This is a genomic window from Furfurilactobacillus rossiae DSM 15814 (genome assembly GCF_000428925.1).
GTDB classification, from domain to species: domain Bacteria; phylum Bacillota; class Bacilli; order Lactobacillales; family Lactobacillaceae; genus Furfurilactobacillus; species Furfurilactobacillus rossiae.
Genome location: NZ_AUAW01000001.1, coordinates 173,015 through 230,685, shown reverse-complemented (window position 1 = coordinate 230,685; position 57,671 = coordinate 173,015). Strand labels below are relative to the sequence as shown.

Here is a 57,671-nt window from a genome sequence, read left to right as displayed (position 1 = left end):
GCTAAAGCTGCCGGTCTCAGTCTGTCCCGACGCGGACTATCCCAGCTTGCAAGACGTGGTTCCGGTTCGGCTACCCGTTCAATCTTTGGCGGTTTCGTTCAATGGCACGCTGGTCACGACAACGAAAGTTCGTTTGCTGAGCCATTAGATGAACAAGTTGACTGGCCAATTCGAATGATTGCCATTGTTGTCTCACAAGATGAGAAAAAAGTTGGCAGCCGTCATGGCATGAAACAGTCACAAACATCACCGTTCTTTAATGACTGGGTTAAACAAGCCAATGCTGACATCAAGCCAATGAAAGATGCATTACTTAAAAAAGATATAAACCGTGTTGGTTCAATCGCGGAACATAATGCAATGTGCATGCATGCAACGACTCTTAGTGCCACACCGCCTTTCACATACTTTAATGGCGATACCATTAAGGCAATGCAATTAATTAACGACTTGCGCTCAATAGGTCTGAACTGCTATTATACGATGGACGCGGGTCCAAATGTAAAAGTCATCTGCTTAGCAAACGAAGTTGACACCATTTTGGACCATCTACGGCCAGTGTTTGGCAATGACCAATTGGTTGTCGCAAAACCAGGCCCAGGCTTGACCTATTTATAAAATTTTGAAATAAGCAATGTTTGCGCTATTCAACATGGATAACGCACACATTTTTTGTCTTGAAAGGACATGATTAATTGATTAGCGTGAAAGCGCCTGGTAAATTATACATTGCCGGCGAGTATGCGGTTGTTGAAGCAGGTTTCCCTGCCATTATTGTGGCATTAAACCAGTTTGTAACTGTCACAATTGAGGAAAGTAAAAACTTCGGCACAATCGAGTCTGAACAATACAAAGAAACCTCAGTGAACTGGCGGCGAGCCGGCGATGAACTTGTGTTTGACAATCGGGACAATCCCTTTCATTACCTGCTCTCCGCTATTCGTTTGACTGAAAGTTACGCACGCGCATGTGGACGTGAGTTGAAATTCTACCACCTGTCTGTAAACTCTCAGTTGGATAGCAAGGATGGCAAAAAGTTTGGTTTGGGTTCTTCCGCCGCTGTTACGGTAGGTACGGTCAAAGCACTTTGCAAATTTTATCAACTGCCGATCACTAAGGACACGTTATTTAAATTAGCAGCTATTGCTCATCTGGATGTTCAAGGTAACGGTTCTCTTGGCGATATTGCGGCTTCTGTCTACGGTGGTTGGATTGCTTACCATTCATTCGATCATCAGTGGCTGACTTCTAAACGTGATGACCTACCGCTAATTGATTTGTTAGCCCTCGATTGGCCTGGCCTGTCTGTTGAACTTTTGACACCGCCAGCAGATTTAAGGTTGCTAATTGGCTGGACAGGCTCCCCTGCATCAACGTCTCACTTAGTTGATAAGGTCACCTGGGCCAAAAGTATGGATCAACTAGAATACCGAACATTCTTGCAATCAAGCCGTGATTGTTTAAACCGGATGATTCAGGGTTTTCGGGATGGCGCAATCGATATCATTCAACGTGAACTTCGGTTAAATCGCAAATTACTACAACATTTGAGTGCATTCAGTCATGTGCCAATCGAAACAGTTGCGTTAAATAGTCTATGCGCGATTGCTGAAGATCATGGTGGTGCAGCTAAAACTTCTGGCGCCGGTGGCGGTGACTGCGGTATCGTTTTGATTGATCGTCACGAGGCCGTTGATACACTGTTGCAGGATTGGGAAACTCAAGGTATTACCACCTTGCCATTAAGTGTTCACAATGTCATGGATTTAGTTTAATCACTTTCTAAATCAAAGCGAGTACCATATGCAAACTAAAAACCGTAGAACCCGATTATCGGTTCTACGGTTTTATTTCTCACTATCCTTGCAATTGATTAAAATAAAAGAATCCATTGATGATAAAAATTAGGAGGCCAGCCATGAGCAAGTTAACTGAATCCGCTCACGCGCATCGCAAAGATGAGCATCTCGCTATTGCTCTGAAACAATACCAAGAAAAAAGTGACGCCGGTTTTGACGATATTCAAATCATTCATCAAAGTTTACCAGAAATTGCGGTTGATAACGTTGACTTGTCAACTCGCTTTGCTGGATTGACCTTGTCGACACCGTTTTACATCGAAGCAATGACTGGTGGCTCTGTGAGAACCGGTGACATCAATGCCAAACTCGCTGAAATTGCAGCGGCAACCGGCTTAGCAATGGCTGTTGGTTCACAAAGCATTGCTTTAAAAGAACCTGCAGTAGCATCGACCTTCACCATTGTTCGAAAAGTAAATCCACACGGACAAATTTTTGCAAACATTGGTGCTGGACACTCGCTGGACGATGCACAGCGAATAGTCGACATGGTTGCTGCCGATGCATTGGAATTACACATCAACAGTGCGCAAGAACTAATTATGCCTGAAGGTGATCGGGATTTGCGCTGGCGCGACCACATTACCGAAATTATTAACGGCTTGTCCGTCCCTGTTATTGTTAAAGAAGTTGGTTTCGGCATGGGCCAGGAAACCATTAACACTTTAAAACAGATGGGCGTTCAGTACATTAATGTCAGTGGCCGTGGTGGCACTAACTTTGCTCGGATTGAAAATGAGCGCCGCCATCATCAAGAACTGGACTATTTATCTAACTGGGGACAAACGACCGTTCAATCGCTGTTGGAAGCACAAGCAGTATCCGATATGCAGATTGCTGCCTCAGGTGGCGTGAGAACCCCACTGGATGTCTTAAAAGCGTTAATCCTAGGCGCAAACGTCGTTGGTGTAGCTGGCCACTTTCTCCATGTCCTCATGACTCAAGATGAAGATACATTGCAAACATACATTGAGGATTGGCAAAGTGATTTACGTTTGCTTTATGCATTAACAGGATCACGTACAACGGCTGATTTACGAACTGCAAAAATAGTTCTATCTCCCGCCCTAATGAATTATTGTCAGCAGCGAAACTTAAAAAGGCAATAACAGAAACGAATCGTATAAAAAATGTTCAGTCCGTTTGAGACTGAACATTTTTTATTATCTATTGACTTGATTTAACACTGAGACTGCTATCTAATCATCTTTCACTAAAAAACGTAATCCTTTAGGGTAACCGTTCTTAAGTGTCTGACCGACCACCTTGCCGAAACCAATACCGTTGCCATTGATAGTTGCCAGCGTCCAACCATTTTCAGTCGGTTCTGCTAATGTCACGGTATCACCGTGGACAAACTGTGCCCATTGAGCTTGAGTCAAAGCCACGGTTGGCCGATACAGATCTGGATGCGTGGCAAGTGCTAACGCAAACGCTGGCTCAAACCGGTTCTTCTTTAACGTGCCCAAATGAAGGCCAGGCCGCAATACCTTCAGTTTTCCGAGATCTGGTGTTAACGCAGGAATGGCGTACAATTGAGCCCCAAACACGGTCAACGATTGCCCCGCCGTAATTGGTTGAGTAAAGTGTTGTCGCTCAAATGACTGCCATAGTTTAACCTCGTTTGCGTCAGGTTTCGGCAATCTTGCTGGTTTATGGGTTACGTTTGACTCTGTCGAACGACGAATCAATTTAGCAATAAAGTGACCTTCGCCATCCATATGATGTGGAAACAACCGACCAGCCTTGCTAAGTTCGGGATCATCGTTGGCCCATTGCGGCCGGGCCGCTTCCAAACCAGGCAATTTCGGCAATGAAGCCAGTTCAAAATCTGGAAATGACTTCAATACCCACGCCATCATTTGCTCATCTTCCTCCGGTGCGAAAGTACACGTCGAATAAATGAGTTGCCCTCCTGGCCGGACCATCTTGACAGCTTCAGTTAAAATTTCTCGCTGACGCGTGGCACATTCAAGCGGATAGTCAGGCGTCCAGTACTGAACTGCATCTGGATCCTTACGAAACATGCCTTCTCCAGAACATGGTGCATCCACCACGACCTTATCAAAAAAGTTGGCTAACTGTTTTGACAAATGAGCAGGCGTTTCGTTCAAGACAACTGCATTGGCGACACCAAAACGTTCCATATTTTCTGCCAGCACGGCTGCACGTTTGGCAAAAATTTCATTTGTTATTAATAACCCTTGCTGCTGTAATCCAGCAGCAATTTGAGTTGATTTGCCACCCGGTGCTGCACACAGATCAAGAATCCGTTCTCCTGGTTGGGCGTCCACGACTGCCCCAACATAAGTTGCAGAAGGTTCTTGGTTATACACTACTCCTGTCGTATGCGCAGGCGTATGACCACTAACATGACCGTAATAGCCAGTGGGAATCCCTGTAGGCTCGCTTAGTGAAACGTTTTCTGGAACCGCATTGGCCTTTAATGGATTGACTCGAAAGCCTTGGTGGATTGGCTGATCGAAGCTAGCCAAAAAGTCCTTTGCCTCACTTTCACCCATTAATGTTGAATATTTCTCGGCAAAACCCGCCGGTAATTCCATTTTGTTCCCTCCATAACTGTTTTAAAACACTCGCATCAGTTTACACCGAATCCTTTAGTACGTCACGTCATCTTCATGAATCACGGAACAACAGCTGAACTGCTCAGCAAGCTTGCAGAACCCAAGTGAATAAGGTAAATTAGAACGAAGATATTTTTGGACGAAAAATTCGTCTAAGGGAGATGAATTCGTGAACCGCAAGCTTATCGCCATCGATCTGGATGGTACAACCTTAAATAACCAATCTGCTATTTCACCGTTTACAAAACAGGTCTTACAAACAGCTGTCGCTAGTGGCCATATCGTTAGTATCGTCACCGGACGACCTTATCGCATTTCTCGTCAATACTACGACGAACTCGGTTTGCATAGCGCAATGATCAATTTTAATGGTTCGCTTGGTCATTTGCCACACCATCAATGGCAGCATGAGTACCAATATACCATTGATCGAGACATTGCGTTAGACCTTCTGGCACACCAGTCATCGCTCGGAATTGAGACAATTGCCGCTGAAAACAAAACAAATGTATGGGCCAATCATGCCAGCGACGGCACAATTGACTTTTTCCCGACCATTCTGCAACCACAGCAAATTCTAAACGCACGAAATTTAACGGCGGATCCAACTGCGCTAACCCTTTACTTCAATGAACAACACCGTGATCAACTGATTCACGATATTACTGCCCGGTATGGCGATCACATTGATATGAATGTTTGGGGCGGTCGTTGGCCTGTATTAGAAGTCGCCCATAAAGGGGTTGAAAAAGCCACGGGTCTCGAGTTTTTAGCCCAGACCTATCACATTGATAGAAATGATATTATTGCATTTGGCGATGAAGGCAATGATCACGCAATGATTAGTTATGCCGGTTGGGGTGTTGCCATGGCTAATGGCATCGACGATCTTAAAGCTATCGCTCAGGATGTGACACCCTTAGACAACAATCATGACGGGTTGGCCCACTACCTACTCGATTTTCTCAATCTACCAGTAGCTCTCGCAAAGGCTGAATAATTGCTTTTTTCAGTGCTAGCGAGCATGATAATTGTAATTATCTTTACCTCAAAGGGGGTCTTGCTGATGACTGAAGAACACGTCCTTTTCAATCCTGGTGATGCGATTGCTAATGCACACGACTATAACGCAGTGTATCAGAGCGCACAGATATACAAGCATAAACACCCGCACGCGCTGTTTATTGTCTCGGAAACGGATGGTAAACCATACGTCTTGTTTGATAAAGTTGATCAAACAGATGATCCTAAGGATGGTAAACGTTACCGCGTTATTAAAAAAATGTAATGCTCATTCAACAATAGCAATTAAATCACGATATAAAAAAGAAACTGGGACATAACGCCTCAACTCAATTTCTAATGAAACGTCAACAGGCAATTTTTCTTCAACCGCAAAGGATCATGCGGATGAAGAAAAATTGCCGCAAACGCGGGACATAACACTGAATTTTGCTCATCTAACACGAATACGGCATTCATGGGAAAAACACCCATGAACGCCGTATTCGCGTTACCTGAGAAAGCCAAAACGTGTTATGTCCCGCTCTCTTTTTTTGATCATTTTTAAATAATAAAATCAGTAATTGCACTATACACTTAAAAATAATGTATGATGCAATATCGCGTAATCATAGTATATGTCACAACAGTCACGTGGCACTGCTACCCATTCGTTGTAACAGATATACAGCTACAACTACCAAGATGGAACCGATCACTTCCATCACACTGATCTGTAGATGAAAGAAAATAATGCTCAGAATAAACGTAACCACTGGCTGTAGTGCATCAACGATGCTAATCACTGCTGAGGGCGCAAAGTTTAAACTATACAGCAATGAAGAAAATGCGAAGATGGTACCAACGAGAATAACGGCACTGATAGACAGCACTAGCTTACCAGTGATGACCGGCGTATGGCTCCAAAATGGGTGCCATAAATTAAAGAGCACACCGCTGATAAACATCCCCCAGCCAAGCACTACAAACGGTGAATGTTTGGCAACAATCTCCCTTGGTAACACCACATAGCACGCCGCTGTTACCCCTGCCAATACTCCCCAAATAATTGAGTTCATTGGCACGGCCAGAGAATGAATATTCCCCTTTGTGATTGCTAAAAAAACACCGACTAGTGCAATTCCAAATGCAATTAAATCAGTTCTTAATGGCCGCTCATGCTTAAAAACCAAGGCTCCCAGCACAATAAACAGAGGACTTAAGTACTGTAAGATAGTGGCCGAAGCAGCATTACCAGTTTTAATACTCATGTAGAAGGTAAATAAGTTTGCCATTAGACCAATCAGCGCATATGCAAACAGCCAACCAATTAAACGCCAAGATTTAAAGAGGTCAAAAATATGACGACCTTCGCGAAACCAACTAATCAATAGCAAAATAATGCCGGCTCCCAGCGTTCGTACCGATAAAAACCATGTTGCTGGGATATTTTGCGTTTGGGAAATAAACTGCAAGATCGTGCCTGAAATCCCCCACATTGTGGAAGCAAAGGCCGCCCACAGAATACCCTTTGTGTAATTTTGAGTTTTCATGAATCAATCCTCTAACCTAATGTATATTTTTAACCGCAGCCATTAACTTGATTGAACTAAATAAATGCCATGCTAACATGGTGCCCGTTTTTGGTAGTTTCAATCAAGGATGAAGGCTTCATGCAGTAAACTTTTTCATACCCGTTCTAATAATTCACTGCTACTGTTTCGTTGCAATTATGCCTACTGTTCAAACGCTTGGGCAGCTCTAATAGCTACCTGCCAACCATGATAAAGTCTGTTTCGCTTATCTTCTGCCATTTGCGGTTCAAACTGATCACCGGTCATATACAAACGACGTAACTCATCCTGGTCTTCCCAGAAACCAATCGCTAGTCCGGCCAGGAAAGCCGCTCCAAGTGCGGTTGTTTCATTAATTTTGGCACGTTTAATGGTGGTATTTAAAATGTCAGCTTGAAATTGCATCAAATAGTCATTTTTGGATGCCCCACCATCAACATGCAACGTATCAATTTTCAAACCGGTGTCACCGGCCATCGTATCGACAACGTCACGAGTTTGGTACGCAATTGCCTGCAATGTTGCCCGCACAAATTGTTCACGCGTGGTTCCACGTGTGAGTCCAAACACAGCGCCACGCAGTTCTTGATCCCAGTACGGCGCACCTAACCCTGTAAACGCCGGTACCACGTAAATATGATCATCTGGCTCCGCCGCCATGGCCATTGCTTCAGAATCCCCAGCGTCTTGAACCAGCCTCATTCCGTCTCGCAACCACTGAACCGCTGAACCAGCAACGAATATTGACCCTTCAAGGGCATAAGTTACTTCACCATTCAAACCATAGGCAATTGTCGTCAGTAACCCCTTAGTCGATAGCGTGGGTTGTTGACCAATGTTCATCACAATAAAGGCACCAGTGCCATAAGTATTTTTGACGTTGCCTTTGTCGAAAGCTGTTTGCCCAAAGAGTGCCGCTTGCTGATCGCCCGCAATACCACAAATCGGCACCGACACACCTGACATGGTGTAGTTTGCCGTATAGCCGTAAATTTCCGAGGAGCTTCGCACTTCAGGTAATAACTCAGCTGGAATATCAAAAGCCTTTAACAAATCGGCATCCCACTTCAAATCATGAATGTTGAACAGCATTGTCCGACTGGCGTTTGTATAGTCTGTCGCATGAACCTTACCACCAGTCAGTTTCCACAGTAACCATGTATCAATGGTGCCAAACAGCAGATCACCAGCTTCTGCGCGTTCACGACAACCTGGCACATTATCCAATAACCACTTGATTTTAGAAGCAGAAAAATAAGCATCTACCACAAGCCCGGTCTTTTGACGAATTGTCTCAGTTAACCCGGCTTTTTGCCATTGCTCTGTAATGCTGGTCGTCTGTTTCGACTGCCAAACGATGGCATGATAAACGGGTTTCCCCGTTTTGCGGTCCCAAATAATGGTTGTTTCGCGCTGGTTGGTAATCCCAATTCCACGAATTTTGTATGGGGCAAGATGTGCCTGAATCAAGGCATCTGCCATCACTGATTGAACGCTACTCCAGATTTCTTCGGGATCATGTTCAACCCATCCCGGTTGTGGAAAGTATTGCGGGAATTCCTTCTGAGCTTTTCCTACAATCTGTCCTTGATGATTGAAAATCATGGCCCGGCTACTAGTCGTTCCTTGGTCGATCGCCATCATGTACTGCTCGTCGTTCATGTCGCAACTCCATTCATTAGACAAGATTCGAATTTTTGAACACGTTCCACCAAACAAAGATAAGTTTAGCAAACTTTTAGGCATCTGTTACCCCTGTTTTGACGATTGCCTCAATTCTGCTTGCTTATCCTCATCAAAAAAGTTGCCGGCAATATCAACCGTTGCAACCATGTTCATAAAACTGTCTGGATCGGTTTCTTTAACAGTCGTTTGCAAATCGTACAATTCATAACGTGAAATGACGATCATTAATGTCGAATTGTCCCGATTCGAAAATGCGCCGCGTGAGGGTAAAACAGTGACGCCTCGAAAAAGATGTTCTCGCAACGCTGCAATTAATTCATCTGGCCGATTCGTCACAATAAGAGCGGTCATCTTCTGATGGCGCGTATGAATTGTATCGACCATTCGTGAGGTTGCGTAAATGGTAATGATCGTAAACAACGCATTTTCCCAGCCAATAAAGAAACCGGCAACGGCAATGATCCCGGAATTGAGCATCATTGTCAGTGTTCCTATTGATCGACCAGTCGTTTTTTGCAAGACCATGGCAATGATATCCATGCCGCCGGTTGAAAATCCAAATCGAAATGGGAAGCCAATACCGATTCCAGTTAAAATACCACCGAACAATGCGTTTAGCAATGCATTATGAGATACACTCACCTCGGGAATTACGATCGCCAACACAGATGTCACAATGGCGTTAGCAAAGCTCCAAGCCGTAAAGCGTGGTCCAATTTTACGCCAGCCCATGATGCCGATTGGGAGGTTAAAAGCTAGGATAAACCAACCAGTTGAAATGTCTGCACCAGTAAATTTAAGTCCCCAGTGCAGCAACTGTGCAATCCCGTTAAGTCCACCAGCAAAAATATTACTGGGAATCAAAAAAACATTCAACGCAACGGCACAACATACGGTTGAAAATAATAAAATTACAATTTTAATAAAAGGGTTGTCATCATTCCATCGTGTCATTTTTATGATCCTTTCTTTTTGCTCTCAATGACCATAATTAAACCACAATCGTGACGTTTATGACCACAAGTTACAGCTAATTTGGCAGCTATCTTCACAAAAATGTCATTCTTACAAACGTTTGATGAGAAAATGCGATGAAACCGCTTAAAATCGGTTCCCTTTTAGCACCTGTTTTCTCTTTTCTGCTACAATTTATTCATTGCGGTTTTGTAATTTTATTCATAATGTTTTAGGTTGATTGAAAGAGAGGCATCTTTGATGCAAATAGATGACACCAGAAGACCATCGGCATGTACAAGTATTTTAATTGGTCGTTCAGCTTCAACGGACGGTTCCGTGATGATCGGCCGTAATGAGGACAGTAAGGCTTCTTGGCCAAAGCATTTTGTCGTTCACCCAGCTCAAACCTTTAATGACGCGCAACAGTTTAAGTCAAAGGATAACGACTTTACAATGCCACTGCCAAAAACGGCAATGCGTTATACGGCGACCCCTGAATGGACAGCAAAATATGGTCTTTTTGAGGAGGATGGTATTAATGAAGCAAACGTGTCCATGTCTGCGACTGAAAGCGCCTATTCCAATGCTCTCGTTCTAGCAGCGGATCCCTTGGTAGCTGACGGCATTCAGGAAGAGGCAATGGTTACTGTAGTGCTTCCTTACGTTACCTCTGCTAAAGAAGGCGTCCAACGACTGGGCAAGCTCGTTGAAACTTATGGCACGGCAGAGACAAATGGTATTTTGTTCGCAGATTTACACGAAGCTTGGTATTTAGAAACCGGTGCTGGCCATCAATGGGTCGCACAGCGAATTCCGGATGATGGCTATGCGGTCGTTGCCAATCAGCTGGCCATTCAGCAAATCGATTTTGCTGACCATGATAACTTTATGTTTGCTGATGGAATTGAGGAGTTTGTCCAACAACATCATCTTAATCCTGACGCTAATGGGTTTAATTTCCGTCATATTTTTGGCACAACGGGTACGAGTGACGAAATGTACAACACTCCCCGCGTTTGGATCGGTCAAAAAATGTTTAATCCAGAGATCGAGCAATCACCAACTGATGAGGAATTGCCCTTTATTCGTTACGCCAGCAAACGCCTTTCTGTTAATGATGTGCAGGCTTTTCTCAGCAATCATTACGAAGGTACCGATTATGATCCAGTTGGCCGCGAAGCAACGCACAAACACGCCTTTCGTCCAATTAGCTTAGCCAAAACACAAGAATCTCATGTCCTCCAGCTTCGGCCGAATGTCCCTTCAGCCATGGCCGGCGTTCAGTGGTTGGCGATGGGCGTTGCTGCGCAGAGTAACTATGTTCCCTTTTACACAGCCATTAACAACACGCCATTAGCCTACCAACGTGGACAAGGCAAGTATGCCGCCAACAGCGCTTACTGGACGTTTAAGTTAGCCAGTGTGCTACTTGACGCCCATTATCGTCACTTTGAAACGCCTTATCGTCAATCTCAGCTTAAATTACAGGCAGATCTCGGCACCCACCTCCGCGAAAGCGATGTTAAGGCCCTCAAATTAAGCGGTGATGCATTAATTCAATATCTGACTGACAGCAACGCCGAATCTGCCAAACGAGCTTTAAACACGTATACAGACCTAATCAGTGACCTTATCACCAATAGCACCGATTTTTCGCCTTTAAACTTTAACACAGACGAGAATCTATAAAACATTACATTCACACCAGTACGGGCGGTTTTTCACTGGTAATGATATTGAGGAAGTAAATACAAATGGAAAAGAAAAAGACCCTGTCACTTGGGGCATTAGTCTTAATGATCTTCACCACTATTTTTGGTTTCGGGAACACTCCGGCAGCCTTTGAGCAAATGGGCTATGGCGCAATCTTCTGGTATTTACTGGGCGCGCTATTATTCTTTCTGCCCAGTGGTTTAATGTTCGCTGAATACGGTTCCTCATTGAAGGAATCAAAGGGTGGCATTTATTCATGGCTGGACGCGTCTATTAGTGAAAAATGGTCCTTCATTGCAACCTTCATCTGGTTATCAGCATGGATCATCTGGCAAGTCATGATTTCGCAAAAAGTTTGGATCACCCTTTCAACCATCATTAGCGGTCATGACACCACGAACAATTGGCATTTTCTAGGCTTGAACTCAACGTTAACAGTTGGCCTACTCGCCTGTCTTTGGATCGTTGCCATTACTTGGGCAGCCTCACGTGGAATGTCCTTCATTGCTAAGGTTTCATCGGTTGGTGGGATTGCCATTATGGCGCTTAACGTGATTTTAGTACTCGCTAGTCTCATCATCTTAATTGCCAATCATTTTGCACTGGCCCAGCCAGTTAACCATTTATCCGACTTTGCCACTTCACCAAATCCACAATTCCAATCGCCCATTGCGATGATTAGTTTTGTTATTTATGCCATCTTTGCCTATGGTGGTTTGGAATCCATTGGCGGGGTTACTGACTCACTGGATAAACCTGAAAAAACATTCCCTCGGGGCATCCTGATTGGCACCATTGTCATTGGGATTAGCTACTCACTCACCATCTTTTTATGGGGTATTTCAACAAACTGGAGTATGGTGATTGCTCACGGAAATGTAAATTTGGGCAACATTACCTATGTTTTAATGGAAAACTTAGGAGACATCCTAGGCCTCTCAATCGGTTTATCAGCTTCTAGCGCTCATATTTTGGGCGAGGTGTTTTCACGTTTTGCCGGAATCAGTATGTTCTTAGCTTATTTAGGGTCTTTCTTCGTCCTGATATACTCACCTCTAAAATCCTTTATTTTAGGTTCACCCAAGGAATTATGGCCTAAGAAAATGACACGTTTGAACAAACATGATATGCCAGAATTTGCAATGTGGATGCAGGCTACCGCAGTTGTCATCTTTATCGCAGGAATTTCATTAGTGTCTGTGCTAACTCACAAGGATGCTAAGTTCTTCTATAATGTGCTGACGTCAATGAGTAATGTGTCAACGACCTTACCTTACCTCTTCTTAGTAGGGGCCTTTCCCTATTTCAAGAGAGAAGACCGGCCACGACCATTTGTCGCCTACCATTCACATCGCTGGATGATGTTCGTTGTTACTGTCGTGATGGTAACGTTGAGCATCGGCATTGGCTTTTCCATTCTGCAGCCATTTTTGGAAAAGGATTGGGTAACTGCCATTGCGACTGTTGCTGGTCCACTGATTTTTGGCTGTATTGCCTGGGCCTTTTATGCAAACCGGGAACATCACACCACCGACTAAACATTTTTAGTCAATAAATTAAAACCACCATCAATTACCATTTTTATCGTCCTTTTCGACGTACTAACGGTAATGATGGTGGTTTTTTACTTTTTTGAAAAACAACAATTCATCCAACAAAAAACGCCACCTGTCCGAAGACAAATGACGTTTGGCTCAAATAGCAAATCTTAACGACGTGCTTCCTTGATCCGGGCTGCCTTACCATGCAATGCACGTAAGTAGTAAAGCTTACTACGACGAACACGGCCATGGCGAGTTACTTCAACGTGGTCAACTCGTGGTGAGTTAACTGGGAATGTCCGTTCCACACCAATCCCGTTACTAATCTTACGAACAGTGTACGTTGCGGAAATACCAGCACCGCGGCGCTTAACAACAACACCTTCGAATAACTGGATACGTTCACGAGTACCTTCAACAATTCGTGCGAATACACGAACAGTGTCGCCGGCACGGAAATCTGGCATGTCATCGCGAAGTTGCCCTGCGGTGATCTTTTCAATTAATTGGTTCTGTCTCATAATGTGAGAACTTCCTTTCACTCAAAATTCATAAACGGGCATCCCGCCAGCGGAATATTGGTAGTATTGGGCTCAAAGCCACAAATTAGATTACCATAGAACAAGCACATTTGTAAAGGCGTTTTCCTTTACAGAATTAATGAATTCTGCGGATTAGGCGATATCATAAACTTTTAAATACGCCTAGCCACGCGTCTCTTCATCTATGACATCAGCTAATAAACGACGTTGCGCAACCGTCAATTCGGCATTATCAAGCAGGTCTGGTCGCCGTTGATAAGTTCTTCTCAAGGACTCTGTTTCACGCCACTGATCAATCAATTGATGATTACCGTTCGTCAGCACCTCAGGCACCTTCATGCCTCTAAAATCTGCGGGACGTGTGTACTGTGGATACTCCAACAAGCCATTGCTAAATGAATCTCCGGGCGCTGAATCCGTATTTCCCAACACGTCAGGAATCAATCGAACCGTTGCATCAATCATGACCATCGCGCCAAGCTCCCCACCGGTCAGTACGTAATCGCCTAGAGACACTTCATCGGTGACTAAATGACGAATCCGTTCGTCATAGCCTTCATAATGGCCACAAATAAATGTTAAATGTGACTCCTTTGAAAAGTCTTCCGCAACGTGCTCGGTAAAAGGAACGCCAGCCGGGTCGAGTAAAATCACGCGCCCTCGATCACCCGCTTCTTGTTCAACATGATCCATGGCATCAAAAATCGGTTGTGGCATTAACAACATACCAGCGCCACCACCATAAGGCGTATCATCAACATGATGATGTTTATCGGTCGTAAACTGACGAAAATCAGTCACGTTGATATCTAGAATTCCTTTATCAACAGCCTTACCAACGATGGACTCAGTTAATGGCCCACTAAACATGTCCGGAAAGAGACTTAAAATATCAATTCTCATCGCTGTCTAACCCCGCCATCATTTCGATATGAACGACTCCATTAGCGATGTCGACATCTTTAACAACTTGATCAATCACCGGTAATAACAAGTCGGACTTACCTTGTCGCTTAACCACCCAGACATCATTTGCACCAGGCGCCATAATTTCGGAAATCGTACCAAGGTCTTGTTGATGTTCATCAATAACATGGAGCCCAATAATTTCACGATAATAATATTGGCCTTCAGGCAATTTTTGTTGCTGCTCTTCCGTAACATACAAATCAGAGCCCTTATATTTTTCAACCAAATTAATATCGTTCATTCCTGTAAAAGTAATGAGGATAAAACTTTTATGAGGTCTTGAGGAAGCGATGGTTAATTTCTCTTGATGTGCTCCCGGCGTTTGAGCCGTGACGTAAACCTGGCTGCCAACCTTAAAACGTGATTTTGGAAAATCAGTACTGGAGATAACCCGAAGTTCTCCCTTCAGACCTTGTGTATTTACAATCTTACCGATGGTGTAAAATGCCATTCCAATCTCCTTAACATTTAAAGTGCAATAGCAGAGTATAAGTGCTGTTCTCACAACTAACTTAATAAATATTATAAAAAAAAGACCGAGAATAATCATTCTCAGGTCCCTTATTTATTCTCGTCAACAATAATCAAACGAACCTTTTGTTGGTCAACCGTCCGAATGCTGTACACCAATGTACGAATTGCTTGCGCAACCTGACCGTGACGGCCAATAACTTCACCAATATCATCTGGCGCAACCGTTAATGAATAATTCATAAACCGTTCCCCTTGTTCCGCCTGTACAGAAACTGCATCAGGATGTGAAACAAGTGGTTGGACCAACGTTTGGATTAGTGAAGCAACTGCATCGACTGATAAACGATTATTTTGATTCGTACTCATGAATTGCCGCCTCGAATTTACTTCTTAGTGAACTTAGCTTCGTGGTACTGCTTCATGATACCTTCACGTGAGAAGATGTTTTTAACAGTGTCAGAAGGTTGCGCACCATTGTTTAACCACTTCATTGCTAATTCAGCATCTAATTTAACTTCTGCTGGGTTAACCAAAGTGTTAAAAGTACCAATTTGTTCGATGAAACGGCCATCACGTGGTGAACGTGAGTCAGCAACAACGATACGGTAGAATGGGCGCTTTTTAGAACCCATACGTTTTAAACGAATTTTTACAGACATGAGATTTCCTCCCTCAATTTCTTAACGTGTACTAGTTTATCTAAACTCACCTAGGGTGTCAAGAGGTTTTTCTTTACAGTTAAAATTATCCCACTCTGACGCAGATTTTCAACCCTCAACAATTCTGTAAAAAAAGTTAAGATGCTTAAAGTCTGGTCAAGATTGGCTAAACTTAAATCTCATAATAAAAGCGCTATGATACATTAACAGTACAATTAATTCGATAAAACGATCCATTAAAAGGAGTTTCATATGCAGAACAATATTGATCCTCGCATTAGCTTTCTTCATCCACAATTGCGGATTGTTAAAACAGACGCGATCAATCGGCCAACAAATGCACGGTTGTTGCAGGCCGTGGGTGCGACAGCAATGGACAGTCGGGGCACAGACCTTACCGCTCATTTAAACGCCAATCTTGAAAATATTGATTTTTCAGTCGCTGGTCAGCATCAGGTGCCCGTTGCCGTGATGGATGACCGAGGAAATGTCGGTCGTGCTGCCTTCACTTTGACCATTGTCAATACGGAAGCGGATCTAGATGGTCATTCCCCGATTGTCGTTGAATCCGCACCAGAGTCTGCCGCGGCAAGTCAAGTTGCTTCAGGCGCTACCCAGCCCAAGACCAAACGCCGTCGTTCAAAACGGTTGATTATTGGCGGTGTCGCTGCGGTTTTAGTATTGGTGTTCATCATTTGGGGTGTTTCCGCTCACCAAAATGCCGCAAATCAGGCCGCTGAGGCTTCTTCTTCAAGTTTAGCTGCTAGTTCTTCTGCGGCAGCCGCAAGCAGTGCTGAGGCCTCCTCTAAGGCCGCAGAATCGTCTGCCGCGGCCTCATCACAACAAGCATCCTTAACCTCTCAAAATAGTAGCTTGTCTAATAAAGTTGGTAGTTTAAAATCGCAAGTTAAAGAAATGACTACCGTCGTTAAAAATACCCAGCAAGCCGTGAATGATTACAAAGACAGTAACGATCGTGCACAATATGAGTCCACGATTTCCTCTCTTCAGCAACAAGTTTCAGATCTTCAGCAGCAAGTACAACAAGGGAATTCAAACGCTGTTGTTCGTGGTGCCATGTCGTCTCAGCTAAATAAGCTGTCGACTACAGTTGGCAATCTAGAAAATAGTTCCAGCCCTTCTGATGCAAGCAGCACATTAAAGGATAGTGGCGTTAACGGCATTGTTAATAAAATGCAGGACTTGCTCAGTAATCTTTAATAAATGAATAAGCAACATTATCAAAAAAGGTATCAGCCTCTGTCATTCCAGATTCGGAAGACACGAGTTGATACCTTTTTTAACGTTTAATGCGAAGCACCACGGACTAACGAAAATGGCTTAAATTCGTACTGATAACCCTTAGGATACTGCGTTAAGCCCGTCAGCCGAACTCGATACTGGTGACCATTCACAATTTTTAACGATGGCCGATAAGTAATGATCGATGCAAACTGACCAAAATGATTCGTATGATCCAGATTGACGTGAGCTGCGTTAACCGTCCGTTTGGCAGTTAAATCAGTGACTTGTACCTGAACCCGCCCCGTTGTCCCTTGTTCCATGGTGAAAGCGCTCGACCAATAAACAGGACGATTTTTTACATCACTGGTCAAAAGTTCTTTCGGAAAAACACCAGTGGTTGGATAGTTGATCACGACAGCACGATTAGGCGTGACGGCTCGTTGCGCCTGATCCGTAAAATAAATGTCACTATAGGCAAACGTAGCGTTAGGACGATGAGCAACACCTATTCCGACGCTATGGACAATCGGGGATAACAACCACGCACGATGACCAGTATTGTTTCCCTCCACATTGAAATTGTCGCGAATGTAATTGCCCATAGTTGCGTCAAGACGCTCTGGCACGTTCATTTCACCAATATTGCTATTAAGGGTAATTTGCTGTCCTTCTTGCCATTGCCGCTGACTAACGACATCCGGTCGCGTGATTCCCTTTAAACCATGCTGAAAATTATTCGCGGCGGCCATATCCGCTGCCGCAGTTTGTGCTTGCTGGTTGGCATTAAATCCATAATAAACGGTTGGCAATCCCTCAATTTGACGATAAAAATTTAATGACGCCAATAACTGCGTTTGATAGTGGTTAGAAAGCTTGCCAACCACTAAATGCTTTTTAAAAGACGGTCGTTGTGCATAACTATTATGATCGTCATACTCACGTTGACTAATTTTTTGATACATTTTACGCTGCTTATTAATTTGTCGTTGCTCAGCACTAGTATACGTAGCAGCTGATACAGAAGATATATGCATTACTGACACTACTGTTAAAGCACATATGCTCACACCAATTGAAACTAGGGACCGCTTTACCCATCTTTTTGACATTACCGTTTGCTCATTCCTGTCATTCAAAATAATGGCTTTGAAAAATAAGTCGACTGGGTAGATCCATTAACTCATTTAGAAACGCCATCGTATTGCTATCATTTATTTTAGTATAACAACAAAATGTGAGCGATTCAGGTCCAATTGCTAATTCTTTCATTCATTGAAATGTTGTATGCTAAATGTAATTCATTTAGGGACGTGTTTACGTGCAAATTAATTACCTTAGAAAGAGACGGGCAACGTATTGGCCACAATTTGTTCATTTCGCGATTATGATGATGTTGATTTGGTTGCTTGTACCGACTATTTTTTATGTTTTTCACTTAGATGCTCAGTCTGCCCGAGATGGTCTTACTCTTGGGCTTAATGTAAATACTGATGGTCGTTCAGACAATTGGCGGAATGTTCTTGGCCTTTTTGAACACAATTATGGTCTGGCGTGGTTCTATATCGGTGTTGCTTTCTTGCCACTGCCCTGTTACTGGGTATTTGCCGTCTTTAATGCCCTAACTGTTGGCATAGTGTTAGTTGGCCCCCGTCCCATTGCGACTCTACTTTTAGGCATCCTGCCTCATGGTGTTTTGGAAATCACCGCACAAATATTAACGCTTTGTATTGCGGCTCAGATCACTAAATATATTCAGCAATTAGTCCACAACCTTTGGCATCCAACCGAATACCCATCAACGATTCCGTGGTCAACATTATTAATTGATATGTGTAGCATTGTGCCCCTGCTGTATATTACCTCAGCCATCATCGAAACATTCGTTACACCTGTGTTAATGCAGGATTATTTCTAAAATGAGATGCTCATCCTTGTAGCTGGAGCTAGTTTATCAAACGGTGAACCAACTTAGTTTCTAAATTGAATAAAAAAAGAGCATTCACAAATGTGAATGCTCTTTAAAATCTAATTATTAAAATTAGTCTTTGTTAACGTTTGTAGCTTGTGGGCCACGGTCGCTGTCTTCAACATCGAAAGAAACGTGTTGACCTTCGTCCAAAGTCTTGAAGCCGTCGCCTTGGATAGCTGAGAAGTGAACGAATACATCGTCACCGTTTTCGCGAGTAATAAAACCGTAACCCTTGTCAGCGTTAAACCATTTAACAGTACCTTGTTCCATATGAATGAAACCTCCATGCGCATTGCGCAAATTAATTTTGCATCTAAAGCCGGGCGAGAAAGGTTGTCATTCAAAAGAACTAGTACACTTACTACCGAACTATCAATACAATGACTATACTTTAACCCTAATTAGACCATAGAGCAAGCATAAACATCTTTTATCACCAAAAACTTATACAACTGGTGTCGGTACGACTAATTTTTTCGCAATGACAACCTTGTCGTTAAGGTCATCTAACGTTGATTGGTAACGGGCTGTGAAGTCCTTTACGTTTAGTTTCAACAGCACCGCATGATCGTAAACTTTCACGATTGTCCCTTTAAAATTCCTAGGTAAACCTGTGAATCGTTTGCATACCACATGCTCGTTGACCTTGAACTGTTCAGTCGTTGAGTCCTCTGTTTCACTCATGTAAACGCCTTCCTTCGGTTTCAAACATAACACTCATAAGTTATTTTGGTAACTGAAAGAACTTTTAAAGTCCTTTTCCTGTTTATTTGCCTTTAGTCAAATGATAACGATTACAAAATCAATTTATGTGCTTAATTTAGCCGCTTTTGAAGAGGCCAAGCCTAAGTCACAATCATTAATCAGCTACCGGCATAATGTATCAGCCTGTCCATAGATGTCGAACAATTCGGCGATTACAATTTCTCGCCTTCACAATATTTGCGAATTTTTTTATTTATGACTCAATGCGATGGCGTATAAGAAAAAGTCATCCCAAAAAGGATGACTTTAACTAAATTTCTTAGTTACTTGAATCTAAACTTAACCAAAGTGTTAACCACTCTAACGATAATAATGGTAAAAATGATTCACGCAAAGAATCTTAATGGCTTACAAACGTTGTTACATCACTGATTAATGTACTCTTTAGTCGATGCAATGATGTCTGCAAGCCCCTTCTTTGCGTCGGAGAAGAACATCTGCGTGTTATCCATCGAGAACAGTGGGTTTTGAACACCAGCATACCCTGTGCTCATTGACCGTTTGATAACAACCACGGACTTCGACTTATCAACGTCTAGAATTGGCATCCCGGAAATAGCGTTACCACTTTCGCGTGCCAATGGGTTGGTAACATCGTTCGCCCCGATAACAAGAGAAACATCAGTGTTTTCAAACATGGAATTTGCTTCTTCCATCTGTTTCATCTGGTCGTAAGGCACGTTAACATCAGCTAACAACACATTCATATGTCCTGGCATCCGCCCAGCAACTGGGTGAATGGCGTAATTGACATTGATACCATTGTCCGTCAACAATTTGGCCAACTCAGCGACTTCGTGTTGTGCCTGAGCAGCGGCCAACCCATAACCAGGAACAATCATGACATTGTTAGCATAAGCAAGTTGCAAACCAATATCGTCAGCTGACGTTTCTTTAACGTTAACGGGTGTTTCATCGGCAGCAGAACTGCTGTTACTGTCACCCGTACCGAAACCACCAGCAAGAATGTTGGCAACTGAACGGTTCATCGCATCAGCCATCTGTAAGGTCAAAATCGTCCCCGCAGCACCAACCAATGCCCCAGCAATGATCAATACTTGGTTATCGATAACAAACCCAGCAAACGCAACTGCCAAACCAGTAAAGGCATTTAACAGTGACACAACAACCGGCATATCAGCCCCACCAATTGGTAAGGTCATTAACAGACCAAAGACTAAACTGGCAATTAAGCCAAGCACCATGAACCAAACATTTGTTGGCAAACCAATCATTAACCAGGCGGCCACTAAAATAGCAATGACAACTAACACGTTAACCAGCCGAGCACCTGGGAACGTAATTGGCTTACCTGGTACATGACCAGATAATTTCCCGGTCGCAATCAGCGAGCCAGAAAATGTAATTCCACCAATAATAACATCTAGTAAAACTGGTAGTGAAAAGGCAACGTTCAAGTGTGTGCCGCCCGCTTTGACCGCGTAGTCGAAGATCCCAATTACAGCGGCAGCACCACCACCAACAGCGTTGAACAAACTAACCAATTGAGGCACATCCGTCATTGGCACCTTGCGTGCACGGGCAACCCCGTACCAAACACCAAGTGCTAGACCAAGAATCAATACAACCCAACCGGTACCAGTAATCTTGCCTTCAGCAATGATCGTGATCACAATCATAATCACGGCTAAGAACATCCCAACCGCGGATAAGCCATTACCACGGCGAGCAGTTTTTGGTGACCGCATTAAATGCACACCAATCACATAACAAACGGCGGAAATCAAATAAACTAAAGAAGCAACAGTCGTTAACGCACTCATTTATTCTCATCCTCCTTTGAAGCAGATTTCTTTGGACGATTAAACATGCCCAGCATCCGATCTGTAACGGTATAACCACCAGCCACGTTAACCGCGGCGAAGAAGGCACCTAGAAAGGCTAAAATATAAAAGATCCAACTGTTTGCTTCCGCAGCGATCACAAATGCACCGACGACAACAACCCCGTGAATGGCGTTTGCCCCAGACATCATGGGCGTTTGTAACGTTGATGGAATCTTACTCATAACTTCGAATCCAACTAACAGACTCATCACAAAGATGGCCAAGTTGGTATATAATTCCTGACTCATGACGGCTAAGCTCCTTTCGAATCATTTTTAGACGTAGATTGACCATCTGTAGCAGCCTCGCTTGAAGCGCTGACAGTTCCCTCAGCAGCTTTCCGTTCTGGCAACTTCATTGCTCCACGCAGACGGTTACTAATAATTTCGCCATCCTTGGTAGCCAATAATTCACCAATAACGTCATCGTCCACATCCAGTGTTAACTGGTCATCTTTGGTAATGTACGTAATGACCGCTTGAACGTTCTTAGCAAACATATCGGAAGCAGCGGATGGCAACTGACTTGCCATGTCACCGGCACCAATAATTTGTGCACCAGCGTCAGTCGTCACGGTTGTTGCAGGTTTTGAACCAGCAACGTTACCGCCAAGTTCACTGGCTGCTAAATCAACAAAGATTGTCCCAGGTTTAGCTTCGTCAACGGATTTTTGAGTTACCAACAATGGTGGCTTACGGCCAGGCACTTGCGCCGTGGTAATAATGACATTGTTCTCGGCAATGAAACCAGCCAATTCATCCTGTTGCTGTTGCGTTTCCTCAGGTGTTAATTGACGAGCATAACCACCTTCACCAGCACCAGAAACAGATGTCGTCAGGAACGTGGCTCCCAGTGATTCAACTTCGCCGCGTGAGGCCGGACGGACATCATAGCCTGATACAACTGCACCCAAACGTTTGGCTGTCCCAATGGCCTGCAATCCAGCAACACCAGTCCCCAAAACCAGTACTTTAGCTGGTTTAGCGGTGCCGGCAGCAGTAATCATCATTGGGAAGTAACGTGAGAAACGATCTGCCGCCAATAGGGCTGCTTTGTAACCTGCAACACTGGATTGTGAACTGAGCACATCCATTGTTTGCGCACGTGAAACGGTCCGTGGCAGTAGCTCAAAAGCTAACGCACTAACCTTTTTTTCAGCGAGTGCCTTCACCGTGTCCTGATCGGTCAAAGGTGCCAGCAAGCCAATAATTGCCTGACCTGCCTTTAACTGCTGAATTGTTGCGGCACTTGGCTTGTCAATCATGGCAATGATACTAGCCTGACTGATGGCTTCATTCCGATCAACGACCTTTGCACCAGCTTGGGTGTAAGCGTCATCCGGGTAGAACGCATTTACCCCGGCGCCTTGTTCAATTAATACTTCATAGTTGCTCTTAACTAACCGACTAACGATGTCAGGTGTCATTGCGACACGATTCTCGCCATCGGCTTCTTTAAGCGCAGAAACTACGATTGCCATTCAACATCCCTCCAATTTTGAAAGTGTTTTCACGTATTTAGCATAGCGCTTACACAGATCGGAAACAATGTCCTATATCAAACAATGTTGAAAAAACATGAAAAAAGTTTTAGCAGCTTTGAACCTTTTTAAGTGAAATGCATCAGAACTTCATTAAATAAATGTTTGAAATCGTTAATTTTTACTCCATATAAGCGATAAACATGTGTTCATATTTGGTCTATTAAAATCATTACCCTATGCCTACTCGAAAAAAATTTTCATTAACAATATTTGACTTTTTGAATTAAAATTCATATTTTCGGGGCCAACTCAAATTGAACTTTCACACTATTTTGGGATAAACAAAAAAGACTTGTGGTCCCAAAAAGGGGTACTCACAAGTCATCTTTCTGTTAGCGACGACGTTTGTTTTTCTTAAGTCGCTTCTTTTTATTTTTCTTTGTTTGACGGACCATTCGGTTGACCGCCATTTTTCCTAAACGACCTGACATTCCAGAACCACTGCCCATCATGCCGCCTAAACCGCCTGGAACCATTTGGTCTAAGGCGCCCATATTACCGTTAGACATCTGTTTCATCATCTTCTTCATTTGATCAAACTGCTTAATCATTCGGTTGACTTCTTGGACAGGCCGACCAGCCCCAGCAGCAATCCGACGGCGACGGCTCGGGTTTAACACATCAGGATGTTCACGTTCTTGCGGTGTCATTGAATACACCGTCGCACGCATGTGAGCTAGATCCTTAGGGTCAATTTGGGCATTAGCGAGCGCAGGGTTGTTCGCCAATCCTGGAATCATTTTCATGATACTTTCCATGCCGCCCATTTTGTTCATCTGATCCATTTGATCGAGAAAATCGTTAAAATCAAACGAATTTTCCCGCATCTTCTGTTCCAAATCGGCAGCCCGCTTCTCGTCGGAAACTTGCTGAGCCTTTTCAATCAGGGTAAGCATATCCCCCATGCCCAAGATTCGTGAGGCCATTCGATCCGGATGAAAGGTATCCAAATCGGACATCTTTTCGCCTTCACCAACAAACTTAATTGGCTTGCCAGTTACGGCTCGAATTGACAGCGCAGCACCACCACGCGTGTCACCATCCAACTTGGTAAGAACAACACCGGTAATATCGAGTTTGTCATTAAATCCGGTCGCCGTGTTAACCGCATTTTGACCGGTCATCGCATCAACAACCAACAAAATCTCAGTTGGGTCAGCCAACTTTTTAATGTTAGCCAGCTCATCCATCAACTGTTCATCAATTTGCAAACGACCAGCCGTATCGATAATCACGTAATCGTTTTTATCGGCTTCGGCCTTAGCCAGACCTTGGCGAACAATTTCAACGGGATCAACATCAGTCCCTAATTGGAAGACTGGGACATCAATTTGTTTAGCAACTTGTTCCAACTGATCAATCGCGGCAGGACGGTAAACATCGGCCGCAATAAATAATGGTCGAGCGTGTTGCTCAGTCTTCAACTTGTTGGCCAACTTACCAGCAGTTGTAGTCTTCCCGGCCCCTTGAAGCCCAACCATCATAATAATTGTTGGAATTTTTGGTGACTTATTTAATTCTGAAGCATCCGAACCCATCGTTTTTGTGAGTTCTTCGTTCACAATTTTGACAATCTGTTGAGCCGGATTTAAACCATCCAGCACTTTACTGCCCATGGCACGGTCACGGACCGTTTTAACAAATGTTTTAACAACATCAAAATTTACATCAGCTTCCAACAAGGCAAGCCGAATCTCCCGCATGGTTTCGCGCAGGTCACTCTCAGAGACCTTGCCTTTACCACGCAGTGTTTTCATTGCATTTTGTAATCGTTCAGTAAGCCCTTCAAAGGCCATGTGTCATTCCTCCATCGTCGGCGTGTTCGAATAATTGTTTATTCAGAATCGCTTTCTGTTGTTTCAAGTCGGTCAGCTAACTGAATTAGCTGTTTGTCGCTAGGATATGCGCGTCGTACATAAACGGAAATCTCATCAGCTACCTGATTACGTTTACGAAAATCACTAAATAGATGCAATTTTTGTTCGTAACCTTCCAGAATTTTTTCTGTTCGTTTGATATTGTCATAAACGGCCTGACGACTTACATCAAAGTTTTCTGCAATTTCGCCAAGGGAATAATCATCGCCGTAATATTGTTCAATGTAAGCCTTTTGTTTTTCCGTCAGTAACGGTTCATAAAACTCAAATAATGAATTTATGCGATCATTTTTTGCAATTTCCATATTTCCACGCACCCTTCACTATTCCCGATACCGTAATAGTTTAACATTTTGACTCACTAAAGAACACTACACAGCCACGTCAATCAAAAGAATTAGTTCTTTTTGGTCGATTTGTCCGGCAGCAATCGTTTATGTCCTTGCTCATCATAAACACGGTGCTGATCAATTTTTAGTTTAGCTATTATGGCCTCTCCTAAATCGACGTGTTCCATTTCAGCAATGCCCAGTAGAAAAATAGCAACATCGGCCAATTCTTCGGCAATGTTGGCCTGATCTTTTTTCAAAGTAGCCTCGAATGGTTCGCTCGTTTCACTGTACAATTGTAAAAGCTCAAACCGCACGTCGGTCGTGTTCCAGTTATGTGCCGCCTTATTAGCCATAATTTCATGTTGTAGCATTGTCGTATCAATTTCCATATCATTGCCCCACGTAAACCATCGCTTGAAATCAAAAATATTTTTCAATAAGTAGTTTACCCTTTGCACTGATAACATTGCAATTGACGAGGGCAATCGAAACCACTAGTATTAGTAGTGTAATTAAGTTATGCACGAGTGGCGCAACTGGATAGCGTATTGGTCCTCGAAACCAAGGGTTGTGGGTTCGAACCCCACCTCGTGCATCGAGATAAGATAAGAAAAGAAGGATTGTCGACATTGTCGGCAGTCCTTCTTTTTATTGATTTTATAATTAGCGCTTAATGTAAAGCCTAGCTATTCTTTAATCAATCCTTTAAACAGTCCGTAGACGAATTCGTTTGCATCGAATGGTCGCAAATCGTTGACTTGTTCGCCCAGACCAACGAATTTAACGGGTAAATGCATTTCATTTCTGATTGCCAACACAATACCACCCTTAGCAGTACCATCAAGTTTCGTTAATACGATACCAGTAACGGCTGTAATCTCACCAAACGTCTTTGCTTGGTTCAACGCATTTTGACCTGTTGTGGCATCCAGCACGAGTAAGACCTCATGAGGGGCTTCAGGAATTTCACGCGTTAACACACGCTTCATTTTTGACAGCTCGTTCATCAAATTAACTTTGTTTTGCAAACGACCAGCCGTATCGACCATCAGAATGTCAAAGTGTTCATCTTTTGCACGTTGTACTGCGTCAAAGACAACTGCGGCAGGGTCACTGCGCTCAGGCAAGGCCACTACGGGCACGCCATCACGCTGTCCCCATACTTGCAATTGTTCGATGGCGCCGGCACGAAAAGTATCGGCCGCAGCCAGTAAAACTTTTTTACCTTGTTGCTTGTACATGTTAGCCATTTTGCCGACCGTTGTGGTTTTCCCAACCCCGTTGACACCAACGAAGAAGATGACGGTAGGTCCACTTTTAGCCATGTTGACGGCAATGTTTTCGTCAGCACCATCCTGATCGTATAAGTTGACCAACTTTTCTACGATCACGTTTTCAACATCCTGTTGCTTTTTCGCATTTTTCAATTTAACTTCGTCGCGAAGTTCATCGGTTATCTGAACTGCGGTATTGAAACCAACATCAGCTCCGATCAGCGTTTCTTCAAGATCATCAAAGAAATCTTCATCAACAGAACGGAAATTAGCTAAGAATGCATTCAAACGATCACCAAGCGTCTTACGTGACTTGGCTAATCCCTGATCATAAAGTTCAGCATCAGTTCGCGTATCTGTCGCTGACTCGGATGTTTGAGTGGACTTAGATTCAGAGGCGTTATTTTCGGAGGCACTGACAGCTGTACTGACGGCAGACTCACTTGCAACTGAATGACTGACCTGTTCACTTTGAGACGGTAATTCAGATGCTTGTTGTTCCGCTGCGCTTTTTTCAGCAGCATCTGCGCTCAGTGAAGCGGTCCGGTGTGCCAATTGACGAGCCGCGGCTATCGAATTAGCAACGGATTGTCGCGCCGTCAGGCCACTCGTAACGTTGCTACTAGCAACGGCCGACTTTGCTTCAGACGTTTGACTGTCCGTTAGCGAGGCGACACTTGCAGTTGATTGTTGATGGTCTTCGTTTCTGTCTGAGTCGGCATTTAAGCCAGATTTTTGGGCAGAAGCCTCATCACCCTCGTCAGTTACTAATGAGGCTGCACTAGATGCCGTCGTGCTTTCTGTTGCCGATCCCATCGCCTCATCCGACTTGCCATGCTGACTGTTAGCCGCTGAAGGCGTCTGCAAATCATGGCCGGACTGGCTATCATGATCCTGATCACCCTCAACAGATGCTGACGTTTTAGCTAGTTCAGAACCGGAATTGGCTGATTGTGTGGCTGCAGAATCAATCGTCGATTGCGCCGTTGCTTCTGAACTTTCGCTAGCCTGCTCTGAGTCTTTTTTATTTTCCTCAGCGTTTCGACGACGAAAGATATCAAATAGTCCCATTTTTTCACCTTCTCAAATTTAAATTTATTATGACACAGCTTCAACATCATCGAGTGAAACCGAAACCATTTTTGAAACACCCGATTCCTGCATGGTGACCCCATACAGCACGTTAGCGTTCACCATTGTGCCTTTACGATGTGTAATGACAATGAATTGTGTATCACCAGCAAAATCGCGCAGATAGCGGGCAAAACGCGTAACATTTGCTTCATCCAAGGCCGCCTCTGTTTCATCGAGGATTGCAAACGGAACGGGCCGCACGTCAAGAATCGCAAACAGGAGTGTAATCGCAGTCAAGGCTCGCTCACCGCCTGAGAGCAAGCTCATTCGCTGGAACTTCTTGCCAGGCGGCTGCGCCATGATGTCGATTCCAGTCGTCAATAAGTGTTCCGGATCAGTTAGAACTAGTTGCGCCTTACCACCACCAAACATCTGAACGAAAATTTTGCTGAAGGCTTTGGCCACGTCATCAAACGCTTGTTTGAATCGTGTCTGAACTTCCCCGTCCATTTCTGTCATGGTTTCCTGCAACTGCTGTTGACTGGTCAATAAATCTGACTGTTGGCGTGCCAAGAAATCATAACGTTCCGAAACACGTTGGTATTCGTCGATCGCACCAATATTCACATCCCCAATTTCATCCAAGCCACGTTTGAGTAACTTCAACTGCTTTCTAATATCATTTGGATCGAGTTCACTCAAACCAGATTGGGCATCTTCAAAACTCAATTGATATGTTTCGCTCAACGTATTTAAATCATTATCTAATAATGTTGCCAGTCGGGATTGACGGGCACTCAAATCATTCATTTCACTAAGAGATGCGCGTTGAAGCCCCTGAATTCGCGTTAACTCAGCATCGCCAGTCGTTAATTGGTCGCTCAATTCCGTCAGGGCAGCATTTGTTTGCTCTAGCTGCTTCACAACTTGCTTAACTTCAACCTGCGATTTGGTCAGTTGAGTGGCGACTTCACTCATTGACATCCCCGAAACTGATTGGCTCGTTTGCAACGATTTCAAACGTTCGGATAATGATTGCTGACGGTCAGTAAGATCCTTTAAAGATTGCACCCCACGCCGGTAATCGGCTTGTTTAGCAGCTAATTGTGCTTTAGCAGTTGCCAACCAAGTCATCTTTTCCTGTAACTGACTGGCTTTGGTTTCATCGTCTGCCGTTAAGCTTGTCAAGTCCTGTTGAGCTTGTTCACGTTGAGCTTTAATTGTCGCCAACCGTTGCTCAACTGTCACCGTTTTGGAGTTGTTTTCTGCCAACTGCGATTCATAATCGGCTGCATCCTGAACCTGTTGGTCACGTTCAAACTGGCTAGCAGAAAGCTTTCGCTTGGCTTCCTTAATTTTATCACTGAGTAGCTCTAACTGACCTGATTGCTGCTGAACCTGAGCGTCAGCATCGTTCATTTGGCTTCGTAAGTTCGTGCCCGCGCTGGCCATTGCGTCGACTTGTGATTGTAAATCAGCAACATGCTCTTCTTGCTGATCCAATTTAGCCTGCATTTCTGCAATAGCAGCTGCCAATTCATCACGTTCAGCACGTTGGCTTAGCAAACCCGCCTGAGCGTTTCGATTGGCTCCACCGGTGATTGAACCACTGGCATTCATGACCTGACCATCTTGTGTCACGATCCTAAAGCGATGACCAGCGATGTTTGCAATCGCAATTGCCGCATCTAAATCAGTTGCAACAACAGTGGTCCCCAATAAATGATCAATGACTGGCTTCAATGATTGGTCAAACGTCACCAGTTCCGCCGCCAAACCAACGTACCCTTTGGTAGAAGAAACTGCTGACAGCTGTGCTGATGACAGTCGACGGCCGTGGATGGTCGTCAATGGTAGAAAGGTTGCTCGCCCGGCTCGTTGTTGGGTCAGATAATGTACTGCATCACGGGCTGTCTGCTCATCACGGACAACTAATTGCTGTAATTGAGCTCCTAAAGCCGTTTCAATGGCCTTTGCCAAGTCCTTGGGTACGGTGATGAGATCCGCCACTGAACCGACTAAACCATTAAACTTGTTTCGTTGCTTCAAAATCGCCTTAACACCTTGATAAAAGCCAGCATGCTCATCATTCAAAGCGGCCAGACTATCCGCACGAGCCTTGGCACGTTGCTGTACACCTAACGCGTTGTACCAGTTCTTTTGCGCCTTTTCAAAGGCTTCAGTAAGCGCATGATACTTGTCACCAGCATCCTTAAAGCTGGCATGTACTTTGTCTTGATTGGATTTGCTAATATTCAGTTGTGCAGTTAACTTGTCACGCTGGGCCGTTAATTGATCCAATTCAGCACGGGCTTTGACAGCTTCATCCGAAAGGTGGGCGCGCGCCTGACCGCCTTGCTCATGTTCCCGCTCTAAATAATGCAACTCATTGTGCAATGTTGTCAGTGACTGCATTTGCTCAATGTATGCGTCTTGTAACTGACTTATTTTACTTTCTAACGTTGCCTGTTGCTGTTTGTTTTGTCCATCTCTAAGCCCTGCAACCACACTACTGGCTTGTTCAATGGCCTGTTGTTGCGTAACAATAGCCGCCTTTAAAGTATCGTTATCAGCGATTAACTTTTGAGCATTTGACTTTGCTTCGCTTAATGCATGGTTTACTTCTTCCAATTGTTGCTTTTGAAAAGCTGTTTTTGTGCTGGCATTAGTCCGTTGACCCGTTAGCCGCTCAACCTGCTGTGTGAGTGTTAACTGTTTGTTTTGCAAAGCATCTTTTTTGTTCAGCAATTCAGTTTGATGTTGTTTCATCTGTGCAACAGCCTGCGTTTGATCTTTTACTTGTTGCTCATAGTCGCTCACAAGCGTCTTGGCCTGGGTCATTTTCTGATCAACCTCATGCTTGGCCCGCCGATTATCCTGAATCTCAATAACCAGTCTAGATTTATCCAATTCGTCAAACCGGTGCTTTTGATCAAGATAGTCCTTAGCCATGGCACTTTGTTCAGCCAACGGTTCCATCTGGCTTTCTAGTTCCGCAATAATATCATTGACCCGGTTCAAATACTCGCGGGTCGTGCCTAGTTCTTTTTCAGCCTTGTCCTTATTCTGCTTGTACTTGTAGACACCAGCCACTTCTTCGATAATTGTGCGGCGATCTTCCGGTTTACTGTTAAAAACAGCCTCAACACGCCCCTGACTAATAATCGAGAATGATTCTCGACCTAAGCCAGTATCCATGAATAGACTAACGACGTCACGGAGCCGACACTGATTACCATTGATTCGATACTCAGATTCCCCGTTACGGAAAAGACGCCGCGTAACGCGAACTTCAGCATAATCACTCTTTAGATAATGGTCACTGTTATCAAACGTAATCGAGACTTCTGCACGGTTAAGCGGCTTTCGATTCGCCGCGCCGGCGAAAATCACATCAGTCATTTTGGTTCCACGAAGATCACGTGCAGACTGCTCGCCTAAAACCCAGCGGATGGCTTCAATAATATTGCTTTTGCCACTCCCGTTTGGACCGACGATACCAGTCATGCCCGGCATAAATTCAATTTTTGTCTTATCAGCAAACGATTTAAAGCCGCTGATTTCTAAGGCCTTTAATTTCATGCAACATCCATCCGTTAATTAATCGAGTTCGTCCTTACCATGTGTCACTAAGGTTTCTTGTTGACCACGAAGGCTTTGAAGCGCTTGTAGTGCAGCGGCTTGTTCCGCATTTTTCTTTGATTTACCGGTGCCTTCACCAATAATCTTTTGATCTGCAGCAACGGTCATCGTAAAGTTACGGTCGTTTTCGGGGCCATCTTCACGTTTAAGATCATAATCAATAATGACGTCGCCATCGCGTTGCAACCACTCCTGCAGCGCCGTTTTATAGTCAATCGCATGATCGAACCAGCCTGCGTCAAGTTTTGGGAAAATAACCTTTGTGATAAAGGCAACAACCGCGTCTTTGCCTTGGTCCAAATACAATGCGCCAATAAAGGATTCAAAAATATCACAAAGTAATGATGAGCGGTGACGCGCACCCTCTTTTTCTTCTCCGCGACCCAAGCGGATGTACTGATCAAAATGGCACTCTAACGCAAACTTGGCAAAACTTGCCTTTTGAACCATTGCCGCGCGCAGCCGTGTCAACTTACCTTGTGGCATTTCTGGATACCGCTTATAAATGTACTCTGACACGGTCAATTGAAGTACCGCGTCACCTAAAAATTCGATTCGTTCATAAAACTTCAAGTTTTGATGTGGATGTTCATTTACATAGCTGGCTTGTGTAAACGCCTCGTCCAGCAGTTCCGGGTGCTGAAAATGAATATCAAATCGTTTTGCTAACTCGTCTTCTAGTCCTGCAATCAATGTGAACGCTCCTTAAGTCCTATTGTGACAATGCATTTTTACATAAACTGAATGTTTAAAAAAACCGCCTGTGAGGCGGCTTTACCAAACTTAGTCAGTTTTTTCCTGATGATCATAAATGTAATCGACCACTTGACCAATGGTCGTCAATTTTTCGGCATCATCATCCGAAATTTCGGCGCCAAAAGTATCTTCTAGTTCCATGATAAATTCAACGAAATCAATGGAATCAGCATCTAAATCAGTTCGAAAGTTAAGGTCATTAGTAATCTTGTCCTTGCTAACTTCAAACCGGTCTTCAATAATTTTAGAGATTTTATCAAAAATTTCCTGTTTAGTCATGTTTAACCTAGTTTCTCATAAGTGTTTTACAGTCATTTAGTCTATCGTTTTAGGGGCGAAATGTCTACCTCTCGAAGCTACTTTTCAGTGTTATCCACGTTCGTTTGGTCCGCCGAAGTATCAAAATAGTCGATTGTTTGTTGAATTAATCCGCTAGCGATAATTTGATGAATCTGACCCATTGTATTACGAACGGTTTCTGCTTTCGAAGAACCGTGAGTTTTGATTACCGCGCCCTTCAAACCGAGCAACACTGCCCCGCCATGTTTTGAATAATCCATGACTTGACCAACTTGGTGAAACGCATTACGACTCAGTACATAGCCCATTTTAGCTTTGGTAGAGGCCATGATTTTTGAACGAATCAACGTCATCATGGAGAGTGCCGTTCCCTCAATGGCCTTTAACGTGGCATTTCCGGTAAAACCATCTGTCACAACAACGTCAGCCGCGCCATTTAATAATTCGCGAGATTCCACATTACCAATAAAATTAATGTTTGTCATTTCTGACAATCGTTGGTATGCCTCACGATGCGCCTTGTCACCCTTATCAGATTCGGTACCGTTGTTCAGTAACCCAACGCGGGGTGTTTTAATGCCCATCACGGTTTGACCGTAAAAATTGCCTAGCACAGCAAATTGTTCAATGTTGGTAACCTTATAATCAGCGTTAGCACCAACGTCTAACATGGTGAAACTACCAGTAGCATCTCCAGTGACAACTGGCAACGTAGTCGTTAATCCAGGCCGATCAATTCCCTTAACACGACCAATAATAAACAGTCCGGCTGCAAGGACAGCACCTGTATTGCCAGCAGAGAAAAATGCATCTGCCGTATGTTCTTTAACGGCAGTCGCCGCTAACACGATGGATGAATCCTTTTTCGTCCGAACCGCGCGCACTGGCTCATCTTCCATCGCAATGACGGAATTTGCGGGCACAACGGTAATCCGATCATCGTTTTGAAGCAACGCTTTAATTCGCTCCTCCGGTCCAAATAGTTGAAAGGACATGTCAGGATATTTGTCCCGAGCCAACTCAACACCTTTGACAATTTCTTCTGGGGCATTATCGCCGCCCATTGCATCTACAGCAACTTTCACAGTTCTACCTTCGCTTTCTAAACCTGTTTTCATAAAAAGGAACTACACACATCATTTAAAACATGCGATTAAGCACTCAACTGCAACTTTTTAGGTCTAACACTAATCAAGCGTTGAATGTCGCTTTAATTCGCTTTGTTCATAACCAGCCAATTCACGATTATCCGGTTGAGTTTGCCAATTAGGTTGGTCCACCAAAGCAATCGCTTCTTGTTGGGCAATCTGCAAAATTTTAATCTGCGCAACGGGATCGCCAACTCGAAAGTCTGGCACCCCAGACTGCTTTGTGCCCAATAAATCTCCAGAACCACGTAATTCTAAATCTTTTTGAGCCAAAAGAAAACCGTCGTTTGTATCCGTCATGACTTGCATTCGCGCAATACCGTCTTGAGTTTTGGGGTCTGCAACAAGGATACACGTTGACGCAACTGACCCTCGACCAACTCGACCACGTAATTGGTGTAGTTGCGCTAGACCGAATCGATCCGCATCAAAGATTAGCATTACCGTAGCATTCGGCACGTCGACACCAACTTCAATTACAGTTGTCGATACCAGCACATCGTAATCATCCGCCTTGAAAGCATTCATGACAGCTTCTTTGTCTTCGTTTTTCAAACGGCCATGTAACAAACCAACCCGATAATCTGGCGCAAAGTTTTCACTTAAATGATCATAAATGGCCTCAGCATTCTTAACGTCTAAGGCCTCCGACTCTTCAATCAACGGTGTGACCACATAAGCCTGTTGACCGGCAGCTAACTGAGTGCGAATAAAATCCATCGCAGCTTCAACTTGATTACTGTGAATCCAACGGGTAATAATCGGTTTTCTGCCTGCTGGTAGTTCATCAATAATTGAAACATCCATTTCGCCGTAAGCGGTAATTTGCAGGGTCCGGGGAATCGGCGTCGCCGTCATGGCCAATATATCTGGATGTTGCCCCTTTTGACGCAGGGCCTGCCTCTGATTAACACCAAACCGGTGTTGTTCATCAATGATCGCCAAACCAAGTTGGTGATAAACCACGTCATCTGAAATTAAGGCGTGCGTGCCAATAATCAAGTTTACCTCACCACTGGCAATATGTTTCAATGCTTCACGACGAGCCTTTGCTTTGGTTGATCCCGTCAGCAAAACAATGTTGATCGGCAAATCCTTAAAAATATTGGCCAAATTACGTGCATGTTGCTCAGCCAGTATTTCAGTCGGCGCCATGAGTGCGGTCTGATATCCCGCCGTAATGGCTGCGTACATGACAATGGCCGCCACAATTGTTTTACCGGAACCAACATCACCCTGCAGTAATCGATTCATGTGAAGCGGTCGTTTTAAATCCGCACAAATTTCGTTAACCACTTTCTTTTGCGCATTGGTAAGCTCAAACGGCAACGTCTTGATAAAGTCTTTTAGGGCTTCATTATCGTATTCAATGCTGATGCCAGCCGCCTGATGATCTTTTGCCCGCATCATTTGCAAACGTAATTCAAACAAGAAAAACTCTTCAAACACAGCCGTGCGCCGCGCCGCTTTAGCCGCTTCTGGATCCTTCGGAAAATGAAGATCATGGATCATTGTTCGACGATCTAAGAGGCGATATTTTTCAATCAGTTTCGCTGGCAGAACCGTATAGATCACGTCCTGATATGCTTCATACGCCTGTTTCACCAATTGGGCAATTGTACTCTGACGAATGTGTTTATTTGTCGAATAAATGGCACCAAACGCTGCCTTATCGCTACTGGTAATTAATTTCATCCCGGACAAGCTCTTTCGAGTAGCATCCCACTTACCATAAACGGCCGTTTCCTGACCAATTACTAGTTGCTTGTCCAACCACGGCTGATTAAAAAACGTAACACCGACGACGTCATGACCGATAAGTAAACGAAAGTTTAAGCGGCTTTTTTTTCTGCCAAATCTGACGACAGTCGGTTCGTTTGCCACGGTGCCTTTCAAGGTGATTTTTTCACCCTCAGTCACTTTAGACAAATCCTTAGCGGCCATATCATCATAACGAAACGGAAAGTATTCCAATAAGTCAGCAATCGTTTGAATACCTAACGTTTTTAGCGCGGCAGCACGTTGCTCACCGACGCCACTTAATTGTGTCACTGGATCTTCGATTGACTTTAACGTTGCAGACATTTGAACCCTCCCTTCCAGGCACGCAGTTTTATTTAATCTGAAGTAAATACACTACTCTTATCGTATCAAAGACAGGCAAAAAACGACAGATAAGCACACGAAAAAGACCAACTTTCAAACTAATCACGTGTTAAAAACGTCATCCAAAACTAAATTAAATAGCCAATCTTCAACAAAAAAATTCCTAAACCTCGACACAGGAATAGGAATTTTGCAGTTGTTTTTAATTATTCAACAGAAACCAAGAATGGATAAACCGGTTGGTCACCCTCGTGAATTTCGACTTCAAGCTCGTCATCCAATGCCATAATCGCATCTTCCAACGATGAAGCATCAGCTTCTGTCGCATCGGCACCATAGATCACCGTGACAATTTCACTGTCGTCATCAATCATGGCTTGCACCATCTTGGTGGCAGCACCAAGCAATGAGGCATCTGTCACTTTGATAGAACCATCAATAATGCCCATAAACTCACCATTCTTGATTTCGATACCATCAAGGGTCGTATCACGGATGGCGTGAGTCACTTGACCACTCTTCACAGTATCCAAGTTATCTTCCATTGCCTGTTTGTTAGCATCCAATTCGGAATCAGGATTATAGGCTAGCAGAGCCGTCATCCCTTGTGAAATGGATTTACTGTGAACAATCACAGTTGGCACATCGGCAACTTTAGCAGCCTGGTCAGCGGCCATAAAGATGTTGCCATTGTTCGGTAACACAATCGCCTTTTTAGCACCACTGGCATTAATCGCTTTGACAATGTCTTCAGTGCTTGGATTCATGGTCTGACCACCATTAATCACGTGCGTAACGCCTAAGCTCTTAAATAGCTCGGCAACACCATCACCAGCAGAAATGGAAATCACCGCAGTATCTGGTGCGGCAACCGGTTGGGCAACACCAACAGCCGTCTTCGTGGTTACCTCGTCCTGATCCTTTTCCATAATTTCTTCTTGTTGGTGACGCATATTGTCAACTTTAACTTTGATTAAATCACCAAAGTGCTGACCCCATGTCATGACATCTCCAGGGTGCTCGGTGTGAACATGCACTTTAACGATTTCGTCATCATTAATCACTAACAATGAATCGCCTAAACCAGCTAAATATTGATAAAATTCATCATAATCAAACTTGCGGTCAACTTGCTGGCCACCGCCAATGCGCACCATGATTTCAGTACAGTAACCGTACTTGATGTCATTAGGATCTAATTCACCCTGCACACTGCGATGATGAGTCGCGTTGATCATTTCATCCATTTGAGCATCGTCAGGTGTATCAATATCAGAGTCAGTAGACTTTCCGTTCAAGACTTCATCAAAAGATTGGAAAATGAAGACCAACCCTTGACCGCCAGAGTCCACCACGCCAACTTGCTTTAGGACGGGTAGTAAATCTGGTGTTGAAGCTAAGGCCTTCTGAGAGGCTGCGTATACGGCATCCATCACAACGGCAATATCATCAGTTTCGTTTGCCTTATCGCGACCAGCCTTGGCAGCTTCACGGATAACCGTTAAGATAGTGCCTTCCGTTGGCTTCATAACCGCTTTATAAGCTGTTTGAGCACTGGCTGCCAAAGCTTCAGCAAAGTCTTTAGCACTAAGTGTTTGCTTACCGTCAACACTCTTTGAAAAGCCGCGAAAAATCTGTGATGTAATAACACCAGAGTTACCACGTGCACCCATCAACAATCCCTTGGCTAAAGCAGCCGCCTGATCACTGACAGAAGTTGACGTAACTTCACGTTCATATTTTGCACCACTGGCAAACGCCAGCGAAATATTGGTACCTGTGTCACCATCAGGCACCGGAAAAACGTTGAGCGAATTAATAAATTCTGCCTGACTCGTCAAACGTTTCGAGGCAGCCTGGACCATCTTTCCGAATTCAAGGTTGGTCATGGTAGTTAATGTTGCTTCCAATTCAGTTTCCCCCACTTCGTTACAAAAAATCGTCTAGTCTGCAAGTACTCGAACACCTTGAACCGTGACATTCACGGAGTTAGCTGCAATACCAAGCATACTATCCAAGTTGTAACGAACCTTTTGTTGTACGTTTTTAGATACTTCAGAAATTTTGGTGCCATAGCCAACCACGATGTACACATCAATGGCCACACCATTATCTTCTTGGCGAACAACGACGCCACGCGCATAATTATCACGTCGTAAAATTTCGTTTACGTTATCACGCAGTTGGTTTTTAGATGCCATTCCGACAACACCATAGTTGTCGGTTGCGGCGCCGCCAACGACCGTGGCAATCACATCGTTATTAATATCGATGGTGCCAAATTGCGTTTTGATCTTAACAGCCATGAATAGGCCTCCTCAACTATTTAACTCACTCTTAGTAAAGAGTTCATCATGCAATCTTCAATCATGCTATCATAAAACGGTCCTTGAAAAAAGTCTAGAGTGTTGTTTAAGCGTCTGGACGGCAATTTAAGGTGTCAAGTATTTTTCCTTGGCATTTTATATTGCATTCGCCAACAGCATATGGTAAATTATTTAGGTGAGAAAAAAGAGGTTCCCTTTGGAAATCCGATAAGGAGGGATGAACAATGGCTAAAGATTTTATTACTGGCAAACGGACACATTTTGGTAACAACCGTTCCCACGCCTTAAACAGCAGCCGTCGTAGCTGGAAGGCTAACCTGCAAAAGGTTCGCATCTTAGTTGATGGCAAGCCGAAGCGTGTTTGGGTTTCTGCCCGGACATTAAAATCAGGAAAAGTGACTCGTGTTTAATTAAACACGATAGCGTCAGTCAATTGACTGGCGTTTTTTCTTTGGTTTCATTAAGATTCCCCTTTCATCTTTGAAAATGTACCTTATAAAAACCAAGTCAGAACAAACCGTCTCACAATCGCTTTGATCGATGTTCAAAAAAATTCAAATTACTAAAAAAGTTGATTACCAAATCTGGCAATCAACTTTTTTATGAATATAAATGACAACTAAGTAATGTCATCTGGGGTTTAGGCATTTAAATCATATCGTTCAGCACGATTATCTTTTAAATCGCGACTTTGAATAACACCAACAATACCGCTGGTAAATGAAAATGACGCTGTGTCGCCCACAAATTCATTGCTGGCAAATGAAACCGGTCGCGTGATATCGGCATGATCAAGATGATAACGTTCATCTGGAAGAGTTAATTGTCGAACAGGGCCAAACGTGACAAACGCCAAATAGCGCTTATCTGATTCACGTTGTAATTGATAAGTTCCTGGTACATAAAAGCGCATCGTATTCTGGCGGTCAACGTACGTGAGCCGATTGACGACTGCTCGGTACCGTGGTTCTAATGGCAAAAATACATTAGCTAACAAGTGATCAAGGCGGCCACCGGTAGCACCGTACACAACAATTTCATGAGCGTCAAACTCGGTCATAGCTACTGAAACACCCATTTGCGTATCTGTTTCATCTTTCGCAGAACCGACTTGACGAAGATCACTAACTGCCTTGCGTACACGTCCAAACTCCTCATCAGTTGAGGAATCAAAATCGCCAAGCGCAATTAACGGTGTTATCCCAAGTTGTAATAGCCTAATTGCACCACGGTCAACACCAATCCATGGACCACTAACTGCCCCGCTGACCAAGTCATCCGGCCATTCAGATTGGGGGCCGCCAACTAAAATATTCAACCGTTCAAGACTTTGAGGTGTCCCACTTGTCTTTACCATGTTTGAATTGCCCTCATTAATTAACGCGTTGCATTATGGATAGAGGCAATGGCAGCTGCAGGGTCATCAGCACCGTATACAAACGAACCAGCAACAGCAACCGTAGCGCCCGCTTTGTAGCAGTCAACAACTGTCTTGTCGTTAACACCACCATCAATTTCGATGTCAAAGTCGTAACCCTTGTCCTTCTTCAAGTCATCCAAAAGTTGAATTTTTTCGATCATCTGTGGCAAGAACTTTTGACCACCAAAACCAGGATTAACCGTCATGACCAATACTTGATCGACAAATGGCAGCAATGGTTCAATTTGACTAACGGGTGTGCCTGGGTTGATCACAACCTCTGCCTTAACACCATCGTTATGAATCATTTGAAGTGCCCGGTGAATATGAGAAGTTGCTTCAACGTGCACACCAATTAAATCAGCACCTGCTTTAGCAAACTGGTCCACGTACCGTTCAGGGTTTTGGACCATCATGTGAACATCCAAGAACAAGTTAGTAATCGGACGAATGGCTGCAACTGTTGTCCAACCAAACGACATGTTAGGCACGAACATGCCATCCATAATATCAACATGTAACAAGTCGGCACCGTTTTTTTCAACCATCTTAATATCACGTTCAAAATTAACAAAATCTGCACTTAAAATCGATGGGGCTACCTTAATCATAAAATCTTCCTCCAAATTTTTATTTCCGACTCTTATCATACCGTGGTTTCTGGTCGGCAATCAACTGGTGAAACTGTAAATAATTCTCATAGCGGCTTTTCATGACCTCGCCAGCATCCACGGCAGCCTTAACTGCACAGCCTGGTTCGTTAATGTGCTGACAGCCGCGAAAACGACAAGATGGTGAGAGCGCCTGCAACTCTGGGAAATACTGACCTAATTCGCGAACGTCCATTTTAAAATCTTCATACGATGAAAAACCAGGCGTATCTGCGACTAATCCACCACCGACACTTAACAAGCCAACTTTACGAGTCGTGTGTTTCCCACGATTCAGAACCTGTGAAATTTCACCGGTTGCCAAATCCAAATCTGGTGACAAATGGTTTAACAAGGTCGATTTTCCCGCACCTGTTTGACCCATAAAAACAGTTAACCGATCCTTAAAACAATCGCGTAACCTGTTTAAATCGGTATCCGAAAACGCCTGCTGACTAAAGAAAACATCGTAACCAATCGCTTTATAACCAGCAATGAGTGGTGTAAAGTGCTCGCGCTGGTCAGCAGTTAACAAATCTGTCTTTGTAAAATAAATAATGGAATGAATATGCTGACTCTCGAGTGCGACCAGCTGACGATCTAGCAAGTTACTCGAAAAGGTTGGCTCTGTGGCCGCGGTTACAACGACCGCCTGATCAATGTTGCTAACTGGGGGCCGCACTAAAGCGTTACGTCGATCATCAACGCTTAAAATGTATCCGTCTGAACCAGCTTCTGCGCTAAATTCAACAAAATCGCCAACCATGGGACTCACTTTCCGTTTGCGAAAATTACCACGAGCTCGCGTTCTGTATAACTGACCATCAGCTGTCTGAACGTCATAAAAACCGGCCAATAACTGATGAATTTGTCCCTTCATAGACTTCTCCTAATTTCCTGAGGTTACGCTATGATCCGCCATAATTGTATGACCATCACGCTTAATGACGTATTCGCCTTCACCATTGGTCGTTGTTGTAAATGGCAGCGAAACATCTGTATCTGATGAAATTTGTAACTGCTGATACACATCCGTTAATTTCTTGTCGTGATCCTTGATATAAATTTTAATATCATTCGTCCCGGTCGGATCATTACTTGGTGCTTTGTACGGAATTGTGAGATTGACATGGAAATTATGCAACGCTGGTCCAGATGAGACTACCGCCGCAAACGTTTGACCGGCAGAAATCATACTGCCAGACGTTGGTGCCTGACGAATAATTTTGCCCTGGGCAACCGTTGTCGATGTTTCATCACTAAACGTGACCGTCACGCTGTGGTCTTCTGCCCACTGCTGTACCTCAGTCTGCTTATCACCGGCAAAGTTCGGCATTTTATAGTGTTTAACCGTTGAACCATGAGAAGACCCGCTGCTAACAGTAAACGTTATGGTACTGTGACGATAAACCGTGTCACCTGGCACGACATCTTGATCAACAATGACACCGTTAGCTGCGTCTGCCGTATATTCATCAACACGCGTTGCAGTTAAGCCCAACTTTTTTAACTGACGAACGGCTGTCGTATACCGCTCACCAGTATAATCGTCCACACTAATCTTCGGTCGGCCTGAACTGACGACCACATTGACCCTAGCCTGTTGCTTTGCCTGTGAACCAATTGCCGGCGTGGCCTTGATAATCTCACCTTTGGCACGCCGTTCACTGGTTGCCTTAGTTTGCTTGCCCAACCGTAACTGATTGTGTTTCAACACCTTGGCTGCTTTAACTGGCGTCATCCCCGCAACATTTGGCACCGTTACCTGACCCGGAATCAACCAGATCCACGCTAAAACACCCAGTACTAAGACAACAGCGACGCCAAATAGCCACCCGAATAGCCTACGGGCTCGTGCTGGTGATTTTCGACTTGGTGTATCTGCCACTTCAGCAGCTGCAGAAGTTGGTTCCTGACGCGAAATTTGGCTATCAGCTCGTTGTTGATTGCTCGCTGCCAATATTTGATCAACTGGAATCACCTTAGTGGCACCATCATCGACAATTCGCGGTTCAAACCGCTTTTCGTCGCGGCGTTCAGGCGACAACGCCGTTGCTAAATCGTTGGCCATTGCCTGGACAGAGACGTAACGGTCAGAAGGATTCTTTGCCGTGGCGTGAAGAATAATATTTTCTAACGGTTGCGGAATTCTGGGGTCATAGTCGCGAACTGATGGCATATTGCTCTGTGAGTGCTTCAACGCAATCGATACGGCCGTTTCGCCTTCAAACGGAACACTGCCGGTTAACATCTCATAAAGGATAATCCCCAACGAGTAAATGTCACTTTTTTTGCTAGCCATGCCACCACGCGCCTGTTCAGGAGACAAATAATGAACCGATCCTAACACGGTATTAGTCTGTGTCATCGAAGACTCACTGCTAATTACCGCAATCCCGAAATCCGAGATTTTTAACTGGCCGGACTGATCCACCAACACGTTTTGCGGCTTTAAATCACGATGAATAATGCCATGTTCATGAGCAATGCGAACCCCATCCAAAATTTGTTGCATGAGATTGACAACGGTCGGATAAGGAATCGGAAAATGATTGCGAATATACATTTTCAAGTCAGTTCCGGAAACATATTCCATGACCAAATATTGCATTCCGTTATCTTCACCAACGTCATAGACACTCACAATATGCGGTGACACGAGCTCACTGGCGGCCATCGCTTCACGTTGAAAACGCCGTTCTGTAGAGGGATCATCGCGTAAATCCAAACGTAATAGCTTAACTGATACATCCCGATCCAAAATCAGATCGTGCGCCAGATAAACATCGGCCATCCCGCCTTCACCTAGCGGACGAATGATTCGGTAACGACCCGCTAATGTGTAGTTCGGCCTCATGAGGCAGTCACCTCACCTTCGGCTGAAATCAGTAACACTGTGATGTTGTCTTTGCCACCAGCTTCGTTTGCTAAATCAATCAATTGTTGACACTTTTCCTGCAACGTCAGATTTCTCTGCAAGACCGCCTGTATTTGGGCATCAGTGACCATGTTGGTCAGCCCATCCGAACAGAGCATGACCACATCGTGCGGTTGAGCATGATACAAATTAATATCAATATCTGCTTCGTCATTAATGCCTAGTGTCCGAGTAATAATATTTTTCTCGGGATGGGTGCGCGCATCTTCTTCACTGATCTGTCCCAACTTGACCAGCTCATTAACTAATGAATGATCTTCAGTTAGTTGGGCAAGCTGTGCATTGCGCAATAAATAACCACGTGAATCCCCAATGTTGGCTAACAAAAACTGTCGTTGAAAAATAATCGCAACAACGATGGTGGTTCCCATGCCGTTTAAATCTTGATATTGATGCGCTTTTTCAATAATGGTGTCATTTTCTTGTTGAGCCTCGCTAGACAGCCACTTGGCCGCGGTCCCAGGATCAGTGAAAGAGGTATCTTCAAACCGACTGCCCATGTGTGAAACGGCCATCGTTGAGGCCACATCACCGCCTTGGTGACCACCAATGCCGTCCGCTACAATGGCAAATTCAAGTCCCGATTGGTTCCGAAACATGCCGACATAGTCTTGGTTACTCTCTCGTTGTCGCCCAATATCTGACAGATATGCTACTTCCATAAGCCAATCACCTAATCGTTGTCATGACGTTTTCTAAATGCACAAACAAAGAACCCATCGGAGCCAAAATCATCGGGATAAATAGTCAACCAAGGTGTTGATCGATTTTCTTTCAGATGATGAATCGTCTCCACTGGCACAAGTTCAAAGTCTGGATGTGCTTTGACAAACGCAGTTGCCACGTCATCGTTTTCTTGTTTCAAAATGGTACAAGTACTGTAAACTAGTATACCGTTTTCCTTCAGCGTCGGTGCTACTGCATCAAGAATTGCTAACTGAATCTGCTGAAGTTGTTTGCTATCCGCAAGCGTCTTAGCATAACGAATTTCTGGTTTTCGACGTAATAAGCCTAATCCCGAACAAGGTGCATCGACCAAGATTCGGTCAAATGCCTCATCGCCAAACTGTTGAGCCGACTTTCTAGCATCTAATTGTTCCGCCGTTATTCTGTCTGAAACTTGCATACGACGTGCATTTGCTTCGATCAGTGCAACTTTATGCGCATGCAAATCCAGTGCCGTGACATGTCCGCCCTGTGATGGATTCAGTCGAGCAGCAATTTGCGTTGTTTTACCGCCGGGGGCAGCGCATGCGTCTAATACAGCATCGCCAGGTTGCGGAGCTAAAGCCTCAACGGGCAACATCGCACTTTCGTCTTGAATTGTAATAAGTCCCTCATTGAAAGGCGGTGTACCCGCGGGGTGGCCAGCGTTGATTCGCAACCCTTCCCCGCTGACTTCACTGTCCGTCCATTTCAACCCTGCCGCAGTAAGCTGTTGCAAAAGTGCCTGTCGCTCTCCAAGCGCGGGATTTAGCCGAACTGACTGAAACGCTGGCCGATTGATGCTGGCTAAAGTCTGCTTTGTCTTATCGTCGCCAACTGTTTTGCGCATCTGTTGGACCCACGGCATTGGCACACTATAAGTCGTACTCAAGCGCGTCAACGGGTCCTTAATTGTTGATAAATCTGCAAAACCATGTCGATCAACCGCGTGCAAAACACCCGTTACAAACCGACGAATGCCCTCATGTCCACGTTGCTTGGCAATCTGAATGGTTTCATCAAAAACCGCCCGTGTTGGCACCTTATCCAAATACTGCATTTGAAACAGGGCTGTTCTAAGTAAGATAAGAACCCACGGTTTAACCTTGGCTGGTTGTTTGATAAACGGCTTTAGCCAAAAATCCAGCGTCAGTTGGTGCTGTAAAACACCATAAACAATTTCCGTACATAACCCCGCATCCACTGGAGATAGCTGGGCATCGTCTAATGACGCATTTAAACTTAGATTTGAGTAACCGCCCTTAGCGACGTTTTCTAGAACTGAGACGGCGACAAAACGCGGATTCGTTTCTGAATTCACTTGTTTGCTAACATGATCAGATTGATTTTTAAGCTTTGTTGCCATTAATTTGTCGCTCCAAACTTCATTTTCATGATTTGTTTACCAACCTCAAATTGCGTGTCCGCACCGTTCAGAAAATCAGTAATCGCCATTTGGGGATGGCCTGCTGGTTGCAAACGGTTGATTCTTAGAACCGTCCCCTGGCCAGCAGCAACATCTAGTTCATGCTTGGTTCGGTTAACTACCGTCCCTGGCACCTGAGTCGTCTGTTGATCAGCTAATACGGTGACGTCCAAAATCTTCGTTCGAACATTATCCATGACTACATAGGCAGTCGGAAACGGCCGTAAGCCTCGAACTTGCCAATCAATTTCACTGGCCGTGTGCGTCCAGTCAATCTCTTCTTGAGCACGTGAAATATTCGGCGAAAATGTGACCGCCCGTTCGTCTTGTTTAATGCCGTCAACTGGACCCTCGATCAACGTCGGCAATGTTTTTAATAACAAATCCCGGCCCGCCAGACTCAGTTTGTCAAACATCGACCCTGTATCATCTGCCTGGGTGATTGGACATTTAACTTGTGAAATGACGTTACCAGCATCCATCTGACGAATCATGTACATAATGGACACACCGGTTTCTTTATCGCCGTTCATAATGGCATAGTGCACTGGCGCACCGCCACGATAAAGTGGCAACAATGAAGCATGTACGTTGACCGCCGCTACCTTAGCGGCCTTCAATAATTTCGTTGGCAGGAACTGACCGAACGCGGCCGTGACGATAAAATCAGGCGCAATGTCAATCACCCGTTGCATTTCCGGTGACTTACTGACTTTCTCCGGCTGGAGGACTTCAATATTGTGGGCCAAGGCCACCTTTTTAACCGGTGATGGTGTTAAAACATGTTTCCGGCCAACTGGGCGATCTGGCTGCGTCATTACCGCAGCAACATCATACTTTTCAATCAATGATTCCAAAATTGGTGTAGAAAACGCTGGTGTTCCCATAAATACAATTTTTGTCATGAATTTGCTCCTTATACCTCGTCTTTATTGTTCGAAATTGCCCAATCCTGGACACCGCTCATTAAATAAAGTTCTGCGGTTCCATGTCGATGGCAACCTGCAGACCGTTACGCTGCTCACGCTGTGCATCGTCCAAAATGCCATCCAAAACTGACTGCAGTTTAGGCTCTCGCTTATATTTTAAAACAATTTGATAGTAATAACGATTTTTGATGCGGGCAATTGGTCGTGGGGTCGGTCCTAAGATAATTGTATCCGGTGACAATGTCTGCTTAAGCTGATCACTCAATTCAAACATTTTCTTAGCAGCAACGCCCTCGTCTTTGTCACTGGCGGTTATCAAGGCCGTGAAAAAGTATGGTGGGTAATTACCCATGTGGCGAATTCCCATTTCCACCCGAAAGAATCGTTCATAATCCTGCGTTTTAGCTAGTTGGATGGCGTAATGATCCGGATTAAACGTTTGGATCAATACCTCACCCGGTTTGTCGGCCCGTCCGGCCCTGCCACTAACTTGAGTTAACAACTGAAAGGTCCGTTCACTGGAACGAAAATCTGGCAGTCCCAACGCGGTGTCCGCATTAAGTACACCCACCAGTGTCACATCTGGATAGTCTAGCCCCTTGGCAATCATTTGTGTACCCAGCAAAATATCCGCTTTGTGCTGTCCAAATGAATTGAGTAGCTTTTCATGCATCCCCTTGCGCCGGGTTGTATCAACGTCCATCCGAATAATCCGTGCATCTGGCAGCAAACTATTTAACTCCGCAGCAACTTTTTCGGTACCAGAGCCATAATAACTGATGCGTTTGCTGTGACAGTTTGGACAAATTCGCGGGATTGGCTCTTCATGACCACAGTAATGACATTTCATTGTGTGACTGTCCATGTGTAAAACTAGCGAAATATCACAGTTTGGACATTTTAGAACAAAGCCACAATCGCGACACATAACAAAAGAAGAAAAGCCGCGCCGATTTAGCATTAACACACTCTGTTCATGTCGTTCCAGCCGAACTTTTAACGCTTCTATCAAAGGCGTAGAAAAGTTACTTTCCGTGTGCGCCTTAAGTTGTTCACGCATGTCGATAATTTTTACTGGTGGCAATGGCTGCTGATTGATTCGGTGTGGCAATGCTAGTCGGGTGTAAACGTGACGTTCAGCACGCGCACGACTTTCCAGAGATGGCGTCGCTGATCCCAAAACCACTGGAGCATGGTGTCTTTGAGCGCGCCATAACAACACGTCACGGGCGTGGTAACGGGGATTGTCTTCTTGTTTATAACTGGTTTCATGTTCCTCATCCATCACAATCAAACCAATATTTGTCAATGGTGCAAACGCTGCTGAACGAGCACCGACCACGACCGCTGCTTCATGTCGTTCAATACGGCGCCATTCATCATACTTTTCGCCAGCGCTTAAACCACTATGAAGCACGGCCACTTGATGACCAAAGCGGCCCTTTACCCGATTTACCATTTGTGGTGTTAGCGCAATTTCCGGAACTAACATCAGTGCCGTCTTGTGTTGAGCCAAGGCGGCTGCGATGCTTTGCAGATAAACTTCGGTTTTTCCGGAACCAGTAACACCTTGTAACAGGAACGTTTTTGGATCATGAGCATCAATTGCCTCAGTTATGGCATTAACTGCGCTCCGTTGGTCAGGCTGCAAGTCTAGCGGCGCTGTTTTAGCAATTCGATGATTAGCGTATGGATCACGATAAACCTCACGTTCGCTTAATTCAGCCCACCCTTTTTTTGTAGCAGCTGTAAAATCGGCACGTGTTAATCGTTCATCTGTAAGTACATCCTGCAACGGACGCGCTTCCTGTAAATCCATTAACCTAGTCAGCACTCGCAGTTGTTTAATTGCATTCGGACGTACATCCTTTCGTGCTGTTTCAATCTCGGTTGGTGATAATGCTGATTTTACCCATGTGACTGTTTTAACATGAGCACGATCAGCAACCTGATACTCAGCATGAATAATTTGACGCTGTTGTAGCTTTGCCAAAGCATCAGTTTGTTCGTCAGTTAATGAAGCGGCCGTAAAATCCAGCCGCTGCTGATCATCAAATAATGAGGCTAACTGAGGATCGTCAATTGGTGCATCAGCAACGAGAAACTTATGACTTTTAGTTTTTAAGGCAGCCGGAAGCATCGTTTGAATGGTTGAAATACGAAATGCAAACGTATGTTGAGCCATCCAGTCACTTAGCGATAGTAATTCTTCATTTAATACGGGTGCTAAATCTAATAAAGCGCCCAGTGGTTTAAGTTTGCCGCTGAAAGTTTCATCTAAAGTGTCCGCGTCGCTCACGCCGACCACCATACCACCGACTTCGCGGTGACCTTGGCCAAACGGGACAGCAACACGCATTCCAGGCTGAACCGCATCTGTCAGCGAATCTGGAATTAAGTATGAATAAGGTCGGTTCGTTTGCATTGTTGGCACATCCACAATTACCTGTGCAATTTTTGCCATCACGCGTTCCTTTCTGATCATTGCTAGTAATTGCTAGTCTTAATCTCAATTTTTGAGTTTCAATGTGTTTTTGTCTTTTCCAATTGTACCAGACATGACAAGTACTATGCCGTTTCAAGATGCCGATTTAATGCATCATAATATGAGGCATGGCCATGAATGATCATTTCACTAACAAAAAGCCGTACAACCAAGAATTTTACGGTCAACTGCCACGTAAATAGTCAGTATTGTGAACTTATCACAGGCAAATTTGATTCGGGTTTCATCCTTCAAACAAACTTGATCATAATAAACGCACTTTTTTCAATGAAATAAGACATTAAGGTTGAGAAGTCACAAAATTAAATTTACGATAATAGTAGATGTATTTACATCACATACTTTTTAGGGGGTAAGGCAATATGCGTACGTTTTCAGTCCGCGTCCTCGATGACGCCTTTGAGCTCTCCTACGTACCAAACGGAAAAACAAATGCGACAAAAACAATCACCATCGTGTGCGATCCTGATGTACCCATTGGTGAAAATCTTGAAAAGATTCGTGAAAAACTGGCCGGCATTGATTTCGATGCAGCACTGATTGAAAATCCATTGGAATATGATTTTTCAGATACCATTATTGGGGTCAATCACCAGCGAATCGATATGGGTCTGGCATTGTCTAACATGCTGAACATCCCCGTTGTCAGTCAAGAAACGGCTAATCGTAATGGCTTAGCTGAAGCCATTGAAAACAAGCGTCAATACAATCAGTGGCACCTTGATTACTACGGCGAATATGCGGCCAAACGTAATTACGGCCAAGAAGCAATGCTCACCATCGGTAATGGCTATTATGGATTACGGGGTGCATACTTGGCAGCTAATGCAGATGTTGACAATTACCCCGGCATGTACGTTGCAGGTTTATACAATCAATTGACCACCAAAATCAATGGTCGCGACGTGGTGAACGAAGATTTAGTTAACTTGCCAAACGCACAGTACTTGTCCTTTAGCATCGATCATCAAGAACCGTTTTCTGTTAAAAAAGAAAATATTTCTGATATCTATCGTTCACTAGATTTACATACAGGTGTGCTCACCACAACAATGTTGGTATCCTTACCGACTGGCCACTTGCTCAAAATCTGTGCACAACGGGTCGCAGATATGAACCAATGGCACCGCTTTGCCATTCGTTATGAAATCACACCCATGAACTTTGAAGGTACTGTCACCGTTTTCTCAAGAATTGATGGTAGCGTTACCAATGCGAATGTGGACCGTTACAAGTCGTTCGATGGTCGTCATTTCGACGTCACCGAAACCACCATTAATGGTTCAGACGCCATGCTCAGCGGTCAAACCAAAACTTCAAAGGTCGCTTTTTCAATTGGTAGTCGCCTTTCAAGTCAAGAAATAACGCCGTCAACAAAGATAAATGAAAGCGTTACCGATGATGTCCTTGAGCAAAACTTCTCGTTCCAAGCACAAACTGGCACGACTTATGTTATTGAAAAAGCGGTTGCTATCAACACATCCTTGGAGACCAAGGGTGATTTAAATAACGCCGTTACATCAGAATTGGACGATGCAAACTTTAGCGGCATCGTGCAACAAAACGCCAGCTTCTGGAACGAAGTTTGGCAAGACAGTGATATTCAGATTGACGGGGATTTGACTGCCCAAAAGTTAACACGAGTTAACATTTATCACCTATTCGTATCTGCTTCCCCAATCAGTAATCCGCATTTAGACGCCTCTGTCGGGGCTCGTGGGCTCCATGGGGAAGCTTACCGTGGTCACGTATTCTGGGACGAATTATTCATCCTGCCTTACTACACCTTGCACACGCCATCCCTCACCCGCCAATTGCTCATGTACCGCTACAAACGTTTGGACGCTGCTAAGCAAAATGCGGCTGCTGAACATTATGACGGCGCTATGTATCCTTGGCAGTCGGCGCAATTTGGGGATGAACAATCGCAACTGCTCCACTTTAATCCCGACAGTGGCAAATTTGATCCCGACAACAGTCGTTTGCAACGCCATGTTTCATTAGCTATTGCCTACAACGTTTGGCTTTATTACCACTCAACTAATGACACCGAGTTCATGACCAAATATGGTCTGGAAATGTTACTTGAAATTGCCCACTTCTGGTCCAGTAAGGCCGTTAAAAATGACAACGGCCGTTACGATATTAAAAATGTCATGGGCCCAGACGAGTTCCACGAAAACTATCCTAATGCCGATGAGCCTGGCCTAACAGAAAATGCCTACACCAATATCATGGTAAGTTGGCTGTTTACAACTTTAGCCAACATTCATAAGGCAATGCCAGCAAAGGACTGGTCAACGGTCACAACCAAAGTCGGACTTAACGATGATGATTTCAATCGTTTTGATGACATCGCTCATCATTTAGCATTGGACATCAATAAAGATGGGATTATCGGTCAGTTTGCTGGCTACTTTAAGTTGCCAACGCTCGATTTTGAAAAATACCGGAAAAAATATGGTAACATTTCGCGAGTTGACCGGTTATTAAAAGCAGAAGGCAAATCACCCGATTCTTATCAGGTTGCTAAACAAGCAGATGCCTTAATGGCCTACTACAACCTAAGCTTTAACACGATTGATAACGTTCTGAAAACCCTTGGTTATAAAATGCCAAGTGAATATCTCACCAAGAACATCGAATACTACTTGGCAAGAACCACTCATGGTTCAACCTTATCAAGAATCGTCTATTCAGAATTAAGTCTGATTGACGGCAACATGGATCAGTCATTCGCTTTCTTCAACACCGCTTTACGTTCTGACTACTATGACATTCAGGGTGGGACAACTGCTGAAGGTATTCACCTTGGTGTTATGGGTGCCGTCTTAATGCTAGAATTACGTAACTACGGTGGTGTCAATGAATTTGAATCTGAACTAGCCGTTGATCCACACTTACCAGAAGACTGGCACCGTCTCGCATTTAGTGAACGCTTTAAGGGTGTACTATACAAGTTTGACCTCACCCACACTAGCATTCATGTGACTGTAGATAAGCCTGCTAAACTTACGGTTCGTGGGCAAGAGTTCTCAGTTGCACCAGACAAACCCTTACAATTAAAAAATTAATTGCAGGCGTTCAAACGAATCATCAAAATTAAAAATTATTTTGCGGAGGTTTTATTAATGACAAAGTTTGCGGATTTAAAGGGATTTATTTTTGATTTGGATGGCGTAATTACTGGTACAGCAAAGTACCACGGACAAGCGTGGCATCAACTAGCTGACGAACTTGGTGTGACCTGGACCGAAGAGCTGGCCAACGGCTTAAAAGGCGTTTCCCGGATGGATTCCTTGGAAATGATTTTAAAGGCCGGTGGTAAAGAAAATGACTATACCCCGGAAGAAAAAGTTGCCTATGCAACAAAGAAAAATGACAATTATCTGTCACTCATCAAAAACATGACACCTAATGACGTCTTCCCCGGTATTAAGGAGTTTTTAGATGATTTGATCGCCAATGGTTACCAGATTTCCTTGGCTTCTGCCTCAAAGAATGCACCAACTATTTTAGGTCATATTGGTTTGTCCGACTACTTTACCAAAATTGTTGACCCTGCTACTTTGAGTAAGGGCAAACCTGATCCAGAAATCTACACCCGGGGCGCAGAAATTCTTGGCTTGGATCCATCTGTTTGTGCCGGTGTGGAAGATGCTGCGGCCGGAGTGGCCAGTATCAATGCCGCTAACGAAACCTCTATTGGAATTGGCGATAAACAAGAACTAAGTGCCGCTAATGTTATTTTTGCCGACACCAGTGCATTAACCCTTGATAATATCAAAGCACAAATGGACAATTAGTCGACTCAAATTAATGCAAGATAATAAGTTTCAAAAACGACTTACCGATTTCATAATCGATAAGTCGTTTTTTGATTATCATTAGAACATAAAACAAAAGCTGCACCTATTAAGAACGCCCAAGAAATGTTGTCTTGGTAGTCTCTAAAACGTGACCCTTAATTGCCCGATAAAACTCATTTAACCAATAACCGTTTTGCAACGGCAATGTGGTATCTAAAGCGTAACCTGTGACGGTATAGACATGATCACCGTTTGGCGGCGTTGGACCAACGTAATGCCGTGTAATCGCCGGATCAGTTTGATGAATCAGGCCACCTGCCGTACTATTATTGCCTTGAACAAAGGCTTCACCTTCACGACGGCTGGCATCCTCTTTAAGTTTGGCGTGATCAGCAGACAGATTAGCCCCAATCCAGTGAATGTACGTAAATCCTGAAACAGGAATCGCATCATCATCTAACAGTGTCCATGCAACGGTTTTTGCACCTGCTGGTAGATCAGTGAACGTCATCGGAAATGAAATCACCGGTTGGCCTGAGTACATTTCGTCCGGTTGCGCATGTCGACTATAACGGTCACCAATGTACCCATTTTCAGTTGGAATTTCAATCTTCATGAATCTGCTGCTCCCTTTCTGAATGTTTTTTATCGGCATCATTTACTCGCGATGAGTTGATAGTGCCTCAACCCGTTAACGATTCCATCCGTGGTGTTCGTCGTAGTAATGTAATCGGCGACTTTTTTATCACGGGGGTTACCATTTCCCATAACAATAGCTGTATCAACGCTAGCAAACATCTCAAGATCGTTTAATTCATCCCCAAAGGCATAAGTATGAATACCTTCCAAATGTGCCTGTTGAAGCAATTTCTCTAACCCACTTCGTTTTGTAACACCGCTCTTCATAGTATCCAAACAAACTGGATTATTTCGCACCAAGGTTAATTGACCCGCAAAATGTTCGTTATAGAGATCTTCCTTGTCACGATTAAACACATTTAAGAAGTTAATGGGATGCTTAAGGTAATATTCTGGGTCCACCGTAATCGATAAGCGCAGTGCCTTATAGTTGTTAACGATATCATCCGTTGTCTTGGTCAACGCAAAACCTTGATTGTTGTAATAAGCAACCGCGTCACCCTGTTCATTTGCAAACGCTGTGAACGATTCGATAAGCGATTGATCAATTGCTTCGCGGAATAACTCTTTACCACGATACTGAACGTACGAACCATTGGCGCTAACCACCGTGTCAATGCCTGTTTCATCCAATACGTCCTGAATCTCAAAGATGTTACGACCTGTTGCAATCACTGGCAAAATATCGTGTTGCTGCATTTCCTTTATTGCGGCAATACTTTCAGGCAGGACATTTTTTTGATCATCAAACAGTGTTCCATCTAAATCAAAAAAAACAACTGCTTTAATTTCCGTGTTCATGAGAACAACCCCCTCGTTTTCACTACCCCTTAAGCATAGCGCATTCTGGAAAAAATGGCATTGTTTGACTCCCTCCAGTCAAGATTTTTTGAAGTCTCTTATTTGCGAATTGTCAGTGACTGAAAACAGAATTCTTGCCCATGGTTTATTAGACCTTAAAGTGACAGATAGCAGCAGTGCTAATTTGAAAGGCTAAGACAACAGTAATGTTCATTTAAAAAAACGCCGAAACTAAAATGACCCTATTCCTACAATTTAGGAATAGAATCATCGTGTGTTAAGAATTAATTTTTAAACTGAATTTGTTTCTTAATGCTCTTTTTAAAGAACACCATTATTGAACAGTTGGTTTAGGTGTTGATGTACCCAAGTCTTCTTCATGATCGGGATCAATTGTGACTTCACCAGCCTCAACCTCTTCAAGTGCCTTGCCGACAGACTTAACTGATTGATAATGTGGTAGCAATTCCTGGGCACCAGCGTCTAACTCATGTGCACGTTTGGAAGCCAACATAATCAGTGAATAACGTGAGTCAACTTTCTTTAAAAGCTTATCTACTGATGGATATAAAATCATAATTTAAGCGTCCTTCCCATTTTCCGTCTCGGTAACCTGCTTTGATTCTAACATTTGCGCATAGTCCGGGTAAACCCTAGGCACCCGCAAACGTTCCGCTCTAATAATTTCGCGGATCCGATCAACAGCAAGATCAACTTTATCATTAACGACTGCATAATCATAGTTCCGCATCATTTTAATTTCTGTAACAGCCTGGTGAATGCGTTCGTTAATCACTGTCATGGTTTCTGTACCACGACCGACCAGCCGTTGCTTCAGTGCCATTAAATCAGGCGGAGTTAAGAATATAAACACGCCATCAGGCATCTTCTCACGAACTTGCATGGCACCGTTGACCTCGATTTCAAGAAAAACATCTTTTCCAGAAGCTAAGGTATCCTTAACATATTGCATTGGTGTTCCGTAATAATTATCAACGTACTGAGCATATTCAAGCATTTCACCGGTTTCAATGTTGTGTTCAAACGTCTCTTTGCTCACAAAAAAGTAGTCTTTTCCGTTTACCTCACCTTCCCGTGGCTGACGGGTAGTCATTGAAATGGAATACTGAAAATCAGTTCCTCCTTGGTCAAACATTGCTTTCCGAACTGTTCCTTTACCGACCCCTGATGGACCAGAAAGAACAATTAACATTCCACGTTTCGGCATCGACTGCTTCGTTCCTTTCATCTATAACCTAAAAAAGAATTTAACAATTATTTTGCACTTTTTTTGCATCAATTTCAAGCGTTCAACTACGACATTTGCCGCTAAATACGCCGTTTTAGAAACTTTTGCGTGAAAAGTGTCCCTTTGCAAAAGCTCGTTAACGGAATTGAAATTTATGTTTGCATTTTTGAACGCGTGTTCGTATAATATAAATAGTCAAACAGACGTTCGCTATCACGAACAAATTGTCGAACGTTATAAAAACAATTCAACTATTTTCGTCATTTTCTTAATGGCGAGCGATACGAAATTTCGGAGGCCAAGACTATGGAACAATTAATGCCAAATACTTATATCAACCCTGTAATGACGAAATCAACGATACATCATAGTATTCGTCATTTATCGATTGTTTCAAACCATAGTCATCTTTCTGTTGGTCAGCGTATTAGGAAATTCTTCACAGCAGAACGTGGCGATACGTTACGTCATCCACAGTTTTCGTCTGACGTGATTATCGCCCACCTCGATCGTGCACTGAAACAGCACGCTGTTGTCTCAATCATGTTAAACCAGCCATCAAACCCATTTGCCAAGAAACTCACGACAGTTACTGGCACGCTTAGGCAGGACCAAGACATTCTGACAATTACCAATCACGCAACTGGCAAAACCTATTTAATTTTGCCAGAACAAATTCGTCAAATCTGTTTCGGCTTGATGGTTGCTTAAGCCTTAGCGACTATTGATTGCGCATTTGAAGAATGACATTACATTACACCAGTTGTATAAAATAAAGCACTTGCGTTAATAGTTCCTGAGTATCTGATCAGGAACTATTAACGCAAGTGCTTTTTATTTCCGTTTAATTTTAAATATCGTCAGACCAACGACTATACCTTATGATTCAGCTAACTGCTTTTTTTCTGCATCTGCCATTTTCAACAACTCTGAGGCGTGTTCAGTTGTCAATTTTGTCACAGTCGTACCGGCCAACATCCGTGCTAGTTCAGTTACCCGTTTAGCAGTTGTCAACTTATCAACACTGGTCTTAGTGCGTCCTTTGTTGATCTGTTTCTGAATGTAAAATTGATGATCCGCAATCGCAGCAACTTGTGGTAAGTGAGTGATACACAAAACTTGAGAGTGGCGACCAATTACCATAATTTTCTCGGCAATGGCCTGAGCAACCCGCCCTGAAACACCAGTATCCACCTCATCAAAAATAATACTTGTCACACCTTGGTTTTCAGAAAAAATCGTCTTCAAAGCCAGCATCATCCGCGAAAGTTCTCCGCCAGAGGCCGTTTTGGCCAATGGCTTGGGATCTTCACCAGGGTTTGTTTGAATATAGAATTCAACGTTATCAATCCCAGTCGTAAAGAATGGTGTGTCTTCATGTTTCAAAAACCGCACGCTAAAAACTGCCTTTTCCATATAGAGAGCCTTCAACTGTTCATGAACAGCTTCTTCTAATTGCTTAGCCAATTTTTGTCGCATTTCACTAAGCTCACTGCCTGCTTTTTGCACCGCAGTCTTGGCCTTATTTAACTGAGTCATCAGTGTCTGATCATCATCCTGATCACCCTGCATACGATCCAATTCAACTTTGATTTTATCAAAGTAGGCCAACACCTTGGGTACAGAATCCCCGTACTTGCGCTTTAATTGGTGTATAACCTCCAGACGTGCTTCGATTTCATCCAAACGTCCTTCATCAAACTCCTGATTATCAAGTTGTGAAGAAAGACCATTAGTTGCATCCTGAAGGCCATAATAAGCACTCGCAATCGTGTCAGATAATGCCTGATACTCAGGATCTAACGTGGCAATTTCTTGCATGGATGCCATCGCGGCGCCAATGCGATCCAGGGCTGAACCATCTTCACCACCATCAATGGCTTCATGACTACTTTCTAAGGCTGTCACAATTTTTTGATAGTTGGCCAAACGATCTCTTTCTGTAATCAACGTGTCCTCTTCATCAGGCGACAGATTGGCATCTTCAATTTCTTGCACCTGAAATGTCAACATATCAACTCGCTGCGCCCATTCTTGGGCGTGGTCACGTTTGTCAATTGCCAGCTTACGTAGTCGCCGGTATTCATCATATTTATCTGCATACGATTGCTTCAACTTAGCTAAGGCGTTAGGTTTGTACTCATCTAACAACTGTAAGTGCTTTTCTGGCTGCATTAATTCTTGATGTTCGTTTTGACCATGAATATCGACCATTGTCTCCCCAATGCGTTTGAGGGTGGTGGTATTAACTAATGTGCCATTAACTCGACTAGTATTATGCCCGTTTTTATTCAGTTCACGATCGATAACCACTTGTTGATCAGCATGATCAATACCAAGGTCTGACAACACTTCAAAAGTGACAGAAGACTTTGGTAGCACGAATAATCCCTGTATCGACGCTTTAGTTGCCCCTTTACGAATAAAGTCAACGGAAGCGCGGCCACCGGCCAGTAAACCAACGGCGTCAATAATGATGGATTTACCTGCACCTGTTTCACCAGTCAGAACACTCATTCCATCATCAAAAGCAATATTCAATTTTTCAATAATTGCAAAGTTCTTAATGGATAATTCCTGTAGCATTCCTTGCTCCTTAAGCCCTCATTTAGGGACCCTATCATGGTATTTCTAAAACTTAACTTACTCCGCACCCAACTCAGCCAGTCTTGAACGGACTTCCACAGCATGATCAATCGTTGAAGCAATAATCAAAACGGTACTGTCATCACTTAACACGCCAAAAACCTCATCATAATTCATCTGTTTGATTAAACTAGCAATAACCGGACCGTTTCCCGGCAGTACATTAAGCAAACAAAACTGATTATTA

The 57,671-nt window shown here is 43.9% G+C and carries 53 protein-coding genes and 1 tRNA gene (2 of these 54 running past the window's edge); 14 read left to right on the top strand and 40 right to left on the bottom strand.

The window, feature by feature from the left end:
* The 3 genes from mvaD to fni all read left to right on the top strand — a co-directional run.
* Nucleotides 1–618: the 3' portion of a diphosphomevalonate decarboxylase gene (mvaD, locus tag G400_RS0101205; RefSeq protein ID WP_017261820.1), read on the top strand. 363 nt of this gene lie to the left of the window's left edge; only the last 618 of its 981 coding nucleotides appear in the window; its start codon lies beyond the left edge, outside the window; its stop codon occupies nt 616–618.
* 77 nt (nt 619–695) lie between these two features.
* The gene (locus G400_RS0101200; protein WP_017261819.1) at nt 696–1,775 is read left to right on the top strand and encodes a phosphomevalonate kinase; all 1,080 of its coding nucleotides are present in this window, start codon (nt 696–698) and stop codon (nt 1,773–1,775) included.
* Nucleotides 1,776–1,918: 143 nt separating this feature from the next.
* Nucleotides 1,919–2,968, top strand: coding sequence for a type 2 isopentenyl-diphosphate Delta-isomerase (gene fni, locus G400_RS0101195; RefSeq protein WP_017261818.1), 1,050 nt, complete (start codon nt 1,919–1,921; stop codon nt 2,966–2,968).
* A 90-nt stretch (nt 2,969–3,058) separates the two neighbouring features.
* Here the strand turns inward: fni and G400_RS0101190 are convergent, their stop codons facing one another.
* Nucleotides 3,059–4,423 (bottom strand): RsmF rRNA methyltransferase first C-terminal domain-containing protein, encoded by a 1,365-nt coding sequence (locus tag G400_RS0101190; RefSeq protein WP_017261817.1) that lies wholly within the window; start codon nt 4,421–4,423, stop codon nt 3,059–3,061.
* 190 nt (nt 4,424–4,613) lie between these two features.
* On the opposite strand from G400_RS0101190, the gene G400_RS0101185 reads away from it, so the two are divergent.
* Both G400_RS0101185 and G400_RS0101180 read left to right on the top strand, forming a co-directional pair.
* Nucleotides 4,614–5,444: a Cof-type HAD-IIB family hydrolase gene (locus tag G400_RS0101185; RefSeq protein WP_017261816.1), complete on the top strand. Its 831-nt coding sequence runs from the start codon at nt 4,614–4,616 to the stop codon at nt 5,442–5,444.
* A gap of 66 nt (nt 5,445–5,510) precedes the next feature.
* A complete protein-coding gene (locus G400_RS0101180; protein ID WP_017261815.1) occupies nt 5,511–5,732 on the top strand; it encodes a hypothetical protein in 222 nt (73 codons plus the stop codon).
* A 364-nt stretch (nt 5,733–6,096) separates the two neighbouring features.
* Here G400_RS0101180 and G400_RS0101175 read toward each other — a convergent pair whose 3' ends face one another.
* The 3 genes from G400_RS0101175 to G400_RS0101165 all read right to left on the bottom strand — a co-directional run bounded on the left by G400_RS0101175 (nt 6,097) and on the right by G400_RS0101165 (nt 9,660).
* On the bottom strand, nt 6,097–6,999 hold the full coding sequence (locus G400_RS0101175) for a DMT family transporter (RefSeq protein WP_017261814.1): 903 nt from the start codon (nt 6,997–6,999) through the stop codon (nt 6,097–6,099).
* Between the two features lie 183 nt (nt 7,000–7,182).
* On the bottom strand, nt 7,183–8,682 hold the full coding sequence (glpK, locus tag G400_RS0101170) for a glycerol kinase GlpK (RefSeq protein ID WP_017261813.1): 1,500 nt from the start codon (nt 8,680–8,682) through the stop codon (nt 7,183–7,185).
* An 87-nt stretch (nt 8,683–8,769) separates the two neighbouring features.
* Complete coding sequence (locus G400_RS0101165) at nt 8,770–9,660, bottom strand: YitT family protein (protein ID WP_017261812.1); 891 nt, start codon at nt 9,658–9,660, stop codon at nt 8,770–8,772.
* 261 nt (nt 9,661–9,921) lie between these two features.
* Between G400_RS0101165 and G400_RS0101160 the strand changes: the two genes are divergently transcribed.
* Together G400_RS0101160 and yjeM are read left to right on the top strand one after the other, a co-directional pair.
* Nucleotides 9,922–11,352: a C69 family dipeptidase gene (locus G400_RS0101160; RefSeq protein WP_017261811.1), complete on the top strand. Its 1,431-nt coding sequence runs from the start codon at nt 9,922–9,924 to the stop codon at nt 11,350–11,352.
* 65 nt (nt 11,353–11,417) lie between these two features.
* The gene (gene yjeM, locus G400_RS0101155; protein WP_017261810.1) at nt 11,418–12,914 is read left to right on the top strand and encodes a glutamate/gamma-aminobutyrate family transporter YjeM; all 1,497 of its coding nucleotides are present in this window, start codon (nt 11,418–11,420) and stop codon (nt 12,912–12,914) included.
* Between the two features lie 170 nt (nt 12,915–13,084).
* Here yjeM and rplS read toward each other — a convergent pair whose 3' ends face one another.
* From rplS to rpsP, 5 genes are all read right to left on the bottom strand, one after another.
* Complete coding sequence (gene rplS, locus G400_RS0101150) at nt 13,085–13,438, bottom strand: 50S ribosomal protein L19 (protein ID WP_017261809.1); 354 nt, start codon at nt 13,436–13,438, stop codon at nt 13,085–13,087.
* A 183-nt stretch (nt 13,439–13,621) separates the two neighbouring features.
* Nucleotides 13,622–14,362, bottom strand: a complete 741-nt coding sequence (gene trmD, locus G400_RS0101145) for a tRNA (guanosine(37)-N1)-methyltransferase TrmD (protein ID WP_017261808.1) — start codon at nt 14,360–14,362, stop codon at nt 13,622–13,624.
* On the bottom strand, nt 14,352–14,879 hold the full coding sequence (gene rimM / locus G400_RS0101140; protein ID WP_017261807.1) for a ribosome maturation factor RimM: 528 nt from the start codon (nt 14,877–14,879) through the stop codon (nt 14,352–14,354). The genes trmD and rimM overlap by 11 nt, the downstream gene beginning before the upstream one ends.
* A gap of 110 nt (nt 14,880–14,989) precedes the next feature.
* Complete coding sequence (locus G400_RS0101135) at nt 14,990–15,268, bottom strand: KH domain-containing protein (RefSeq protein WP_017261806.1); 279 nt, start codon at nt 15,266–15,268, stop codon at nt 14,990–14,992.
* 17 nt (nt 15,269–15,285) lie between these two features.
* Entirely contained in the window at nt 15,286–15,561 is a 276-nt protein-coding gene (rpsP, locus tag G400_RS0101130; protein WP_017261805.1) for a 30S ribosomal protein S16, read from the bottom strand.
* Between the two features lie 252 nt (nt 15,562–15,813).
* Here rpsP and G400_RS0101125 point away from each other — a divergent pair, with 252 nt between their 5' ends.
* Nucleotides 15,814–16,782: a hypothetical protein gene (locus G400_RS0101125; RefSeq protein WP_017261804.1), complete on the top strand. Its 969-nt coding sequence runs from the start codon at nt 15,814–15,816 to the stop codon at nt 16,780–16,782.
* A gap of 86 nt (nt 16,783–16,868) precedes the next feature.
* On the opposite strand, the gene G400_RS0101120 is transcribed toward G400_RS0101125, so the two are convergent.
* Nucleotides 16,869–17,840, bottom strand: coding sequence for a CAP domain-containing protein (locus G400_RS0101120; protein ID WP_026017133.1), 972 nt, complete (start codon nt 17,838–17,840; stop codon nt 16,869–16,871).
* A gap of 284 nt (nt 17,841–18,124) precedes the next feature.
* Here G400_RS0101120 and G400_RS0101115 point away from each other — a divergent pair, with 284 nt between their 5' ends.
* Nucleotides 18,125–18,721, top strand: coding sequence for a stage II sporulation protein M (locus tag G400_RS0101115; protein ID WP_017261802.1), 597 nt, complete (start codon nt 18,125–18,127; stop codon nt 18,719–18,721).
* Nucleotides 18,722–18,844: 123 nt separating this feature from the next.
* Here the strand turns inward: G400_RS0101115 and G400_RS0101110 are convergent, their stop codons facing one another.
* From G400_RS0101110 to G400_RS0101075, 8 genes are all read right to left on the bottom strand, one after another.
* Nucleotides 18,845–19,045 carry a cold-shock protein gene (locus G400_RS0101110; RefSeq protein WP_017261801.1) on the bottom strand — a complete coding sequence of 67 codons (201 nt, stop codon included), beginning with the start codon at nt 19,043–19,045 and terminating at the stop codon, nt 18,845–18,847.
* A gap of 174 nt (nt 19,046–19,219) precedes the next feature.
* The gene (locus G400_RS0101105; protein WP_017261800.1) at nt 19,220–19,459 is read right to left on the bottom strand and encodes a hypothetical protein; all 240 of its coding nucleotides are present in this window, start codon (nt 19,457–19,459) and stop codon (nt 19,220–19,222) included.
* A 446-nt stretch (nt 19,460–19,905) separates the two neighbouring features.
* Nucleotides 19,906–21,324: an NAD(P)(+) transhydrogenase (Re/Si-specific) subunit beta gene (locus G400_RS0101100; protein WP_017261799.1), complete on the bottom strand. Its 1,419-nt coding sequence runs from the start codon at nt 21,322–21,324 to the stop codon at nt 19,906–19,908.
* Nucleotides 21,321–21,635: an NAD(P) transhydrogenase subunit alpha gene (locus tag G400_RS0101095; protein WP_017261798.1), complete on the bottom strand. Its 315-nt coding sequence runs from the start codon at nt 21,633–21,635 to the stop codon at nt 21,321–21,323. Before G400_RS0101095 ends, G400_RS0101100 begins: the two co-directional genes overlap by 4 nt.
* A 5-nt stretch (nt 21,636–21,640) precedes the next feature.
* On the bottom strand, nt 21,641–22,867 hold the full coding sequence (locus G400_RS0101090; protein ID WP_017261797.1) for an NAD(P) transhydrogenase subunit alpha: 1,227 nt from the start codon (nt 22,865–22,867) through the stop codon (nt 21,641–21,643).
* 395 nt (nt 22,868–23,262) lie between these two features.
* The gene (gene ffh / locus G400_RS0101085; RefSeq protein WP_017261796.1) at nt 23,263–24,726 is read right to left on the bottom strand and encodes a signal recognition particle protein; all 1,464 of its coding nucleotides are present in this window, start codon (nt 24,724–24,726) and stop codon (nt 23,263–23,265) included.
* Between the two features lie 38 nt (nt 24,727–24,764).
* The gene (locus G400_RS0101080; RefSeq protein WP_017261795.1) at nt 24,765–25,112 is read right to left on the bottom strand and encodes a putative DNA-binding protein; all 348 of its coding nucleotides are present in this window, start codon (nt 25,110–25,112) and stop codon (nt 24,765–24,767) included.
* Between the two features lie 92 nt (nt 25,113–25,204).
* Nucleotides 25,205–25,528 (bottom strand): nucleoside triphosphate pyrophosphohydrolase family protein, encoded by a 324-nt coding sequence (locus G400_RS0101075; RefSeq protein WP_017261794.1) that lies wholly within the window; start codon nt 25,526–25,528, stop codon nt 25,205–25,207.
* A 132-nt stretch (nt 25,529–25,660) separates the two neighbouring features.
* Here G400_RS0101075 and G400_RS0101070 point away from each other — a divergent pair.
* Nucleotides 25,661–25,734: transfer RNA gene (locus G400_RS0101070), tRNA-Arg, on the top strand.
* A gap of 91 nt (nt 25,735–25,825) precedes the next feature.
* Here the strand turns inward: G400_RS0101070 and ftsY are convergent.
* The 8 genes from ftsY to G400_RS0101030 all read right to left on the bottom strand — a co-directional run bounded on the left by ftsY (nt 25,826) and on the right by G400_RS0101030 (nt 37,745).
* Complete coding sequence (gene ftsY, locus G400_RS0101065; RefSeq protein ID WP_162129500.1) at nt 25,826–27,229, bottom strand: signal recognition particle-docking protein FtsY; 1,404 nt, start codon at nt 27,227–27,229, stop codon at nt 25,826–25,828.
* Nucleotides 27,230–27,511: 282 nt separating this feature from the next.
* Entirely contained in the window at nt 27,512–31,069 is a 3,558-nt protein-coding gene (gene smc / locus G400_RS0101060; RefSeq protein WP_017261792.1) for a chromosome segregation protein SMC, read from the bottom strand.
* A gap of 18 nt (nt 31,070–31,087) precedes the next feature.
* A complete protein-coding gene (gene rnc / locus G400_RS14185; RefSeq protein WP_017261791.1) occupies nt 31,088–31,822 on the bottom strand; it encodes a ribonuclease III in 735 nt (244 codons plus the stop codon).
* Nucleotides 31,823–31,912: 90 nt separating this feature from the next.
* The gene (gene acpP / locus G400_RS0101050) at nt 31,913–32,164 is read right to left on the bottom strand and encodes an acyl carrier protein (RefSeq protein ID WP_017261790.1); all 252 of its coding nucleotides are present in this window, start codon (nt 32,162–32,164) and stop codon (nt 31,913–31,915) included.
* A gap of 77 nt (nt 32,165–32,241) precedes the next feature.
* Nucleotides 32,242–33,270, bottom strand: coding sequence for a phosphate acyltransferase PlsX (gene plsX, locus G400_RS0101045; RefSeq protein ID WP_017261789.1), 1,029 nt, complete (start codon nt 33,268–33,270; stop codon nt 32,242–32,244).
* Between the two features lie 102 nt (nt 33,271–33,372).
* Nucleotides 33,373–35,418 carry an ATP-dependent DNA helicase RecG gene (recG, locus tag G400_RS0101040; RefSeq protein WP_017261788.1) on the bottom strand — a complete coding sequence of 682 codons (2,046 nt, stop codon included), beginning with the start codon at nt 35,416–35,418 and terminating at the stop codon, nt 33,373–33,375.
* A 227-nt stretch (nt 35,419–35,645) separates the two neighbouring features.
* Nucleotides 35,646–37,328: a DAK2 domain-containing protein gene (locus G400_RS0101035; RefSeq protein ID WP_042655409.1), complete on the bottom strand. Its 1,683-nt coding sequence runs from the start codon at nt 37,326–37,328 to the stop codon at nt 35,646–35,648.
* A gap of 54 nt (nt 37,329–37,382) precedes the next feature.
* A complete protein-coding gene (locus tag G400_RS0101030) occupies nt 37,383–37,745 on the bottom strand; it encodes an Asp23/Gls24 family envelope stress response protein (RefSeq protein ID WP_017261786.1) in 363 nt (120 codons plus the stop codon).
* A 245-nt stretch (nt 37,746–37,990) separates the two neighbouring features.
* Between G400_RS0101030 and rpmB the strand changes: the two genes are divergently transcribed.
* Entirely contained in the window at nt 37,991–38,176 is a 186-nt protein-coding gene (gene rpmB, locus G400_RS0101025) for a 50S ribosomal protein L28 (protein WP_017261785.1), read from the top strand.
* Nucleotides 38,177–38,406: 230 nt separating this feature from the next.
* Here rpmB and G400_RS0101020 read toward each other — a convergent pair whose 3' ends face one another.
* From G400_RS0101020 to priA, 8 genes are all read right to left on the bottom strand, one after another.
* Nucleotides 38,407–39,123, bottom strand: coding sequence for a thiamine diphosphokinase (locus G400_RS0101020; RefSeq protein WP_017261784.1), 717 nt, complete (start codon nt 39,121–39,123; stop codon nt 38,407–38,409).
* Nucleotides 39,124–39,143: 20 nt separating this feature from the next.
* Complete coding sequence (gene rpe, locus G400_RS0101015) at nt 39,144–39,797, bottom strand: ribulose-phosphate 3-epimerase (protein ID WP_017261783.1); 654 nt, start codon at nt 39,795–39,797, stop codon at nt 39,144–39,146.
* Between the two features lie 19 nt (nt 39,798–39,816).
* Nucleotides 39,817–40,716, bottom strand: coding sequence for a ribosome small subunit-dependent GTPase A (gene rsgA / locus G400_RS0101010; RefSeq protein ID WP_017261782.1), 900 nt, complete (start codon nt 40,714–40,716; stop codon nt 39,817–39,819).
* 9 nt (nt 40,717–40,725) lie between these two features.
* On the bottom strand, nt 40,726–42,693 hold the full coding sequence (gene pknB / locus G400_RS0101005; protein ID WP_017261781.1) for a Stk1 family PASTA domain-containing Ser/Thr kinase: 1,968 nt from the start codon (nt 42,691–42,693) through the stop codon (nt 40,726–40,728).
* Nucleotides 42,690–43,436 (bottom strand): Stp1/IreP family PP2C-type Ser/Thr phosphatase, encoded by a 747-nt coding sequence (locus G400_RS0101000; RefSeq protein WP_017261780.1) that lies wholly within the window; start codon nt 43,434–43,436, stop codon nt 42,690–42,692. Before G400_RS0101000 ends, pknB begins: the two co-directional genes overlap by 4 nt.
* 11 nt (nt 43,437–43,447) lie before the next feature.
* Nucleotides 43,448–44,845 carry a 16S rRNA (cytosine(967)-C(5))-methyltransferase RsmB gene (gene rsmB, locus G400_RS0100995; RefSeq protein ID WP_017261779.1) on the bottom strand — a complete coding sequence of 466 codons (1,398 nt, stop codon included), beginning with the start codon at nt 44,843–44,845 and terminating at the stop codon, nt 43,448–43,450.
* Nucleotides 44,845–45,810 (bottom strand): methionyl-tRNA formyltransferase, encoded by a 966-nt coding sequence (gene fmt / locus G400_RS0100990; protein ID WP_017261778.1) that lies wholly within the window; start codon nt 45,808–45,810, stop codon nt 44,845–44,847. Before fmt ends, rsmB begins: the two co-directional genes overlap by 1 nt.
* A gap of 61 nt (nt 45,811–45,871) precedes the next feature.
* Nucleotides 45,872–48,298, bottom strand: coding sequence for a primosomal protein N' (gene priA / locus G400_RS0100985; RefSeq protein WP_017261777.1), 2,427 nt, complete (start codon nt 48,296–48,298; stop codon nt 45,872–45,874).
* Between the two features lie 404 nt (nt 48,299–48,702).
* Between priA and G400_RS0100980 the strand changes: the two genes are divergently transcribed.
* Entirely contained in the window at nt 48,703–51,414 is a 2,712-nt protein-coding gene (locus G400_RS0100980; protein ID WP_017261776.1) for a glycoside hydrolase family 65 protein, read from the top strand.
* 57 nt (nt 51,415–51,471) lie between these two features.
* Nucleotides 51,472–52,146 (top strand): beta-phosphoglucomutase, encoded by a 675-nt coding sequence (pgmB, locus tag G400_RS0100975; protein ID WP_017261775.1) that lies wholly within the window; start codon nt 51,472–51,474, stop codon nt 52,144–52,146.
* A 109-nt stretch (nt 52,147–52,255) separates the two neighbouring features.
* Here the strand turns inward: pgmB and G400_RS0100970 are convergent, their stop codons facing one another.
* From G400_RS0100970 to gmk, 4 genes are all read right to left on the bottom strand, one after another.
* Entirely contained in the window at nt 52,256–52,765 is a 510-nt protein-coding gene (locus G400_RS0100970) for a YbhB/YbcL family Raf kinase inhibitor-like protein (protein WP_017261774.1), read from the bottom strand.
* Nucleotides 52,766–52,803: 38 nt separating this feature from the next.
* Nucleotides 52,804–53,589 carry a Cof-type HAD-IIB family hydrolase gene (locus tag G400_RS0100965; RefSeq protein ID WP_017261773.1) on the bottom strand — a complete coding sequence of 262 codons (786 nt, stop codon included), beginning with the start codon at nt 53,587–53,589 and terminating at the stop codon, nt 52,804–52,806.
* A 334-nt stretch (nt 53,590–53,923) separates the two neighbouring features.
* Nucleotides 53,924–54,166 carry a DNA-directed RNA polymerase subunit omega gene (gene rpoZ, locus G400_RS0100960; RefSeq protein ID WP_017261772.1) on the bottom strand — a complete coding sequence of 81 codons (243 nt, stop codon included), beginning with the start codon at nt 54,164–54,166 and terminating at the stop codon, nt 53,924–53,926.
* Between the two features lie 3 nt (nt 54,167–54,169).
* Nucleotides 54,170–54,817 (bottom strand): guanylate kinase, encoded by a 648-nt coding sequence (gene gmk, locus G400_RS0100955; RefSeq protein WP_017261771.1) that lies wholly within the window; start codon nt 54,815–54,817, stop codon nt 54,170–54,172.
* 327 nt (nt 54,818–55,144) lie between these two features.
* Between gmk and G400_RS0100950 the strand changes: the two genes are divergently transcribed.
* The gene (locus G400_RS0100950) at nt 55,145–55,549 is read left to right on the top strand and encodes a hypothetical protein (protein WP_017261770.1); all 405 of its coding nucleotides are present in this window, start codon (nt 55,145–55,147) and stop codon (nt 55,547–55,549) included.
* Nucleotides 55,550–55,717: 168 nt separating this feature from the next.
* Here the strand turns inward: G400_RS0100950 and recN are convergent, their stop codons facing one another.
* Complete coding sequence (gene recN, locus G400_RS0100945) at nt 55,718–57,424, bottom strand: DNA repair protein RecN (RefSeq protein WP_017261769.1); 1,707 nt, start codon at nt 57,422–57,424, stop codon at nt 55,718–55,720.
* Nucleotides 57,425–57,481: 57 nt separating this feature from the next.
* On the bottom strand, nt 57,482–57,671 hold the final stretch of the coding sequence (locus tag G400_RS0100940) for an arginine repressor (protein WP_017261768.1). It continues 266 nt past the right edge of the window; only the last 190 of its 456 coding nucleotides appear in the window; its start codon lies off the right edge, out of view — the gene reads right to left on this strand; its stop codon occupies nt 57,482–57,484.

Bases quoted from the DNA above. Each gene is read 5' to 3' on its own strand.
- G400_RS0101000 (WP_017261780.1), bottom strand. From the start codon at position 43,436: ATGGAAGTAGCATATCTGTCAGATATTGGGCGACAACGAGAGAGTAAC.
- G400_RS0101135 (WP_017261806.1), bottom strand. From the start codon at position 15,268: ATGAGTACGAATCAAAATAATCGTTTATCAGTCGATGCAGTTGCTTCA.
- rsgA (WP_017261782.1), bottom strand. From the start codon at position 40,716: ATGAAGGGACAAATTCATCAGTTATTGGCCGGTTTTTATGACGTTCAG.
- G400_RS0101180 (WP_017261815.1), top strand. From the start codon at position 5,511: ATGACTGAAGAACACGTCCTTTTCAATCCTGGTGATGCGATTGCTAAT.
- G400_RS0100970 (WP_017261774.1), bottom strand. From the start codon at position 52,765: ATGAAGATTGAAATTCCAACTGAAAATGGGTACATTGGTGACCGTTAT.
- G400_RS0101095 (WP_017261798.1), bottom strand. From the start codon at position 21,635: ATGAGTCAGGAATTATATACCAACTTGGCCATCTTTGTGATGAGTCTG.
- fmt (WP_017261778.1), bottom strand. From the start codon at position 45,810: ATGACAAAAATTGTATTTATGGGAACACCAGCGTTTTCTACACCAATT.
- rimM (WP_017261807.1), bottom strand. From the start codon at position 14,879: ATGGCATTTTACACCATCGGTAAGATTGTAAATACACAAGGTCTGAAG.
- G400_RS0101030 (WP_017261786.1), bottom strand. From the start codon at position 37,745: ATGGCTGTTAAGATCAAAACGCAATTTGGCACCATCGATATTAATAAC.
- G400_RS0101175 (WP_017261814.1), bottom strand. From the start codon at position 6,999: ATGAAAACTCAAAATTACACAAAGGGTATTCTGTGGGCGGCCTTTGCT.
- ffh (WP_017261796.1), bottom strand. From the start codon at position 24,726: ATGGCCTTTGAAGGGCTTACTGAACGATTACAAAATGCAATGAAAACA.
- rpsP (WP_017261805.1), bottom strand. From the start codon at position 15,561: ATGTCTGTAAAAATTCGTTTAAAACGTATGGGTTCTAAAAAGCGCCCA.
- rplS (WP_017261809.1), bottom strand. From the start codon at position 13,438: ATGAGACAGAACCAATTAATTGAAAAGATCACCGCAGGGCAACTTCGC.
- glpK (WP_017261813.1), bottom strand. From the start codon at position 8,682: ATGAACGACGAGCAGTACATGATGGCGATCGACCAAGGAACGACTAGT.
- rpmB (WP_017261785.1), top strand. From the start codon at position 37,991: ATGGCTAAAGATTTTATTACTGGCAAACGGACACATTTTGGTAACAAC.
- yjeM (WP_017261810.1), top strand. From the start codon at position 11,418: ATGGAAAAGAAAAAGACCCTGTCACTTGGGGCATTAGTCTTAATGATC.
- G400_RS0101125 (WP_017261804.1), top strand. From the start codon at position 15,814: ATGCAGAACAATATTGATCCTCGCATTAGCTTTCTTCATCCACAATTG.
- trmD (WP_017261808.1), bottom strand. From the start codon at position 14,362: ATGAGAATTGATATTTTAAGTCTCTTTCCGGACATGTTTAGTGGGCCA.
- G400_RS0101090 (WP_017261797.1), bottom strand. From the start codon at position 22,867: ATGGCAATCGTAGTTTCTGCGCTTAAAGAAGCCGATGGCGAGAATCGT.
- G400_RS0101075 (WP_017261794.1), bottom strand. From the start codon at position 25,528: ATGGAAATTGATACGACAATGCTACAACATGAAATTATGGCTAATAAG.
- pgmB (WP_017261775.1), top strand. From the start codon at position 51,472: ATGACAAAGTTTGCGGATTTAAAGGGATTTATTTTTGATTTGGATGGC.
- G400_RS0101035 (WP_042655409.1), bottom strand. From the start codon at position 37,328: ATGACCAACCTTGAATTCGGAAAGATGGTCCAGGCTGCCTCGAAACGT.
- G400_RS0101160 (WP_017261811.1), top strand. From the start codon at position 9,922: ATGCAAATAGATGACACCAGAAGACCATCGGCATGTACAAGTATTTTA.
- recG (WP_017261788.1), bottom strand. From the start codon at position 35,418: ATGTCTGCAACGTTAAAGTCAATCGAAGATCCAGTGACACAATTAAGT.
- G400_RS0101110 (WP_017261801.1), bottom strand. From the start codon at position 19,045: ATGGAACAAGGTACTGTTAAATGGTTTAACGCTGACAAGGGTTACGGT.
- pknB (WP_017261781.1), bottom strand. From the start codon at position 42,693: ATGAGGCCGAACTACACATTAGCGGGTCGTTACCGAATCATTCGTCCG.
- G400_RS0100950 (WP_017261770.1), top strand. From the start codon at position 55,145: ATGGAACAATTAATGCCAAATACTTATATCAACCCTGTAATGACGAAA.
- fni (WP_017261818.1), top strand. From the start codon at position 1,919: ATGAGCAAGTTAACTGAATCCGCTCACGCGCATCGCAAAGATGAGCAT.
- rpoZ (WP_017261772.1), bottom strand. From the start codon at position 54,166: ATGATTTTATATCCATCAGTAGATAAGCTTTTAAAGAAAGTTGACTCA.
- G400_RS0101020 (WP_017261784.1), bottom strand. From the start codon at position 39,123: ATGGTAAAGACAAGTGGGACACCTCAAAGTCTTGAACGGTTGAATATT.
- G400_RS0101080 (WP_017261795.1), bottom strand. From the start codon at position 25,112: ATGGAAATTGCAAAAAATGATCGCATAAATTCATTATTTGAGTTTTAT.
- rpe (WP_017261783.1), bottom strand. From the start codon at position 39,797: ATGATTAAGGTAGCCCCATCGATTTTAAGTGCAGATTTTGTTAATTTT.
- gmk (WP_017261771.1), bottom strand. From the start codon at position 54,817: ATGCCGAAACGTGGAATGTTAATTGTTCTTTCTGGTCCATCAGGGGTC.
- ftsY (WP_162129500.1), bottom strand. From the start codon at position 27,229: ATGGGATCGGCAACAGAAAGCACGACGGCATCTAGTGCAGCCTCATTA.
- smc (WP_017261792.1), bottom strand. From the start codon at position 31,069: ATGAAATTAAAGGCCTTAGAAATCAGCGGCTTTAAATCGTTTGCTGAT.
- G400_RS0101120 (WP_026017133.1), bottom strand. From the start codon at position 17,840: ATGCATATATCTTCTGTATCAGCTGCTACGTATACTAGTGCTGAGCAA.
- G400_RS0101165 (WP_017261812.1), bottom strand. From the start codon at position 9,660: ATGACACGATGGAATGATGACAACCCTTTTATTAAAATTGTAATTTTA.
- priA (WP_017261777.1), bottom strand. From the start codon at position 48,298: ATGGCAAAAATTGCACAGGTAATTGTGGATGTGCCAACAATGCAAACG.
- G400_RS0101100 (WP_017261799.1), bottom strand. From the start codon at position 21,324: ATGAGTGCGTTAACGACTGTTGCTTCTTTAGTTTATTTGATTTCCGCC.
- G400_RS0101190 (WP_017261817.1), bottom strand. From the start codon at position 4,423: ATGGAATTACCGGCGGGTTTTGCCGAGAAATATTCAACATTAATGGGT.
- acpP (WP_017261790.1), bottom strand. From the start codon at position 32,164: ATGACTAAACAGGAAATTTTTGATAAAATCTCTAAAATTATTGAAGAC.
- G400_RS0101105 (WP_017261800.1), bottom strand. From the start codon at position 19,459: ATGAGTGAAACAGAGGACTCAACGACTGAACAGTTCAAGGTCAACGAG.
- recN (WP_017261769.1), bottom strand. From the start codon at position 57,424: ATGCTACAGGAATTATCCATTAAGAACTTTGCAATTATTGAAAAATTG.
- G400_RS0100965 (WP_017261773.1), bottom strand. From the start codon at position 53,589: ATGAACACGGAAATTAAAGCAGTTGTTTTTTTTGATTTAGATGGAACA.
- G400_RS0100980 (WP_017261776.1), top strand. From the start codon at position 48,703: ATGCGTACGTTTTCAGTCCGCGTCCTCGATGACGCCTTTGAGCTCTCC.
- rsmB (WP_017261779.1), bottom strand. From the start codon at position 44,845: ATGGCAACAAAGCTTAAAAATCAATCTGATCATGTTAGCAAACAAGTG.